Genomic DNA, 57,671 nt, shown 5'->3' on the forward strand with positions numbered 1-57,671 from the left:
TATGGCATGAAAAAGAGTATGGGCCATAGATAACAACCAGCCTAGGCTAATGGTCGTTGCCATATTTGCAAAATTTTTAGCGCGGAAGTTATGAAAAAAAGCAAATAAGTACTCTCGAGCGGTAAATGCGGTTGAAAAAAAAGTAAGAGCCGTTAAGCCAATGGTTAAAATTATTGATGGAGGAAATGTAAGTGTTAAAGCAAGTACAGCTCCCATGCACATTAGGTTAACAAGTATGTTAATCCAATTTTTTTTGTCGCTTGGTTTATTCCCATTCTCTTTTTGATCGTCAATGATCTCAAAAATAATATCTTCTTTAATTTTGGCAAAGATAATGGAATCAAAATTTTTTATGGGAATAAAATCACCTTGCTCACTTTCAATAGAAACAGTGAATTGATGAATACCTAAACTACTGGGTTCTGCATCTACGATAAGTCGGGCATCTGCAGGAAGAATCTCTTTTTCGATACAATCATTGATACAGGTATGAAGAAAGCCTTGTATTGTATTACCACAACCATCAAAGCACATGATGCCGGATACTAGGAACGATTTTTGAAAGATAATAGTTTTTGACATAGAAAAATGAGCAGTTAAATGCGTCAATCTAAATTACTTTGACCCAAATGTCATCAACTATTTAACTGATTATTTAACGAAATTACCCAGCTCACAATGTTACTTAATGCTCTTTATCCGTTATCAATAAGACCTACTAAACTATGACCTTTTTATGCATGAAATCATATACACCATTTTATAAAAGTTGTTAGGAATTTTTTATAAAAGTTTTAGTTTAAGTGCAATCATAACTAACTGAAACTGCTCATGATAGAGTGATGCATTTAAAAACTGAATTCTTGAAACGGGGGTGAAAAGAGCTTTCTTTCACCCCGTACTTTTAAGGTTATTGCTGTGTTTGTGCTCCGGGGCTTAGGGCTTCATTAGAGGGAGCGCCTGTACGAACACTTTGTAATAGTAAGATGCTATTCGTCATGAGAAGACGTTCATGGACTTGACGATCTAAATAAAGTTGGTAATTGATCTCAGCCAGTAATATAGCGATTTCCTTTTCTACTGTAGCAGGCGGTGCATTATTAAGGCTGTTAATCCAGGGGGTATTCCCAGGCTCGCCAGTACCACCTGTGCCGCCTGCAGCAGCGGTGGCAGTAGCACTTGGATCGCCAGAGCTTGTAGTATTATACAATCTCCAGGTTGCCATATTAAACTCTGTTAAGGCTTGACTTGTTGGGCCACTACTACCACTCGTAGCCTGTCCGCTTGCTGTATCAGGATTAGTCTGAGGCATTCTTCTTGACATGATATAATAAAGGTTGCTGAGTCCTACAGAGTTTTGGGCTGCGTAGGTACGTAAGCTCGCAAGATATCTAGCAAGGGTTTGCTGCGCTTGCATTTGTTTCGTTGTAAGGGTGCCGGAGGTAGAAGATGAACTACTAAGGGTCTGTTTATACCAATAGTCATAATCACTCCACTGAGGTAATCTTATTGGAATTACACCACCACTAACATAGCGAATAAAATTCGCAGCAAGTTGCTCTTGATTTTGTGCGGGTAGGCCATTTTTTGCTATATCGCCTTTTTGCTGGCCCGTCCCAAGGTCTTGCGTTGAATACATCAAGGGGGCAGTCAATGCATTACTATTCAGATGATTTAAAAATTGTTGAAGGTACGCCGGGTCAAAAAAAGTAATCGCGTTAGGAATTTCCCCTACAATGTTCAGGGGTACCAAGGTGTTATAAACCAATTTGCAGTCAGAAACAAACTCTGGCGTACTACTAGTAGGATTCATACAGTACGTATAATCAGGGGTCGCCAAAATATTTAATACCGCTTGACTTACTGGATCCTGTTGAAAAGTTGGTTGGTCTATCAACGGATTCACAGTCACTCCGGTAGATCCTGCAGATGGGCCTGAGGCAAAACCTGGAAAAGCAAGATTCGCGAGAGGATTAATAATTGTACCACTGGGATTAAGTTGAGAGGTATTTCCACCATCAGTAGGCAGGAACTGAGCAAAAGGATTACCTGTAGTTGTTCCTCCTCCTCCGCCTTGTTGGCCCTGACCTGCAAAAGTATTCACGGGAATCGAACCTAATAAGGTATAAAACTGATAAGCTTGTGATAATTGAGAGGTTGTTAAACTAAGGAGTTTATAGGTTACTGTAAAATATTTATTATCTTCTGTAGGAGGTTTCTTTACTTGAAAACCCAAGTATTGACCGAAGTTTTCAAAGTACTTTACTATTTTTTTCATTTCTTCGGTTTGTTGGTTTTGATAATATTGACTTGGATCAGTTCCTGTTCCTGTTGATGTTGATGTTGAGGTTGTTGTATCCTGTGCTGTAACAGAAAACGCAGTAAAATAAAGCACATTCAGCAACATAAGTTTAGACGCTAATTTCATTTATTCTTCCCCTTCAAGTGCACGTAAAACAAGTTTTAGACGATACTGGCAAAAAACTCGCGACAACAATCTTAAACGTTCAAATACAATGTTTCTTTTAAGAAAAACTCCAGCAGGATCATGGCTTCCAGTGCTTGTTTCCTCTGCATGGATTAAAACACGCGACGCACTGCCCGGATGAACGGTATCGATTGCTTGCAGCAATCGAAGTCCCCGGCCCGATTTAATATTCCCTACAATGCGAATAAATTTTTCTTCTTCAGCCAAGAGGCTCATATCTATTTTTTCTATGTCATCAAGTTCTTTGCCTAATTGCTCCATGGCTCTCTCAAACTCAGGATTTCCATCCAGGGTCCAATCTTCCACACTCTCCATAAAAGTAATAACTCTATAGATCATAGGATCAATATATTCAAACCAATACTGGGCGGACGCTTCATGACTTAAATCAGGCATATTTTACTCTTTCTTTACTGTATTTCAGCGGATGGACGAAATCATTACTTACTACTATAGTATATTATGAAAGATAAAAGAAAGAAGTAAAAAATATGAAAAAGCAGTCGCGAATAGTTAGATTAGTTTCGAGAATTATTAATGTACGTAGGTGGTTTGATTGGGAACGGATGAAAGCATTTACTCTGTATTTAGGAAATGGTTTTAAACGTTTATTCGTACCACAGAAAAAAGTTGAAGGGGAATCATTCAACGAAGCGGTCCAATTATTAAATCTTAGCGACGAAAGTATACTTATAAAACAGAAATCATTATTTCGATTGAGTATTATTATGGTGTTAGCTGCTCTTTTGATTTTGGGATATGCCGGATATCAGCTCTTTTTTGGTTCAATAAGAGCGTTTCTGGTGAGCCTCATTGTCACTTTGATTGCGCTGGTTTTAGCCTTCCGTTACCACTTTTGGTACTATCAAATTAAAAATCGCAAGCTGGGGTGTACCTTTAATGAATGGTATAGGCAGGGGTTGTTTGGAGAAAAGAAATGAATAAGTTGTTGGTAACTCTACTTCTCCTTGTATGTCCTGGTTTAGTTTTAGCAGATAACGCCAGTTCTTTGAGTTTTGCTCCTCCTGCAAGTGATTATTCGGTAGTGTTTCTTGGCAATTTATTCGGGGTTGTAGATGGTGTTTTAAGTGGTACAGGCAGCCAAATCATGGGCAGTATGTTTGCAGTATTTAATGCTGCAGTTTTGGCGTTGGGGGGTATAATTATTATGTATACCCTTTTGGTATCTACTATGAATACTGCCCACGAAGGGCAAATGCTTGGACAAAAGTGGTCCTCTATTTGGATTCCGATTCGATCTACAGTGGGTTTGGCTTTATTGATTCCCAAGGCTTCTGGTTATTGCTTGATGCAAATTTTTGTCATGTGGGTTGTTGTTCAAGGCGTTGGGGCAGCAGATAAGGTATGGAATGCCGCGTTAAGTTATTTGAACCGCGGTGGAGTTATTATTCAAGCACAATCGATCAATCCAGCCCAGGCACTTATTACTTCTGGTGATGATACGTCGGGTATTGGTGCAATTACAACAGGCGCGATAAATATACTTTCCGGCCAAGTATGTATGTTGGGTTTACAGACACAATTGACAAATTTACGGCAAAGTCTTCTTGATGCTCAGCAAAAACAATCGGGAGATTGTTATAATGCCGCCAAAGCGGGCGATAATAGCTCTCCAATAGCTAAGTTCTGCCAAACTACGGTTCCTGATTTTCTTAGTTCAGTCAATGCGATTACTGTTCAGAGTAAGGCCCCGGGGGCCAGTTCGTGGACTGTTGAAATGCCTCATTTTGAGGATGCAGCTTCTCCTTATTATTTTTTGAACGGGATATGCGGCTCCATTCATTGGAAGAGCATTGCTAGTTCAAAGGGATCAGCTTTTTCTTCAGACGGAAAAAGTTTGCTGCCTACGGATCCTACTGCGGGAAATAATGTGACACTTGGAAATAATACGCTAACTCCTGCAGAGATTGCCGCAACCCAGATGTCGCGAGCGATTGCAGTCCAGCAAATGTATTCGGATTTATCTACAGTCGCTCGAGTTATAGTGGGTAATGATCCGCAAATGTCAACAACGAGTAACCCCAACGCGTCTAAATTTTCTCCAGTTGCGACGCAGCAATTTGGTGTGCCCTATAAACAAGATGGAACGATATGTAGTACTTATTCTTCAAAGATAGCTGGTGATACGGAGAATAAGGATGGGAATTTATGTCTTACTTGGGGGCCCGTGCCGGGATCTGCAGTTGGGGGGACGCTGTTTAATGGTAATGAGTTAACTAATGCGATCAATGATTATAATGGTATTATGATGCCAACAGTCAACCTGGCGCGTCTAATCCAAAACGCTGGAACTATGCAGAAATCCACTGACTTTATCAATAAAGCTGAGACTCAGGGATGGATTATGGCTGGTGCGTACTTCTTTAATTTGGTAGCGATTCAGGGATCATCGGGTACCATCGCAAATGCAGGCCAAGTGGATGCGGACTCTGGATTGAATGAAAGTACCTTTAGTCCCGAGGCAATAACGAGCCCGTTTGTCCCTAGCAGTGATGGTAAAACGATTACCTGTGACAAAGGAAGTATGACCGATAAAAATAAAGACTTTACTCAATTATGTAAATGGTTTGGTCAAGATAATACCCAAGTACTGCAAGTACAGGCTTTAATTACAGCAGATACAAAGAACGCACCAAAGAAGAAGGATCCGCTGAATGTAAAAAGTGGTTCAGAATCATCTACAGTTTGGGGTTTTCTTAACAACTCACTTATGATGTCAACTCCTGGTCAACCAGGGATTAAGCCACTGACTTTTGCTAACACAATTAATTTTAGTGTGAATACATCGTTATACCGATTAGAAAGACAAAACTTCTCTTGCGGTGAAGTCAAACCGTTCTTCTCTATTTGTCTGGGACAAATACTCGGAAATATATTTTATAATATTATTTTAGTGACTATATATAACCTGTTTCTTGATATCTTTGGTCAGATTATCAATAGTGTAGTAATGGCGTTCCTGATGATTCCATTGCAAGGAATGGCGACAATCTTTCAACAGGGCCTACAAATTATCGCGCAGCCTGGAGTAAACCCAGTAGTTGCTTTGGCAAATATGGGCAACGAGTACATCAATTTTGCCGGTAACTTATGGATGCTCTTGTTGAATATGGCTGTATCCAGCGCATTAATCCCTGTATTTGGTATCTTTATTTTCGCTATGATGTCTTTGGCAATGCCGCTTGTGATCGCCTGGGTAGGTGTCATGGTGAGCGTAGGATTTACCACAGCTTATTATATTCCAATCTTGCCCTATATGATTTTCACCTTTGGTGCATTGGGTTGGTTAATTTCGGTAATCGAAGCAATGGTCGCAGCCCCTATTGTTGCCTTGGGTGTAACTCATCCGGAAGGGCATGAGGCTTTTGGTAAGGGTGAAGCTGCGATCATGATCTTGGTGAATGTATTCCTTAGACCTTCCATGATGATTATTGGCTATATTACAGCCATAGCATTATCCTATGTGGGGGTATGGGTTTTAAATGCTGGATACGATCAAGCTATCGCATTTATCCAACAGGAAAATAAAGATGCAGCTAAACTCGCGGGTGGAGTCTGGTCCTATGGAGGTTCGGATGCAGCTTCTGGTACGGGCGGATATACGGATTGGGCTGGGATTTATGCATTCTTCTTCTCTATATTGACCTATACCACTTTGTATTTAGTAATCATACAAAAAGCATTTACCTTGATTTCTTATTTGCCGGACAAAGTCTTACGGTGGATAGGTGGTACTCCTGAAAGCATAGGTCAAGAAACGGCACAATGGGGTGAGGAAGTAAAAGGTAAAACTCAAGAAGCAGGTAAGGAAACTCAGGGAGCGCAAGGCCAAATTGATAAGACTCTTGGCGGATATGGCGCGAAAGGTGTTGGCATGATTAAAGGTGCTCTGGGTAAAGCTGGTGGCGGTGGGAACGTTACTGCTCAAGGTAATGCTTCGAAAAGCGATAATAAGGATACTGAAGGTGGCCAGACCCCTCCAAAAAAAAAGGGTGACTTAGGTGGCGGTTCTAAGCCTCCTCCTGAGGTAGTTAAGTAAAAGGAAGAAGCATCAACATACACGTTGATGCTTCTTCCTTTTCAAAAAGATCTAAATTGTAGTATAATTGTATTTAAAATAAACACTTAGCCGGTTTACATTATGCCTGAATTATCTGCTCCTAAAAGTACTATAATCAGCCAATCAGAAATGGCTGAAGATAAACTTAAAGAAGCTTCGCAAAAAGCCAAAATGAATGAGGAACGATTTATACAAGAGTTGTTTCTTTTCTTGCAAAAGATGCTCGATCCAAAGTTAAAGCAGGAAATTGATCCTAAAGAGTTACCTGATCTTCTTGAAAAGGGTGGCTATCAAGACCTTCCAACTGCTTTAAACAGCGCAAAAAATGCTCGTGGGCAGACACCATTGGTGCAAGCATTGCAAAATCAGGATTTCCCAATGGCAAGGGTCTTACTTGATTTTGGAGCAGAGTATGATTCCCTGGCAAGAGAAGAATATGATATTGCAATACGGAGCGAACGGGGTCGAAAGTCAGGTGATCTGATTACTCCTCCTAAGGACTATATTCAGTCAGAACCAGAGAAATTGCATACAGTTAAAGAGTTTGGTCTCATACTGGGTCTAGAGATAACCAGCGTAGATGGTACTTCTTCACAACGTGCGCATGTAGGACCTACATATCAATTGATGACTGATGCAGTTAAGGATTACGGCCAGGGTCGCACTGAGGATCCAGCGAAAGGTGATTTCAAGCAAATTTCAGAGGCTTTTGCTTTTGCAAATAAAGCCGCTAAATATCAATACAGTACTCCAGAAGGAAGTCCTGAAGCTGGAAAGGAACTGAGTCAACGAATACAAGAAGGAAAAGTAACCAGCGTCCCTATTAATTGTACAGGTCACGCGATGGGTTTATCTTTTGTACCTGTCGAAGGAAACCCTGATAAGACTTATTTAGTATTTACAAATCGTGGGGAAGGTGCTCGTCGAGGAGAGCATGGAACTCGAATCTATGAGGTAGACACGAAGGATATTACGCCAGATTTTATAAATAATGTAATGAGTGGCCATGACAAGGGACACTCACATGCGCAAGTTATGAAACAAATTGATCAGGTTACTCAAAACAAAGCTCCAGTATGTATCATCGAGCAAAAACCACAAAAATATGATAATTGTACGGTAGCGAATACGCGCGCGAATATTCATGGAGTTCTTCTCTGCCAGGAAGCAAATCGCAAAGGCGGCTTTAAGAATGTGGATCAAAAAACAAAAGAAGAAGTAAAAGGTCGCTACAAAGAATTTACCGATGATATGCGAAGTAAAAAAGTCCAACAACTGGATAAAGCATTAGAGAAAAACCCAGAAGATCCAGACCTAAAAGCTCTGAAAAAAGCGTATATGGATAAACCCAAAAGTAAACCTGCAGTTGTTGAAAAATCTGAAGAATCGATTAATATGCGTTCGCCCTAAATAGGGGATACAATCTTTTCCTTTCGTGTAAGTCATGGGAAATCTTTATCCTAAGTTCGATATAAAAGGCATTTCCATTTTTAAGTTGAACTCACGTGAATAAAACAGCTGACATTCTCAAATGGTTCATTTAGATTCGTAGCTTGTAGTTGCGAGATCAGAAATCCCACGGATAAATTCTGACATTTCAATTGGCTCTTGACCTATCTTTAATGAACTACGCACAAAATTTGCTGCCTCTAACACATGATCAAGGCTGTATTTTTTTAGTTGTATTGAATGTAAATAAGCAACAAAAAATTCTGTTTTTAAATTACCAGTACCTTTGCCCATGCCCGCAAGAGATGCATCAATAAAGCGAACTCCCGAACTCATTGCCGCCAAGGCATTAGCTTGTGCAAGCCCAAGGTTGTCATGGGCATGAAATCCAAAGGGGAACGGATAATTATTAATGTATTTCTCATAAATTTCTTTGATGCGCGTGGGGGTTAAACTGCCATTTGAGTCAGCGAAATAAATGATATCTGGTGCAAACTCACTTATCGTTTTGATTGAATCATCAAGTTCATTTTCTCTGTAGCAAGAAATATTCATAAAATTAACTGAAACATCCATGTTTGCATTTTTTAGCATTTTTATTTTAGGCAAGGCAGATGCAAGTTCGTTTTTAGCAATGCAAAGCCTTACTAAATCGACGCCGCATTCTTTTAATTCAATAAGATCGCTCTGAGTGAGGTTATTTGGAAAAACCATAACCACCATTTTTGCTTTTTGAATCAAAGAACGACAAAGAAGTAGATAATCTTTGGCACACCATCCGGCTCTCCCTACCTGGGTGGGTACTAAAGTTCCATTGCGATAGCCAATTTCAATATATTCAATGCCTGAGTTATCTAGAGATACAAGAATTTTTTCTAATTGAGCATCTTCGAAATTAAAATTAGTTCGATGGCCTCCGTCTCTCAACGAAGCATCTAAAAGCATTATAGAGTCGTTCATTATAATTCCCAAGAGGTAACAAAAATCATACCTTCTTTTAAAATTATAGCTAAAAATAACGCATAACCGATAAAGAACAATAGATATGTATAAAAAGTTGGTGTAATTTCTCAAAAGGAGGGCGGATAAAAAAAATTTTGAATTTATTGCTGGTATTCTTTGGCCCCAGCAATAATTAATTTGTACACCCGCTCGCTGATAATACCCTGCTCAAATTTTGCTTTTGCATCCCAAGTCATAAGTTGACCTTTTTGTCGCACTAATTTACGTGTAGCAGAGGTTACATCGTTAGGATCACTTTCAAGTAAAATATCTCGAACCTCTTCATCAAAAACTAAATATTCTCTAAGTGCCACCCTTTTTTCGTCTATGGTAGGTACAAGCTTTTGCCAAATACATAGCCTAATTGTCTCTAAAATATCAATCGTTCTTCCTAAGCGCTCTTCACCAGCGAACGAAGTAACAAGACGCCGCATGGTTTCAGCAACACCTGAAGTATGCAAGGTTGTATACACTGGGTGTCCTGTAAGTGCTGCTTCCAATGCGGCACTAATTGTTTCTGCATCCCTACACTCACCTACCATGATTAAACGAGGTTTACGACGTAAAGCATTTCTCACCCCATCAGCAAAGCTTGGCAAGTGGCGAGGAATTTCTGATTGGCTAACCACTGCGGATATAGTTTCAATTTCATCATAAACAAATTCAATAGGGGATTCATAGGTCAAAACTTTACGGTTCGAATCCTCTGTTTCGATTAAGTCGCGAATAATCGAGGCCAACAAAGTTGATTTCCCTGAACCTGTTGCGCCCGTAATAAAGACGACACCTTCTTGCGGTGCAATTGCTTCAAGCACATTATCAGGTAGATTCATGGTCTCAAGTCTAGGAGGGGTTGTAGGAATAGTTCTGAGCGTAATCTGAATCGCATCATGGCCTTCTACAAGACATGCCGTCCCATTGACCCGGTAGCGATATCTAACCCCACGATTAGGGCGGAATTCATAGTGGGTATCAATGTCTTTACCTGAAAGAAGCTGGGTTGTCGCATTGGGTCCGTATATCGCATTAATTAAATCACCGAGCTCTGTATTAGATAAACGCCGGTTGGTAATGCGTAATAGTTTTCCATAAACCTCTGCATAAATAGGCTCACCCGTTTGGATGGTAATGTCAGAAGCATTTAAACGTTCAGTATGCTCCAACATTTTATCCATGAAAAGCGGAGTAAAACGTGTTGGCTCATCGGGCATTAAATGTATATGTGAATTATTGTTCATACTTCCTATTGGCGAATTCTGTTGTTATCGTTAACTGGAGCAATCGTAGGCTGCCAGGATTTATCTGTTATTATAATTTTAGAACGATTTGCCAATTTTTCCATATGTTTGAACTGTTCAAGAGCATTTTCATCCTTAGATACCGCTGCCCGCCATTGTTCGCTATTCACATTCAGACCAGGTAACGCAGTAATTCTTAATACTCTATCATCAATATGAATTTCGGAAGCATCGCCTGTTACACCCAAGTCTGTATGAGAGACATAGGGAGGAGAAATCATATTCATGGCTAATAATTTTCTATACAGGATCATTCCGCCAAAATCTTCTTTAATGCGGGCTATATTTTCCTCAAGAATGGTATTCGCTTGATCAACGCCATTTTTCCAGCCCTTTGCTACATAAATGCACCATATTTTTTTCTCTGTCTTGGTCTTAGGTAACAAGGTATAGTGAGGATATTCCGGTTTTACATAGTCCAACCATAAGTATTGCCGCCAAGTTGGAGGAGTTGTTACAAAATGAGCCTGTTTTGCAACTTTATAGGTACGATCGGAAATACGAATGGTTTGCGCATCAGCAAGATTAAGTGTATTTCTTCCTTCTAACAGTACTGGAGGTAAGATATTATGTTCCAAAATCAGGGAATTAAAGTCATAAATGGCATCGAGTCTGCGTGATTGCCTTATAAGATGCTCATCAATAATTTTGGCTCGATTCGCAAGGCCTGCTTGAGCGCCAAGACTTAAAGCAGTTTCTTTCAAGGCAATTTGACGAATTTTACCTCTTTGCCTTTTATTTCTGTCCTTTACATTCACATTGGCCATAGCTTGCAGTCCTGCTAATGAGCTCGTATCACCCATATATTTCCGTGAGTGACATGCAAGCAGTGAAGCAGACAATACAATAACTATTAAGCTACGAATAAATTTTGGCATAGCGTAATTCTACAACCTGACTGTTAGGGTAAACGTGAATATAGGCTTTTTTACCAGCTTGGTAATCAATATCACGCAGGATTTCAGCTAAACTTTCATCTTTAATGTTAAGACTAATTAAAACCGGAACGGAAGGTACTTTTCCTAAAACACGAAGTCTGAAGTGAGCTGATTTGGCAATACGAGCGGTTAATTCTTCAATAGGCCCCGACCAATCCACACTTGCCCTGGCTTGTAAGTTATACGAGTTCGGGATCGTGAGTGCGTTATCTACAGGTGGCGGTAGAATTACTTTTTCAATTCGTGCCATTTCATGCATGGAATCGCTTACAGATACAGCTGCTTCTGCTAATTTAATCGTAGCATCATCACTAGGATTGTTTACTGGTGGTTTTTTAAAGAGTACTCCATGTTTACAACCCACAAGCAGGACTGAGGCAATAAATAGCATGAGAAGCTTGTTGTTCATTCAATGTTCTTTAATGTCTGAGAATATTCGTTTGATTGAAACAGGAGCTAGGCTCCTTGTCAAGTCTATGGAAGAGGAATTGTATGAATTTGAATGGAAATGGTTTTAGAGAATTCATGCTTTAATTCAAGCGAAACTGAGAATTCTCTACAATTAATTTAGATTTTGCTGCCCAGACTAAGGGCTGTTTACATTTCTACTATCTTGGCTAAAATCGTTTGATTTTCTGTGCTACGATGCTCACATACTTCATGTATGCTGCGCTTCGGTGCTCGAAAATCAAACGATTTTGACTCAAGCTAGCGAAATGTAAACAGTCCTTATATGATTAAAATTAAATTAATTTTTCAAATAATGAATAGACAACTTGTCCTGCTTGTTTCTGTTTCATTTGTCGCCAATGTTTTTCATCCAACTGAATTACACCTGGTGATTCTAAATAAACAAGCCCTCCAGGTTTGAGTATGTTACTTTGCGTCATATTCGAAATACATTGAGGGAGATAGTTTTGCGCAAAAGGAGGGTCCAGAAAAATAATATCAAACTCTTCCTGTTTGTGCTGCAGATACTGTACTGCGTCTGTCTGTAGGAGTTTAAGTTTTGGGCTGTTAAACGAAGCGATTATTTTTTGTAAATGAGCATAAGCTTTAGGTGATTGTTCAAGAAAAACAACTCGCGCAGCTCCTCTGGAAAATGCTTCCAGACCCAAAGCCCCGCTGCCTGCAAAAGCATCCAGGCAGCGTGCTTCTCTGATGTCATGCATGAGCCAGTTAAATAAAGTCTCACGCACACGATCCGGGGTGGGGCGCAAACCCTCTACATCGGGAAAATGCAATTTTTTTCCACGATATAAACCTCCTATAATGCGAACGATCTGTTTCACGATTTACCTACGGTGACCAGTAACAATTTATCAGGATTAACTTGGTGTTTGAATGCTTGTTTTACTTGTTCACTGTTTACTGCATTGATGCGAGCAAGGTAGGTGTCAAGAAAATCTTCAGGTAGATGATAAAAAGTCATGCGTAATAAGATATTTGCAATACTGCGATTACCTGATAAAGAAAGTGGGAAACTTCCTGTAAGGTATTGTTTTGCCGCATTCATCTCTTCATCAGTTGGGCCTTTATCAATGTAGGCGCGTAACTCATTTTGAATAATATCTAATGCATCCTTAGTTTGTGAATTTTTCGTTGATAAACTGATGAGAAAAGGCCCTTTCCCTGACATAGGAACAAGCTGGCTGTCTATCCCATAAGTCAATCCTTGTTTTTCTCTGACTTCTATAGCGAGTCGAGAAACCAAAGCTCCTCCTCCGAAAATATAATTCCCTACAATCAGTGGGAAGTAATTGGGGTCATGATGATCAATACCGAGTTGGCCGAGCCGTATCATGGTTTGTGAGGATGGAAATGGAATATTTATCGTTTCTGCTTGGGTTAATTGAGTGGCTTGGGGGATCAGGGGGGCAGGATGTCCCTCTGGAAGTTCTTGAGTGAGTTGATCGGCAAGCTGATGTGCTGTCTCACTATTAATTGCACCTACCATAACTAAGATAGCGTTTTTGGCAACATAATAGCGTTTATTAAACTCAATCACCTGGCTCATATTAATTGACTTGACGGTATTGCTTGTTCCATTAACAGGATGTGCATAGGGATGTTGTTTGTATAAGGCTTGAAAAAAATGGAGATTGGCAACGTCTTCAGGCGATTCCTGTCGCTGTTCAATGGCCATCATCTGTTGTTTTTTCTCTCTTGAAAATTCATGATCAAGAAAGTCTGGATGGTTAATGATTTGTGTAAAGGTATCACTTGCTTTGGCCAATGCTTCCGTGGCGACTAGAGTCCTGAGATTAAATATAACCATATCTCGGTTGATCTCAGCTTTATATTGAGCACCAACATCCGCGAGGGATTCGGCTATTGCTGTTGCGTCTCGTCCCGCATTTCCTTGGTCCATCAAACGGCTGGTCAAGGCGCTTAGGCCGTATTGATCCCCATCATATGCTGATCCTGCCGCAAAAGCCAAGCTGACATCAAGCATAGGCACTTCCATGGCGGGATAAAAAATCACCTGAACACCATTTTTAGTGAGCCACTTTTCTGTTTTGAATATACTTGCTGTCGATGTATCTGACAGTGTAATCAGTAATGTTAGAATACATGCGCTAAAAATTCTCATGGTGCAGCCCTTTGTGGTTGAGGTTCTAATATTGCTGTCGTCATATTATTTTCCTGAAAATAACGTTGGGCAGTTTGCTGGATTTGTTGTGGTGTAATTGCATTAATTGCTTTAGTATATTCACCCGCTTTTTGCCAACCAATCCCGATTGTTTCTAACAAACCTAATTCTGAGGCTTGTCCAAAAATTGAATCTTTCTCAAAGGTTTTCTGAGCAATGATTTGATGTTTCACTCGTTGCAAATCTTGAGCAGTAACCTGATTTTTTTTCAAATCATCGATTTCGTTAAGGAGGCCATTCTGTAAATCACTAATTGTATGGTTTTGACTCGGGGATCCATAAACAATAAATTGGGTTTGATATCTTGTGTAAGGGCTATAATAGCTATTTGCATCTGTGGCAATATGTTTGCCACGAATCAGATTTTTAGAAAAACGGGCACTTTCTCCTGCGTCTAAAATTCCAGCAATGATTTCCAGGGCATAAGGCTCATAGTCTTTTTTAGCAGTGTTCACACTAGGGACGGTATAACCCACCATTAATAAAGGTAATTTTGCTGAGGCTTGAATATGAACAATCTTTTGACCTAAAGCAGGCGGTTCTTTTTGTAATCTTCTTGCAGGAACAGGGTGTTTTGGCAAAGCACCGAAATAATATTCTGCCAAAGTGCGAACCTGCTCGGGGTTAACATCTCCTACAACAACCAAGGTCGCATTATTAGGTGCATAATATTTTTTATACCATTCCCTTATGTCTTCAACGGACATGTGTTTCAGGTCGCTCATCCAGCCAATTACAGGATGATGATAAGGCGCGCTTAGATGCGCTGTTGCCAGAAAACGCTCAAAGGCAAGGGCCTGTGGATTATCTTCAGTGCGAAGACGCCGTTCTTCCTGGATTACTCTAATTTCTTTGGCAAATTCATTGGCATCAAGAAGCAAATGATTCATGCGATCCGCTTCCAGTTCAAAACTGGCAGCAAGTTTTGACGCAGCTGTTTTTTCAAAAAAAGCAGTGTAATCATTATTAGTAAATGCATTGGCTTGTCCGCCAATTGCCGCTATGGTTTTAGAAAAGACGCCTAAAGGGTATTTTTCGGTACCTTTAAACATCATATGTTCTATCGCATGGGATACGCCGGTAATCCCCCCTGGCTCATCAGCAGACCCCACGTTATACCAAATCATGGATACAACTATAGGCGCCCGGTGATCTTCTTTAACCAATATTTTTAATCCATTATTCAATATAAACTCTTGCACTTGGCTAAAGGTCTGGCAAGATAGTACCATGAGTAAAGTAAAGAGTATTTTGCGCACAACTTAACCTCAAAGTAAAAAAGATGATAGAATTTCATATTTTTCAGGATTTGTACACTATATGATTAAATGGTTTAAACGAAGTCATGATTCCACCTCGGTAGAGGACGATCATTCACAAAGTACTACTGACTCATTGCCTGAAGCTCCTGTAGAAGATATCAAACAGGAACAAGAGCCTGCAAAAGAAGGCATTTTTGCACGTTTCAGAAAAGGACTAAGCAAAACCCGTCACCAGCTTGGTGATGGAATTGGCCGGTTATTATTAGGGAAAAAAGAAATCAGCCAGGATTTGTTGGATGAGTTAGAAACGCTGTTAGTCAGTGCTGATTTGGGAATGGAGACAACACAAACCGTACTGGGCCAGTTGACTGAAAGCATGGCTCGCAAACAGTTATCCGATGGTAACGCTGTTTATGAGGCGCTGAAATCTCATTTGCAAATGATTTTAAGCCGGAATAATCAGCCTTTAACTTTAGAGACCGCAGATCATTCGCCTTTTGTGATCTTAATGGTTGGGGTGAATGGGGCAGGTAAAACAACTACTATAGGGAAACTGGCGAAACAATTTCAGCAACAGGGCAAGAAAGTCATGTTGGCTGCAGGAGATACTTTTAGAGCAGCAGCAGTGGAGCAATTGCATGTTTGGGGGGAACGAAATGATATCCCAGTAATTGCCCAACATACAGGGGCTGATAGTGCTTCGGTGATTTTTGATGCGCTGCAAGCGGCAAAAGCACGCAAAATGGATGTCTTAATCGCTGATACTGCTGGTCGATTGCATACACAGGGCAATTTGATGGACGAATTGAAGAAAGTAAAGCGTGTATTGCAGAAACTTTGTCCGGATGCTCCTCATGAGACGATGTTGATATTGGATGCAAGCATAGGGCAAAATGCTCTGGTTCAAGCACGACAATTTCATGAAGCGATTGGTTTAACTGGAATTACCATGACCAAATTGGATGGTACGGCTAAAGGCGGAATTTTGTTTGCTATTGCTAATGAATTAGGGATGCCCTTTCGTTACATAGGGATCGGTGAAGGGATAGAGGATTTACGGCCCTTTGATGCTGCGCAATTTGTTGGTGCACTATTCAATGATCACATTTAACCAAGTGACGAAACGTTATCCGGGTGGTTTTGAAGCGTTAAGCCAAGTAAACTTTTCCCTGCAAAAAGGGGAGATGGTTTTTCTTACAGGACATTCAGGCGCAGGAAAAAGTACCTTACTTAAATTGGTCGCTCTTTTAGAATGGCCTACTTCTGGTCAATTGATCGTAAACGGTTTACGTCTGAATCAGTTAAAAAAACGTGATGTAGCTGCTCACCGAAGTCAACTGGGTATCACTTTTCAATCTCCTTATTTACTTAATGATCGAACAGTATTTGATAATGTAGCCCTCCCCTTGCAAATTCAAGGTATGGCATATCCCATGATTGCCAAAAGAGTGCATGCAGCCTTGGATATGGTGGGCCTATTAACCAAGGAAAAAATGCTCCCTGTCCATTTATCAGGGGGTGAACAACAGCGTGTGGGAATTGCGCGTGCTGTAGTACACAAGCCAGCATTATTATTGGCCGATGAACCTACTGGAAATCTTGATCCCAAACTTTCTACAGAAATCATGGCTATTTTTGAGCAGTTTAATCGAGTGGGGGTGAGTATATTAATTGCCACCCATGATTTGGCATTGATCGCAGGAATGAAACATCGTATTGTCATGCTTAAAGGAGGACGAATGTGTTAAAACGAGCACAAGCAATCCTTGCTTATCATGTGCAAGCAGCAATACAAAGTTTAAATTTGTTATGCCGCAGACCTTTAGCAACCATGATGACTTCCATAGTGATTGCCATTGCCTTAGCCTTGCCTGCTCTTTTCTGGGTATTTTCCGATAACATCGCTAAATTAACTTCAAGCTGGCAGAAGGGCGGGCATATTTCTCTTTATTTAAAACCGGGTTTGTCTGAAGTGGAGCAACAGCTTGTATTACAAAAAGTGCGTGAAACGGATGGCGTAGCTCAAGTTTCTTTAAAATCATCCAGTGATGGTTTATCGGAATTAACCCAGCAAGAGGGGATGCAGGATATTATGCGTTATCTTCCTGAAAATCCTTTACCCGCAGTAGTGGATGTTCTACCTGCCTTAATCATTGACTCCCCTGCAAAATTGGATTTATTGGCACGGAAATTACAGACCATAGCTCAAGTGGAAAATGCAAAGGTCGATATGGAATGGATAAGCCGCTTGCATGCGCTTTTAGGTTTTGCTGCCAAGTTTGCAGATGCATTACTCGCTTTATTAGCCATGGCAGTGATTATGATCGTTGGCACTACGTTACGCCTGGCACTTCATAGTCGACAAGAAGAAATTCAAGTGTTAAAGTTAATCGGAGCCAAAGATGCTTTTATCCTCAGACCTTTTTTATATTCTGGGGTTTGGTATGGTGCCTTAGGGGCTGTTTTTGCTGTCTTTATGGTGAATATTTTTATCTTCAGTTTGGAAGCTGCTGTGAATCAGTTGGCAGTTGCTTATCAAATGCACTATCCGTTAAAAAGTTTATCAATGCGACAGATCTTGCTACTTGTTTTATTTGCAGTTATACTAGGATGGATGGGGGCACGTTTATCGGTAAAACGTCAATTGGCTTCCATTGAGCCCCAATTATAAGCCCCTCTTTTTTTTACCTTATTTACAGAGAAGTTTTAGAGGAAAGAAGCATGAGTCAATATTTGCAACTTGCCGAAATGAATTTACCTGTGGGAAGCCTTGATGCTTACATTCACAGGGTTAATCAAATTCCTATGTTGTCTTTAGAGGAAGAAATTGCCTATGCGGAGCGTTTTCATGCTGAAGGAGATCTTGAGGCTGCGCGATGCTTGGTTCTTGCCCATTTGCGTTATGTTGTCCGTGTAGCTCGTGGTTATTTGGGATATGGCTTGCCCCTGAATGATTTGATTCAGGAAGGTAATATTGGTTTGATGAAGGCGGTAAAACGTTTCGACCCTAAGATGGGTGTACGTCTTGTTTCCTTTGCAGTGCATTGGATAAAAGCAGAAATTCATGAATTTGTTTTGCGTAACTGGCGTATTGTTAAAATTGCAACAACCAAAGCACAACGTAAGTTATTTTTTAATCTTCGCCAAATGAAAAATCGTTTGGGTTGGATGAGTCATGAAGAGGTAACTGCTGTAGCAAATGATTTGGGTGTAAGTTGTGAAGATGTGCTGGTCATGGAACAACGCTTGAACGCTATGGATACACCTTATGATGCTCCTGATGCGGATGAACGCGATGAATTTTATACAGCACCTGAGCGTTATTTATTTAATGCTAATGATGATCCTTCTGTTTTGTTGGAAAAGGAAAATACTGGAGATCATGGACGTGAGAGGCTGATGTTTGCTTTAGAGCAGTTAGATGAGCGCAGCCAGGATATTTTACAACAACGTTGGTTAGCTGAAGAAAAGTTAACGCTGCATGATTTGGCTAAAAAATACGGGGTATCCGCGGAGCGGGTTAGGCAGCTTGAAAAAAATGCCATGAAAAAACTGCGACAATATATAGAAAGCGAGTAAATTTCTTAACGGGTAGCCTGGGTGTAGCGAAGCGAAACCCGGGGTTTTCCTCTTGTCATAGATTCTGGGGTTCCGTTTTGCTACACCCAGGCTAAGTTTCTGCGATTCATTCCAAAAAATTACAAACCAGCTGTTCTACTCGTTCATCGAGTAAGACGCTCACATGATTTGCATCAGGAAGGAGGCAAAGTCTGGAATCCGGGTATTTTTTACAGAATTCGATCGATTCTTTAGTACTAATCGTTTTATCTAACTCGCCGTGAATACATAAAAAAGAAATGTTGGGTGATTGAGAAATGAAATGATGCAAACGGACCAGCTTAATGTCAAAGCCTGCTTGTTGCTTCATAACCTGACGTAGTTGCAGATAACCATGGCCGCTTAGTTTAAATTTTTTTGCAATCCGGTTAACCGGACTTCGCATTTGTGTTGGTGATGCAATTAAAATCGCGCGCTCTGGTTTATGATTTAATTGCCATTCAGGAAGTTGTCCCGCAATATTCAGAGTATTGAGCAGCATGGAGCCACCAAATGAATGTCCAATGACTGCATAGAAAGGTCCATGTTGATTGATTGTATCTTTTAAAATGGCGACTGCATCCGTCCAGGGTAATTGCAAGCCTTTTGCTTCGCCATGTGCTGGGAAATCAAGGGCATATACTTCATATCCTTCTTGATGCAGAGCCTGGATAATACGAGCCATATATGCTGCGCGTGATATCCATCCATGGGTAATCAATATCTTTTTTCCTTTCGCTTTTTTCTGTGGAGCAAAACGATGTAGTACATGATGTCGGGGAAATTCCTGATGAATTACCTCGGTACGTCTTCCTTCAATAAACTCACAAGCCAATTTGGCAAAAGTCCTATATTCTTTTTCCAAAGGAAAAAAGATAGGAGTAATAAAGGCCTGATAACACAATTGTGCAAGTAAAACATCTCTTACATGGATTAATGATGAAGTCATCATGATTATATCCCCATTAGAGTTTACTCTAAGTGTAGACTAAAAAAGAACATTCTATCATTTTTTATGTTTTCCAAATAATTGCTCAATAGTTATGCCCAATTGTCTACTATAACACCATGATGACAAAGAAAAAATCGACTTTATAGATGAGAAGAAAAAGAAGGGAAACAACCTCATGTAATTCATAACTTTATCTCTTTAACTCAATTTAATAAACTAAGCTGCTAAAAAGTTAATTTCAGGGAGCTTTAGATGCATACTTCAAATTGTATTTATCATGATAATGAGCAAGAACTCCATGGCTTTGTTGCATATGACAATGCTCGTACTGCTCCACGTCCTGCAGTATTGGTAGTTCATGATTGGTCCGGCCGCAATGAATTTGCGTGTAATAAAGCGAAATTACTTGCCGAAATGGGTTATGTAGGTTTTGCAGTAGATCTATATGGCGATGGCCAGCTTGGCTCTACTATTGAGGAAAAACAAGCGTTAATGAACCCTTTGATTTCTGATCAAGCTTTACTACGCCGCCGCATTCAAGCGGGGTATACTGCTGTATGCTCCATGCCTGAAGTTGACAATAAACGGGTTGCAATTATTGGATTTTGTTTTGGGGGGTTGTGTGCTCTTGAGTTGGCACGTTCTGGAGCGGAACTTAAGGGGGTAGTGAGTTTTCATGGTTTGCTGCACAAGCCAGGCAATTTAAAATCTGAACCAATAAAAGCCAAAATTTTAGCTTTGCATGGCTATGATGACCCCATGGTTCAACCTGATAAGGTGCATGCATTTTGCAAAGAGATGACCGAAGCAAACGTAGATTGGCAGATGCATATGTATGGACACGTACAGCATGCGTTTACTAATCCGCTGGCGTATGATACACAATTGGGAACCATATATAACGCAGTAGCTGCCCAACGTTCATGGGAAGCCATGATTGTTTTTTTGCAAGAAATTTTGATTAAGTAGTTTTTAAACGTGATAATGAATATGGAAAATGTAGGCTTCATTTAGCCTACATTGTAATATGTACCTAAACTAATATTTGTGGCAGAAATAAAAATGTTCCTGCTGCTGCGTTTTTTTCATAAGCCTTTTACTATTTCTGCTAAATATAATATCATTGGCTTCACAAAATTCTTACTCGCCTCTTTATTATTAAAAATAAACAATAAAAAAATCAATTTAAAATTGTGAAAAAATGGCGCAATTAGTAGGAGTCAATTCAAACTTGAGTTTTTCACCCGAATATAACACTATGAAATTGCATCACTTTTTTGAACGATCGGCTGATAATTATTCAAGCAATATTGCTTTGATTTGTGATAATGCATTTATTTCCTACCAGGAATTAGAAAATCGGGCGAATCAATTAGCTCATTATCTCCATGAGAATAAAATATCCACAGGCAGCATTGTAGGCATTCTACTAGAGCGTTCTATAGAGTGCTATATTGCTATACTCGCTACTTTAAAAACAGGTGCAGCTTATGTGCCTCTTGAAGTAGAGTATCCAGACGAACGTATTAATTATATTTTTTCTGATCTGTCCTTTGATGCAGTTTTAACTTCTTCAATGCAATTAGACCAAAAAAATCTGACATGGCCAACTTTTTACGCTCTTGATAAGCTTGCCAAAAGAATTTCCAACTACCCTACCCAGAGACTAACTTCCCAAGGTGATTTAAGCACTGATGATTTGTGTTATATCATTTACACTTCGGGTTCAACAGGAAAGCCCAAAGGCGTGGAAATTACGCAACGCAGTATTTGTCATTACGTTGAAGTTGCGAGCACACTTTATGATATAAAAAGTAATGATAAGGTATACCAAGGTTTTTCATTGGCATTCGATGCTTCTTTAGAAGAGTTTTGGATGGCCTTTGCCAATGGTGCTGCCCTTGTCGCGTGTACTGCAAAAGAGGTCCGATCCGGTTTAGGTCTGGTTTCCTTTTTACAACAGCATCGGGTTAGTGTTTTTTCTACAGTTCCCACTCTATTGTCTTCTTTAGAAGGACAATTACCTGATTTGCGTCTTTTAATCTTGGGGGGAGAGACTTGTCCACCCAGTTTGGTTAAGCGCTGGAGCAGATCGGGTCTGCGCATTATCAATACTTATGGTCCTACTGAAGCAACGATTATCGCGACTTATGCAGAATGTCATCCTGAGCAAGAAATTACTATTGGTAAAACCCTGCCTGGTTATGAAGTACTCATTGTGGATGAACAATTGCAGGAAGTAGCTGATGGTGAGGAAGGTGAACTTTGTATTGCTGGAGTTGCCTTGGCACGTGGTTATGTTAATCGACCTGAGATTACAGCCGAAAAATTCGTTTTAAATCCTGTAAATAAACATCAACGTTTATATCGAACAGGTGATTTAGTTTCAAGAGATTCTAACGGGAATCTGCGTTTTGTGGGACGCGTGGATGATCAGGTCAAATTGCGTGGATTTCGCATTGAACTCAATGAAATTGAAGCCGTTATTATGCAATTTGCTGGAGTTAAACAAGCAGTGGTTTCTTTGCAAACACTGGAACAACCTATTTTAGTTGCTTATTTGATTCTTGATACATATAACGCGTTCGATGCAAATGAATTTAAAGCTTTTTTAAGGTCACATTTACCTGATTATATGCTCCCCTCTTTAATCGAAGTTTTGGAAACTCTTCCAGTTTTAGCTAGTGGTAAGGTGAATCGCAAAGAGCTTCCTAAACCCGTACAACAAAAAGCAGAGAGCCCTTATAATGCGCCTGAATCTGAGTTAGCCAAGGAAATTGCATGGGTTTGGGAAAAAGTATTTGATTGTAAGAATATTTCCGTAAATGCAGACTTTTTCTATGATTTAGGTGGACACTCATTACATGCGGCAAAAGTAATTTCTAGTTTGCGAAAAATATCTGCTTTAAAAAACATCTCAATTTTGGATTTATATAAAAATCCAACGATTGCTCAACTGGAGCAGAAGTTTCGTGAACCTAATTTCTATGCACACGTTGAGGAAAATCAGTCGGCCCCCAAAAAGTATAGTGTGCCCCAATGGAAATATTATTTATGTGGTATTGGTCAGTTTTTTGGCTGCTTATTGCAATATGCGGTAGGTACCTTACAACTGCTTGCTGTTATTTTGTGCTACAGCTGGGTTAGTTCTGAGTATTCAATTATTTCCAGAGAATCACAGCTAGCACTTTTAGTATTATTTCTATCGATGCCAATCATTTCCTTATTGATAACGATTGGCTTGAAATGGCTCTTACTGGGACGAGTGAAACCAGGAAAATACCCTCTTTGGGGATGGTTCTATTATCGCTGGTGGTTGGTGCAAAGATTGCAAAAGAATTTGTTTTTAGCCAAATTTTTAGTTGGCTCGCCATTGGCCGGTATTTATTATCGCTTATTAGGGGCCAAAATAGGTAAAAATTGTTATTTGGGTTCCATGCAGATTTCTGCCCATGATTCATTAACCATAGGAGATAATACTTCTATTGGTGCTGATTGTAGGCTTAATGGCTATATTGTTGAGGATGGATGGTTAAAAATTGGAACCATCAATATCGGCAATAATTGTTATGTAGGTTCGCGGGCAGTAGTTGGGTTAAATACCCGGATTGAAGATAATGCACTCCTGGATGAAATGTCCATGTTGCCTGATCAGGGTTTAATTCCTCAAGGAACTTACTTTTCGGGTTCTCCTGCAGTCCCTGGTGCTGTCCCTGTCGACCACGTTACACGGAAAAAAGTTACCGTTGAAGAATCGAGCATGATGAAAAATACTCTTTTTGGTATTTTGCATTACTTAGGCATCATTTTTGTCATGGGGATATATTACTTATGCTTAATTCCCTCAATCTCTTTGATTAGCTATTACTATGATCAAAGCCATTATTTTACGACTATGTTTTTTGCAATACCTTTAGGGGCAATTCTGTTTTTAGGCTTATATTATTCATGCATTGTACTCTGTAAAAAAGTTATTATGAATAAGATCAAACCTGGCAATTATCCTTTGAAGAGTGTGTACTATTTTCGTCATTGGCTCATGGTGAAGTTGCTGGATGGGGATGAAATCTCAGTTATGGCGGATACTTTGTATATGCCAGCCTTTTTACGATTATTGGGAGCAAAACTAGGTAAAGGAGTGGAAATGGGAGAAACACCTCATATTATTCCTGACCTGGTGACTATTGAAGAAGGTGGTTTTACTGCCAGTTCAGTCGCTTTAGCCTGGCCTCATGTTTGCAATGGGGTCATTTCTTTTGCTCCGGTGGCTATTGGACGCAGAGCTTTCGTAGGGAATGTAAGTTTATTATCTGCAGGCAAATCCATTGGTGAAGGTACTTTATTAGGATGTTTATCAGTGACTCCGCCAAGAGACAAAGCAATGGAACCTTATTCTGCTTGGTTAGGTTCTCCGGCTGTATTTCTCCCAAAACGAGAGTTATTTGTTGGTTTTTCTGATAAAGATACATTTTATCCATCCAAAAAACTCTACTGCATGCGTTTATTCATTGAGTTTATACGAATTATTTTACCATCAACATTTTCATTGATTGGATTATTCAATATGCTTTATGTATTGGATTATATGTTGAACGAATATTCATGGTTTATGACAGCACTGGTGCTTCCACCAACAGAGATGTTCATTACTGTCTGCCTTGTTGGAATATTGGTAGCTCTAAAATGGGGAATTTTAGGTAAATTAAAACCATTAACTAAACCTATTTGGGACTCCTTTATTTGGAAAAATGATGTGATCGAATACTCGTATAACTACTATACGAACCCACATTGGACTAACAAAGTTTTAGGAACTCCCTTTGCGCTTTGGGTACATCGTTGCCTGGGAACTAAAGCAGGGAAAAGGGTTTTCACAGATAGCGCGGAATTTTCTGAGTTTGACTTAATTACGATTGGTGATGATGTTTGCATTAATGCGGAGACAATAATCCAAACCCATCTCTATGAAGATAGAATATTTAAAGTATCTCATGTGACTATTGGCTCTGGTTGTAATGTTGGTGTAGGTTCAATTGTTCTTTACAACACGTTAATGGAAAAAAATTCTTCTTTAGGTAGCCTTTCTTTACTCATGAAAGGGGAATGTTTACCCGAAAATACCCATTGGGCTGGTATTCCTGCACAATCTACAGCTCTTGGCACGCCATATCGATACGTTTTACAGCCTTCTACAACAGTAAAGGTTCCAGACGAGGCAATTCCAGAGTTATTATAACTATTGTCCACGTACTACTACGTCCCGCGGCTTGTCCAGGGATCCAGGTAATCTGCAATACATGGACCTCGCGGACAAGCCGTGTGGCGTAGGCAGAGATATGATCACGCTCTTTTGTTTACAAGTTAAAGATACAATCCTGTTGCTGCTAACGGGATTTTTTCCATCACAATAGACCTGGCTGCAAAACAGCCAGTTACAACAAAATTTAGAAATTACCCTAATAAATAATTATCAATTAAGCGGATGTCATTAACACGTACCGCAGCAAAACGGCGGCCTTGGTGTTCTTCAACGTATTCCACCCCAATCCCTTTTTCTGTTAATTTTTTTATGATTTGATCACATGTGAGTACCTTTTGCTGAAATATTGCGGCAAATTCTTCAGCTAAAGCTTTTTGCTCTTTATTGAGTCGATTATTGCGAGAACTGTAAGCCAAACCACTGGCTTCACGAATTGTAGGACACGCTTTGATTTCAACATCCATAAAAAATGCTTTAGCCATTCCTTGAATTAATAAGTATTGTTGATAATCTTTTTCACCAAAATAAGCTCGATGAGGCTTAACTAAATTCAACAATTTCATGACGATGGTTAATACACCATTAAAGTGTCCAGGTCGATGGCTTCCTTCCATGAGTTGACAAAGCTGGCGTTCATGCACCTGATAAGTGTATTCATCAGCATAGATTGATTTTTCATCCGGAAGAATACAAAAATCAACACCACAATCTTCCATAATTTTGAGATCTGCTTCTAATGTTCTAGGGTAATGTTTAAAGTCTTCAGCCTGATTAAATTGCGTAGGATTTACAAATAAACTGGATACAGTATGATCCGTTTCTTTTTGGCTGGCTAAAAACAAAGACGCATGCCCAGCATGTAAATTACCCATTGTTGGTGCAAAGCCCAGAGTTAATTCGGTAGATAAAGATTTACGAAAGCGTAACCATTCGTCGAGATTGTGAAAAATGTGCATGAGTTACTCCTTAGGAATTTGTGAGTGAATAATTCTCGTAAGCGCTTACAACCTATGACCGGAAAGCCATATTTGGCTCATCTTGAACGAAAAATACTCTGATAAATGCTCACAGACTGATGCATGCTGCGCTTTCTCATCGTAATTTTCGTTCAACCATAAACACATCAAGCAAATAAGAGAATTATTCTGCTCTCCAATTAAAATGAATGTTCGGTTGCTGGAAAACTAGCTTGTTGAACCTGTTGAACATAGGTATTTAATGCATTCAACAGAATTTCTTTGCCTTGGAGGTATCTTTTAACAAATTTGGGATTAAAATCAGTCTGTAAACCCAACATGTCATGCCAAACAAGTACTTGTCCATCGGTATGAGGACCCGCTCCAATACCAATAGTAGGGATACTCAATGACTTGGTTATTGTTAATGCAAGCTGTTGAGGTATGCATTCGAGTACTAGAGCAAAACAGCCTGCCGCTTCTAACTGATGAGCTTGCTGGATAAGCTTTTCTGCTTGTTCCTGATTTTTTCCCTGTACTTTATAGCCGCCTAATTGATGAATGGATTGTGGGGTCAAACCGATATGACCTATAACTGGGACACCTGCGTTGACCAGATAAGAAATAGTGTGACATGTATCTGCATCGGCTCCTTCAATTTTCACAGCATGGGCTCCTGCTTGAAGTAAGCATTTTACATTTTCTACAGATTGAGTCAGTGAGTTTTTATGACTTAAAAAGGGAAGATCGCTGATTAAAAATTGTTGTTTTAAGCCACGTGCTACAGCTTGGGTATGAAGTATCATCATCTCCATCGTAGCCATAATGGTTGTATCATGGCCATGTACTGCCATAGCCACAGAATCTCCGACCAAAACACAATCAATATTTGATTCAGCTACAATGCAAGCAGATGGATAATCATAGCAGGTAATCATGGAAATTTTTTGTTGTTCTTCTTTTTTGCGTTTGAAATCATGAATTTTCATGCTGCGTTACTCCTTACTAAAGGGAAGTAAGCGTGAAAATGAAAAGCGAGACACAATATAGGTACCTGTCGCATGGATCAAGTCCTCCAAAAAAATTAAAATAGAAGTCGCTGCCAACTCGGGTCAGCGCATTATGCACAGCTATCAGCACGCACACAATGGCTATCATATTGCAAATTCAGGTAGTTGAGAAGAGTCGATAAGTTATGCATTTACGGGGTAAGGATCCGACCTATCATATAAATATAGTTTGTAGTATGCTCTAGCGCTGGCAAAGGTACAATTAGGGAAGGGCATCCATTGAGCCATTTTTTGTTTTTGAAAATCTTTTTCAGGAACTTTACATGGAAGTCTAAGAATTAAGCCAGACCTTTCAAAATCTATACTCTGCCTGTTTTATTTTTCAAATAAAGCCAATCTACAATGATTATCGATGACAATTCGATGTTCAAGAGACTGGATGAGCACTAAAAATCTTCATAGTTAAAATGAGAAATTTATAATGGAACTATTAAATAGGAAGTTATTTACTCACTCTGATCCCACAGAAATAAAAGGGTTAACTGGTCTTCGTGGATATGCCGCACTTTGGGTTTTCTTTTTACATGCATCAGGGGAATGGCAAGGCGATACTTTTGCAATGAAACTTGCCAGTTATGGGGCCTCGGGTGTTACGGTATTTTTTGTGCTTTCCGGTTTTATCCTTTCCTATGTGTACTCTAGTAAATTTGCAAAAAAAACAATTGGATACCGTAGTTTTATGTTTGCCCGATTCGCTCGCGTATATCCACTACATTTAGTGACCCTTATACTTTATGGTGCTTTTGTATGGGTTGGAATTGATCTTCAGCCGAGCAATACATGGAAAACATTTATATTAAACCTTGCACTGCTCCAGGCCTGGGGATTCACAGAGCATCTTTCGTGGAATCAACCTTCATGGTCAGTAAGTACCGAGTTTTTCAGCTATCTGCTTTTTCCGCTATTCATCAGCAGACTTGCCAAAGCTCCTCTGTGGGCATTGTTTATCATCATGGCAATTATCTACTCTCAGATAAGGTATTCTTTTTATGATGCTCTTATAAATTGGGGAATAGCACATCAATTTCTAAATACAGGCCGTCAACTTACATTTTCTCATGGAATTTCTCTGGTGCTATTTTTCTGGGCATTCTTCTGGGGATGTGTCGTGTATTTTCTGGTAGAAAAGATCAAAAAATGGACGAATAATAGTGTCGTTTATGATATTTTGACTCTAGTTGGCGTATGTCTTATTCTGAATTTTTACTGTGCTACCTTATGGGAAACCATAGTTCCTGCCACATTGATTATCATGGGCCTTTCCAATAACTCAGGACTGTCCAAAATGCTTTTTGGGAATAAGTTAGCATTTTTCATGGGCAAAATTTCTTATGCTTTTTATTTATCTGCACTTATGGTTCAAGTAGTTTTACATCCATTCCACTTACCCATTGTACTTGATTTAGCAGCGGCTATTATCGTTGCTACGTTGCTTCATTATTTCGTTGAGCAACCTGCTCGCGAGCTATTAAGGAAGAAAATGAATTATTCGTTGAACAATGAGAAGAGTGCTGCCAGTGCCCTTGCGCTTCAAAATTAAGGTGTAACCGATGGGGATAATCCATCACTTATATCAGTCATGCTAGAGGCGCCAAGCCTCTTTAGTTCATTTTATTTTTCTTAAGAACAATAGAGTAACTGAAATGTAAAAAAGTCTCTAAAAGTAAAATGCTTAGAAAAAGATGGTCGTTTATTATTGGTATTGACTCTTTTATGCATTTTGTTCCTCTATAATTCTGAGTTATCATTCATGCTTTTCATAGCCTACTGCTGTGGAAAGCTACTGAGTAGTCGCGTGAAAATGTACTTTATGACAATAGGTTTTTTATGCAAGTCACTGAAAAATTAGCGCTCCCAGGGGAACATGTTTTGTTTTTGCAAGGAGCAATTGGGAAACTGGAAGCAGTTTTAACTGTTCCAGAACACAATCATTCTGCTTTTATAGCCTTTTTGGGCCACCCACACTCCTTGCAAGGAGGCACAATGAGCAATAAAGTAGTTACTACATTAGCACGTGCTTTTAGAGAATTAGGTGTTCCTTCATTACGTTTTAATTTTCGTGGGGTAGGCCAATCGGAAGGAGCTTATGACTCAGGGATTGGCGAAAGCGAAGACATGCTGATTTTGGTTCGTGAATGGCAAAAAGAGCAGCCCGAAAAGAAACTCATCTTTGCTGGTTTTTCTTTTGGCTCTTACGTGGCTTATCGTGCAGCAGTTCAAACGGATTCACAACTCTTAATTACGATAGCTCCTCCGGTGCATCATTATGATTATCGTGAATTTAATCCCGCTCCTTATCCCTGGCTTATTATACAAGGTGATGAAGATGAGGTTGTTCCTCCTGCTTTGGTTTTTGATTTTGCTTCCCAGAGCAATCCTGAAATACCGGTAATTCGTTTTGCCAATACCGGCCACTTTTTTCATGGAAAATTAATAGATCTGAAAACAAAACTCATGGAATATATTCGTTCTCAGGTTGTTTTATAATGAATTTGATTACTCAATATGAAGCTGCGATTCATCGTGGTGAAATTGATGATGATCCGTTACAACGTGACATATTGATACGTATGCAACACCTTATCGATAGCGTGAACAAATCGAATTCATCCTGGCTTTATCCATTAATTAAATCTAAGGTCAAAGGCATATATCTTTACGGTCCTGTTGGTGTGGGAAAAACCTATTTAATTGATTTATTTTACGATTGTCTTGAAGAAAAAAAGAAGGCTCGTTTTCATTTCCATCATTTCATGCAACAAGTCGATGCTCGCTTAAGACAATTGCAAGGACAAAAAAATCCGCTTCGTAAAATTGCTAAAGAATTGGCAAAAACAATACGAGTACTTTGTTTTGATGAATTTATGGTGCATGACGTGGCTTATGCCATGATTTTGGCCGAATTATTGCAAGCTTTGACGGCACATGGCGTTATTTTGGTAATTTCTTCGAATATACCCCCTGATGATTTGTATCGAAATGGAGTTCATCGCAAACGATTTTTACCTGCAATTGCCGCAATTAAAGCTCATTGCGAGGTGCTGTATTTAAATGAACAAAGAGATTATCGGGTTGGGCGAACCCCTTTATTAGATGCTTATTTATTTCCTTTAAATGAACAAACTGAACAAACCATGGAAAAACAATTCGCACTTTTAGTGGCTGAGTTTAAAGAAAATGGGGTAATTACGATACAAAATCGTGAAATTCCTTATCTTAAGCGTGCTGAAAAGGCGATTTGGTTTTCCTTTGATATTCTGTGTAATTTACCTCGCAGCCAATTGGATTACTTAGAGCTCGCGGATAAGTTTGATACTATTTTTCTAAGTAACATACCTGTGCTTACAGTAAATCATACGTTACAGGCGATTATGTTCATTCATTTTATTGACGTAATGTACGATCGTGGAATTAATATTATTATTTCCGCAGAAGTGACGGTTGATGAATTGTATCTCGAGGGTGAAATGAAAGAAACCTTTAAACGTACCTTAAGTCGGTTATTGGAAATGCAGTCAGTGGATTATTTAGCACGTCATCCTAAAAGAGAGCTTCAGGAATTCATTACAAATAATTCTTAGTTGGAGGGAAACGAAGCATTTAGCAGAAATATTTCTGAATTTTCACACCTAGACTACGAATGGTCAGATTAAAATAAATGTATATTTTTTTTCTTATTTGAGAATGATTCTCGATTTCATTTATGCTAAAATTAGGTTATTTCACGGGTTGCTGTTAGGACATGATAAAAATTACAGAGTTGGTACAAGGCGATAAAGCACGGTTAACCAGTTTTGGTACAACTGATATGCAGTACAGGCGTAGACTTTTATCTTTAGGTGTGACTTGTGGTACAGAGCTCTTAGTTGTCCGAATTGCCCCTTTAGGATGCCCTATACAAATTGAAGTCAGAGGAACTGCTTTAACGTTGCGTAAGGAAGAGGCGAGTCAATTGATTTTGGAGCGAATATGACTCATGTGTTGTTAGTAGGTAACCCTAATTGTGGTAAAACCACATTATTTAATGCATTAACTGGCGACAATCAGCGTATAGGAAATTGGCCGGGTGTTACGGTTGAAAAGAAAACGGGGAAATTCTTTGTCGATCAGCAGCGATTTGAAGTGACTGATTTGCCAGGAGTTTATTCTCTAGCAGCTAATGCGGATGGAATCAGTCAGGATGAGCAAATCGCTGCACAGGCTGTTGCCACTATGGAGGCAGATTGTATCATTAATGTGATCGATGCCTGTCATCTCGAACGGCATTTATATTTGACCACCCAAATCCTGGAGTTAGGCAAACCGGTACTACTCGCACTAAATATGATGGATATTGCCGAGCAGCGGGGTATATCCATAGATCCAAATGCCTTGTCACAACAATTAGGTTGCCCTGTTATTCCTATCCAGGCACATAAAAAGGTAGGTATATCTCAGCTGATGCAAGAACTGACTCGAATGCCTCAGACCATGATTCCGTGGGTATTACCTGTCTCTGAGTCCATACAACAGACTTTAGAGACCCTGGAAAATACATTAATTCATGAAGGTTATAGCCAATCGCTTGCTTATTATTATGCACGTAGACTTCCTGAGGGAGATGGATTGTTATTCGGCAAGGAGATTGCTAAGGATTTGACTTTATTGAACGAAGCGGATCCCAGTCTTGATATATTATTGGCCGATGCTCGATACCAGAAAATACACGCCATGGTTGAATCTGTACAGAAAAAACACAGTGATGCCAGTGAACATTTTACTGCAAAACTCGATAAGATTATGTTACATCGTTTTTTTGCCCTCCCTATTTTTTTTGCCATGATGTATTTGATGTTTTTATTTGCAATTAATGTGGGTGGTGCCTTTCAAGATTTTTTTGATATCAGTACTGATACACTATTTGTACAAGGCACTGCCTGGTTATTACAACAGATTCATGCTCCCAATTGGTTGATTGCTTTATTGGCGAATGGTGTAGGTAAAGGTATAAATACCACGTTAACGTTTATCCCCGTTATTGCTGCAATGTTCTTTTTCTTATCTTTGTTGGAAACGTCTGGATATATGGCAAGGGCAGCTTTTGTTGTTGACAAAGCAATGAGAATGATGGGTTTGCCTGGCAAGTCTTTTGTGCCGATGATTGTTGGTTTTGGTTGCAACGTTCCTGCGATTATGGCAGCACGTACCTTGGATTCAGAGCGCGATCGGTTATTAACCGTCATGATGAGTCCTTTTATGTCATGTAGCGCACGTCTTGCCATTTACGCTGTATTTGTCGCTGCATTTTTCCCTTCTGGTGGACAAAACATCGTGTTTTCTTTGTATCTTATCGGGATTTTGATGGCTGTATTAACGGGATTTATCTTGCGTAAATCTATGTTAAAGGGAAATGCCTCCCCCTTAATTTTGGAGCTTCCTGCTTATCATAAACCTGCACTCAAGCGCTTATTTAAAGAAACTTTTATGCGACTGCGTTTTTTTATAGTACGGGCAGGCAAATTAATTGTGCCAATTTGTGTTATTTTAGGTGGCTTAAATGCCATTACTTTGAGCGGCGGAGTGAATTCGGGTGAAGCCAGTACTCAATCATTATTGTCTTTAATGGGGCAATGGATTACTCCTCTATTTGCACCCATGGGGATTCATCAAGATAATTGGCCTGCCACAGTCGGGTTGTTAACGGGCATGTTAGCCAAAGAGGTAGTGGTTGGGACGTTAAATTCACTGTATGCACAAATAGGTCACGTAGGGGAAATTGCCACTGCACACTTTGATTTTTTAGCAGGCATCAAGGCAGCCTTATGGTCTATACCGCAGAATTTAGCTCAACTAGGCTCTGCTTTGCTCAATCCTGTATTAGCTAGTGCAGCAGATAACCCCGTATCTCAGTCCGTATATGGAATAATGGCCCAGCGCTTTGATGGAAAAATAGGGGCATATGCTTATCTGTTATTTGTTCTACTTTACATTCCCTGTGTCTCTACTATGGCGGTAATTCGACAAGAGGCAAATAGAAAATATATGTGGATTTCTGTAGTTTGGTCTTTTGTTGTTGCCTATATCGCAGCAGTTTTATTTTATCAAGTGGCTAAATGGATTCAGAGTTCGGAGCACAATATTTTGGGGATTATCGTATTCTTATTCGTTTTATTTTTTGCTATAGGCTTGCGCCAATACATCAAACGCAGCGTAAGGAGGAATCATGTTGTTGCAAATACGTAATTACATTTGCCGTGAAGGTGTAGTGAGCACGCAACAATTGACTCGAGAGTTTCGCTTGGAACTCACAGCATTACAACCTATGCTTGATTTATGGATAGGTAAGGGTGTAATACGTAAGTGTCAGGAAAAGGGGAATTGTCAAAGCACATGCTTTAAGTGTCGTTCTAACTCCCCTGAATTTTATCAATATCTTTTGTAATTTGCCGCGCACTTGAGTTACATTTTTTTACGGGTTTTTTACTTAAGTTACTTTAACTTTCGTGCTCATTCACCAAATTTGGGCTAATATAATAATCATATGGTTTTGAAAAATGCGGTATACAAATGGCTGATGAATCAGATATTCCTATTGAAGAAAACCCAGACTTTCCTGATGTTGAAGAAAACTTCGAACTTCTTGATGAGAACAAGAACAGCATCGATTTTCGCAAGCTGCAAATGGAAGAGGATTTAAATGATCCAGTAACTTTAGTAGAACGTGTTTATCAAATCTGGTGGCATTGGGCTGATTTTGAACTTTATATTGTATCTCCGACTATAGATATTATTTCTCCTGCAATAATTCTCAAACCAGAACTTATAACAGGAACAAACGAGTATGAATTTGTATATCCTATTCTTGATTCAGGATCCAAATTGTCTACTTCTAAAAGCGAAGAGATGCTTTCTGCTGGTATGTCAATGTATAAGCTCTATATGACCATAGAAAAAATGATTTATATATTGGTTGAGCGTTTAAAAGAAGGGGGCATTGATAAAGAAACGGAAGTTCAAGTGGCTTTCGGCGGACATTTGCTCCCCCAAAGAAAGGCTTTTGAATCAATTATCAATTTACCTTATAACGTCGTAGTAACTAACTTTGATCCAGGTGCATGGGGTGAGCGTTATTTACAAATTGTCAAACAAAATGCGGATAAGTATGGGTATCCTTCTGAATCTCCACGTGACACCTATAGACAGCCACATAAAGGCCCTAGCTCAGGTCCTAAAAGATAAGAATTTATTATCTTAAATTCCCTGAGCTGAAGTTTTTCAATTTTCAAATGAGATTGAATTAAGGCTTTGCTTTAATGCAAGGTGTTCGTTTTTACGGCAATGCTCATCAATGTAATCAATGCAAATCTTTAATTCCTTATCTATTCCGCTCATTGCTTTTAATTGATCCACCGCATCGCTTGCTGCTTTATTCCTGACATCTTCTTCTGTTTCTTTGTCTGCTCGTTTTACTCTAGCAAGAATTGTTTTTACCTGCTTTAACTGGGTATTAAATAATTGACTCATAGTGGTATGATGATCACAGTAGTCTGTAAGTATTGTTTTTGTCAGGGCTAAAGGATCGTGTTCTAAGTGATGCTGATGCATTAGTTCATAGGAGAGATAACTGGTAATTTCCTGATTCCCAGCGTGCTGTGCAATTTGTAACGCATTTTTAATGAAATAAAGAGAAGGTTTATTCTGTTCCTCTAAATTGCACAGCAGCTGGACAACCTCAATGCGTCCTATTCTGGCTGCAACGAGCAGCAAAGTACCAGCAGTTCTTTTGTCGGGTTGCATAAAACTGCAAAGTGCCTTAAAAACTCCCCTTGGAGGATTTTCCCCCACTGTTGCTAATGCATAAGTTAATGCACAATTCATTGCCTTCTGAGAAGGCTTACCCCATTGGTCTTGAATGAAATAATTCAAAAGCTTTTCCCATTCTCCATATTGAGCTGATAGGATGAAGTGTTTATCGGTTCGTCTCTGTAGAGTATATAATGCTTTATCCACTAGCTCTTTATCGGGTACATTTGCCGGCGGTTTTAGGCTTATAATAGCTTTAATTGCCTCACATACCTTAGAAGAGGATTCTATATCACCATGACGTTCATATCGTATCAACCTTAATAGCGCGAGTTCTAAGCTTGCATTGATTGCTCTTTTAGTGGGCTGGAGTGCTGGAGCAGCTAAGCGTGCAAGAGCGATAACAGCTTCCCAATTGTTAGTTTGAAGTGCTGTTACTGTTGCAAGCTCGAACACTCTGTCCACAGCGATTTGACTTGGTTGACGTGTTAGGATAGTCAAGTTTAAAAGTGCGAACACAAAATCCCAATTATTTATTTTAGTTGCTGCTAATCCTGCATTCACTAATATCTTGTCTATAGCTTTCTGACTTGGTTTACGTGCTGGATCAGTTAAGTTTGTGAGGGCGATAAAAAACTCCCAATTATTGATTTTAGCCGCGACCATTGCCGCTTGCTCTAAAGCGTAGTCTGCAATTTTTTGACTTGGTTGATGAGTTTTTGATTTTAAGCTGCATAACATGATGACAATGTTCCATCGTTTCTCAGCCTCTTCTGTTGAAACTTGAGATGCTGCAGCTATTGCGGTTTTTACTGCTTTGTCAATCACTTCGGGCCGAATTTTGGCCATGGCTAAAGTTGATTTTATATATTGACGACTGTTTACTGTTCGAAAAAGTCCTCTGGAGGCGAGGTCGACTAGTCTTATTTCTTGTGAATTAAATTCAGTTTCTAGCATGGAATATTTACCTATAAAAAAACAAAGCGCATTAATTATACACTAAGTTCTTGTTAATTAACCGGGTAAGTCAGTAATTCATATTTTCATGTGCTGCAAGTTATTTTTCCATTGAGTCACCGCCCCCCGAAATAATTTAAACCAAAACGAGAATGGCTATGTACTTTGGCTCGATCAGTACAGTGGAACCCCTGAGTCATCTGATAAAGCTTATTATGAGGCAATAAAGTCATTAAAGCCGGGGGATAAAGTAGATATTAAAATGTTTAGAGGCAGTATTTCTTTTGATGACTCAAATGAAATAGAGCGATTAAAAGATAAATTAACTCAAATGAAAGTTCAGCATGATATAAATATTATTCAAGTTCCTTCGAGTACAACAAGTTATAACCTTGCGTATAGTCCGGCTGAAGATAAAGTTCTAATTTGGCGGGGTCATCAGAGAATAAAGGATAAGTTTTTGGAAATTAGTCATATTTTCTCTAAAAAATCGTCACTTCAAGAAAAAGGAATAACTTCTTTTAAAAATCGTTTCATTGATTATTATCAATCGCTGCATGCAGCAGGTTTTACTCAGGAAGAAGCAGCTAAAAAAGCAATTGAAAAATATATTTCTGTTAGAGAGTCTTGGCTAGAGAATAAATTACCTTACCGAGGAGGATTGAAACTCTTTTTTAACAAAGATCAGACACAAATAAATTTAGGTATTGCCCGAAAGTTGATACAAGATGTTTCAAACATAGAAAGTTTAGATACTGATAAATTGAGCAATGGACATCTTAAAGAGTTAATTACGGTCATTAGCAATGATAATAAGGATTATTTAGAATTAAAAGAGACGATTTCTTCAGAGTACCATGATAAGGAGCGCTCACTTAGAACAGAAATTGTATAAATTAGTACTCGATGCATCTTAATACATATCACTTGATTTTTGTATGCATGCTATTCACAGTGCTGACGCTCAAGTCATGGTGAAAATAACAACAAAAAAATAATTGACTCTTCACTCTATTACAATGAATCAAAGTTTGCTTTTGCTCGAATTCCATAGCGTCTTAATCTTGCGCGATAAAAACAGAGTGCTATACTTCGCATTTGTGCTTTATTTAATTAACTTTTCTAATTAAGGAAGAAACTCACAGTGAACAAAAAAAGACCCGTTAATCTGGATTTGGGTAGTTTAAAATTTCCCCCTATGGCTATAGCATCAATTTTACATAGGATTTCAGGGGTGGTTTTATTTTTACTGTTACCCATAATGTTGTATATTTTTGGTCAATCAGTGCAATCGGAAGAAGCCTTTATACAGGTAAAAGATTTATTGTCTCATCCCGTTTATAAAGTGGTGGTATGGGCATTTGGGGCTGCGATGATATATCATTTGCTTGCAGGGATTAGGCATCTTGTGATGGATATGGGATTTGGTGAGCATCTTGATGCCGGTCGGCGTTCTGCTGTTTTAGTCATTATTCTTGCCATTATTTTGTCAATTTTTCTAGGATTTTGGATATGGTAAATAATGTCACCAGCTTAACAGGTAATGGGTTAAAGGATTGGTTGATTCAACGAGTTACAGCAGTTTATTTTGCTGTTTATTCTTTTTTTATCATTGGTTTTTTGTTATTGCATCCTGAATTGGGCTTCGCACAATGGCATGCTCTTTTTTCTAATACCCTGGTTCGGATTGCATCACTTATTGCATTGTTTGCGCTTTCATTGCATGCATGGATAGGTATTTGGACTGTGACTACAGATTATATGAAATGTACTGCCTTGCGTTTATCAGTACAAATGTTAGTTGTTTTATGGCTCCTTAGTCAATTTATCTGGGGCTTAATGATCCTTTGGGGGCAGTAGCATGGCAATTGCACGTAACACATTTGATGCAGTAATTATTGGAGCAGGCGGAGCCGGAATGCGTGCTGCACTGCAGATGGCAAATTCTGGATTAAAAGTCGCACTCTTATCCAAAGTATTCCCAACCCGTTCACATACCGTATCTGCCCAAGGGGGTATTACCTGTGCATTGGGAAATGCCCATGAAGATGATTGGCGCTGGCATATGTATGATACAGTGAAGGGTGCTGATTATATTGGTGATCAGGATTCAATCGAGTACCTCTGTAAAACAGGGCCAGAAGCTGTATATGAACTAGAACACATGGGGTTGCCTTTTTCACGTACGGATGATGGTAAAATCTATCAACGTCAGTTTGGTGGCCAATCCAAAAATTTTGGTGGAGACCAGGCTGCGCGCACTTGTGCTGCAGCAGATAGAACAGGGCATGCTTTACTGCATACGCTGTATCAACAAAATTTAAAAGCCAAAACACATGTATTTAGTGAATGGTATGCTCTTGATCTTGTCAAAAATTCTCAGGGCCACATATCTGGTGTTACTGCCATGTGTATTGAGACAGGTGAGGTAGTATTTTTCCAGTCAAAAGTTTGCATCCTGGCTACTGGTGGTGCTGGTCGTATTTACCAATCCACAACCAATGCATTTATCAATACCGGTGATGGTTTCGGTATGGCACTAAGAGCTGGCATTCCTTTGCAAGATATGGAAATGTGGCAATTTCATCCTACTGGCATTGCTGGGGCTGGTGTATTAGTCACCGAAGGGTGCCGGGGTGAAGGCGGTTATTTGATTAATAAAGACGGTGAACGTTTTATGGAGCGTTATGCACCGCGGGTTAAAGATTTAGCTTCTCGAGATGTAGTCGCTCGTTCTATGGCTCTCGAAATACGTGCAGGTAAGGGTTTTGATCCTAAAGGGATTGATCATGTTAAGTTAAAACTGGATCATTTAGGAGCCGATCTTATCATGTCACGTTTGCCAGGCATTCGTGAGTTATCTATGAAATTCGCAGGAGTTGACCCAATTGTTGAACCGATTCCTGTAGTTCCAACCTGCCACTACAGCATGGGAGGAATACCAACGAATATGTATGGCCAAGTACTTACCAAAACCAATGGTAAGGAACATATCGTAGAGGGATTGTATGCGGTAGGCGAGTGTGCATGTGTTTCTGTGCATGGCGCAAACCGGTTAGGCGGCAATTCCTTACTAGACTTAGTGGTTTTCGGTCGGGCTGCAGGGCTGCACGTTGAAGAGTTATGGCAATCACATCAATTACCAGAGATGGCTTACATCAGCGATGATGATATTGCTTCATCGTTACAGCGATATAACCGATGGAATGATTCAACAGAGGGCGAAAGTCCTGCTGTAATTCATGATGAAATGCAACGTGTAATGCAAGAAGACTTCGGTGTATTTCGCACTGGAGAAGTAATGGCTTCAGGTTTGAAGCGTCTTCAGGCTTTGCGTGAGCGTTTGGAGCATGCCAAACTGGAAGACAAAAGTAAGATATTTAATACAGAGCGGGTTAGTGCCTTAGAACTGGATAATTTAATGGCAACTGCATATGCAACAGCGCAGTCTGCGATTGTTCGCACGGAAAGTCGTGGTGCTCATAGTCGTGAAGATTATCCAAAACGTGATGACGAGAACTGGATTAAACATACGCTATATTTTGAGGAAGGTGAGAAGATTGATTTTCGACCGGTTAATGCATCACCTAAACATGTCGAACCTTTTGCGCCGAAAGAACGCGTTTACTAAAGAGGATAGATTACATGGCAGATAGTAGAAATTTGACCCTATCAATATATCGCTATAATCCTGAGGTGGATGCTAAGCCTTATATGAAAGATTATGAATTGGAGATCCCGGCTAAAAGTGATCCCATGGTGCTCACATTACTTGAGCGTTTAAAAGCAGAGCAGGATCCTTCTATAACCTATAGACGCTCCTGCCGCGAAGGGGTGTGCGGGTCGGATGGTATGAACATTAACGGGACTAATGCTTTAGCCTGTATTACTCATATATCTCAATTAAAGACCGATAAAATAGTTGTTCGTCCTTTACCTGGATTTCCAGTAATCCGTGACTTGGCAGTTGATTTGTCCCAGTTTTACCAACAGTACGAGCGCATAGAGCCTTATTTGCAAAATGATGCGGTACCTCCTGCTCAAGAACGCCTGCAATCCCCAGAAGAGCGCGCATTACTTGATGGGTTATATGAATGTATTTTATGTGCCTGTTGTACCAGTTCATGCCCCTCATACTGGTGGAACCCAGAAAAGTATGTTGGTCCAGCGGGATTATTACAGGCAAGACGATTTTTAGCAGACAGTCGAGATACTGCAACGGCACATCGTTTGGATAAATTACAAGATCCTTTCAGTGTGTTTCGTTGTCGGAGCATTATGAATTGTACCAGTGTCTGCCCGAAAGGACTCAATCCAATGAAGGCGATTGCAGATATTCGCTTACAAATGTTGACGCAAGAAACCTAATAGTACTTTTCTTGTTATTAAAAGGTATCTGGTAAAGCCATTAAATAGGAGCATGTAATTCTCAATAAAAACGGGAATTATCTTCTGTGAGGGGCTCGAAACCAGTATAAGGATGATCCCCGCCCTAGCGGGGATAGCTGTTTTATCCACGTGGATGAGTGGAATAGCCAATTGTAAATGGCGTAGAGATTAATATCCCTTTGGAGTGAGAGAAAATGAGCAGTTCCGATCTGCAAAAAGAATGGGCTTCTTCCTATTTGTCTGGTGGAAGTATGGCGTATGTTGATAGTCTTTATGAAGATTATCTTGCTGATCCTAGTTCGGTTTCATCCGATTGGCGCGCAGTATTCAGCGCTTTACCTAAGGTTAATAGTGCCGAGAAGGAATTCTCGCATCGAGATATCCGTGATTATTTTTTGCAGAATGCAGATAAAAAAGCAGTACCTGTTGTTCAAGCTTCAGATAGCCAACAATTCAGAATTGCAGATTTAATTAATGCGTATCGTGCATTGGGGCATCATGCTGCTAAACTCGATCCTCTGGAGATGACAGAACGTACCCCCGTACCAGCATTGGAATTGGAGCATCATCATTTATCTGATGTAGATAGAAACCGAAAGTTTTTTGCAGGCACCACGTTCAATGGTCCAGAAATGACTCTGGATGAGATATATCAAGCACTACGTGAAACATATTGCGGTAGTATTGGTATTGAATACATGCATATTTCTAATACCGAAGAAATAGAATGGCTGCAGGAGCGAATGGAGTCTGTGCATGGTCGTCTTAACTTGGATAAAGAAAAAAAACTGCAAATTTTAAAAGATTTAATTGCTGCAGATGGTTTAGAGCGTTATTTAGGGACCCGCTACGTGGGACAAAAACGATTCTCTCTTGAGGGGGGCGACTCACTCATCCCTATGATGAAAGAAATTATTGAGTGTGCTGGAAGGGATAACGTTAAAGAAGTAGTTATTGGTATGGCACATCGAGGCCGTCTCAATGTATTGGTAAATGTTTTAGGTAAAGAACCTAACCAGCTTTTCCAGGAATTTGAAGGAAAAATAAAATATGAACGTACTGGTGATGTGAAGTATCATTTAGGTTTTTCTTCGGATATAAAAACAAATTCAGGCTCAGTAGTGCATCTGGCTTTAGCTTTTAATCCGTCACACTTGGAAATTATTGGCCCAGTAGTAGAAGGATCTGTTCGTTCTCGGTTAGGCCGCCGCGATGATCTGAAGAAAAAGGAGAAAGTTGTCCCTGTTGTCATTCATGGAGATGCTGCATTTGCCGGCCAAGGCGTCGTGATGGAAACGTTCAATTTTTCTCAGGCCCGTGGTTATTGCACAGGTGGTACGGTTCACATTGTTATTAACAACCAAATAGGTTTTACTACCAGTAATCCTTTGGATGCACGTTCTACTCTATATTGTACTGATGTTGCCAAAATGGTTCAGGCACCTGTTATTCATGTGAATGGTGATGACGCTGAGGCAGTCGTATTTGCGACTAAGCTCGCATTTGATTTCAGAATGAAATTTAAACGGGATGTTGTAGTTGATCTCGTGTGTTACCGCCGACATGGGCATAATGAAGCAGATGAGCCGGCAGTAACTCAACCTTCTATGTATCGAAAAATTAAATCCATGCGTCCCTTACGTGAAATTTATGCCGATCGTCTTATTCAGGAAGGTGTGTTGACGAGGAAAGACTCTGAAAAATTAGTGGATGCCTATCGTGATACCTTAGATAAGGGTAAGGCAGTAGTGGACTTGGTACACGGTGATTATGAAGGGAAATATGCGGTTGATTGGACTCCTTATTCGAAGGCAAAATGGACAGATAAAGTAGATACAACGATCACCAAGGAAAACTTACAAAAACTAACCAAGCAATTGAATGCTTTACCTAAAGGTTTTACTTTACACTCCGTAGTTCAACGATTATTGAATGAACGAGATAAAATGACCGCAGGTGAGATACCGATGAACTGGGGATATGCTGAAACTATGGCATACGCCAGTCTGGTTCAGGAAGGTTATGGCGTGCGTTTATCCGGTCAGGATTCTGGAAGAGGAACTTTTGCGCACAGGCATGCTGTATTACATGATGCTGAAACTGGGGAAACGTTTGTTCCACTTGAGCAAATAAAGAATGAGTTGAACCGACCTTTTTCTGTAATCGATTCGGTACTGTCTGAAGAAGCAGTACTGGCTTTTGAATATGGATTTGCTGCTTCTGCTCCAAATTTCTTAGTGTTATGGGAAGCTCAGTTTGGTGATTTTGCTAATGGTGCTCAAGTAGTTATTGATCAATTCATCAGTTCTGGTGAGCAAAAATGGGGCCGTTTATGTGGCTTAGTCATGTTGTTACCCCATGGATATGAAGGACAGGGACCGGAGCATTCATCAGCTCGTTTGGAGCGTTACATGCAGCTTTGTGCTCAGCATAATATGCAAGTCTGTACCCCAACTACTCCGGCACAGATATTCCATTTGTTAAGAAGACAAGTTATTCGTAATTTCCGGAAACCCTTAATCGTCATGACACCTAAGAGCCTTTTACGTCACAAATTAGCGGTTTCTCCTTTAGAGGACTTATTTAAAGGTAAATTCCATAACGTTATTCCGGAAATTGACACGCTTGATCCGAAAAAAATTACAAAAGTAGTATTGTGCTGTGGAAAAGTTTATTATGATTTACTGCAAATGCGTCGTGATAAAGAGTTAAACCATATTGCTTTAGTGCGAATCGAGCAATTATACCCGTTTCCTAAAAAAGCACTTACAACAGAGCTAAATAAATATACCCAAGCTAAGCAAATTATTTGGTGCCAGGAAGAGCCACAAAATCAGGGAGTCTGGTTCTCTTCCCAACATAATATAAAAGATTGTTTACGTCCCGAGCAATCCTTGCATTATGCCGGAAGAGAATTTGCTGCCGCACCTGCTGTTGGGAGTCCAGCACTGCATGCACAGCAACAGCAAGCTTTAGTAGAGCAAGCTTTATTGGACTGAGTTTGAGTTTATCGTAGTCTGGCGCAATTTCATTTTTCCCCAGACTACAATGTGTTAACAAATTTAATAAAATAAGAAGGTATAATCATGTCTATCGAAGTCAAAGTACCTGTTTTGCCTGAATCAGTTGCTGATGCAACTGTAGCTGCATGGCACAAAAAAGTAGGTGATAAAGTTACCCGTGATGAAAATTTACTGGACCTAGAAACTGACAAAGTCGTATTAGAAGTGCCTGCTCCTGCTGATGGAATATTGGCTGAAATCAAGTTTCAAGAAGGTGATACAGTACAGTCTGGCCAGTTACTAGCAAAAATAAAAGAAGGCTCTGACTCTGACGCTAAAGAAGAAAAAAAAGAAGAAAAGAAAACTGAAACGGCGAAGGAAAGTGAAGAAGCGGAACGTGATAAAGTAAGTGCGAAGGAAGATAAATCAACCAGTCCTGTAGTACGTCGCATGCTGGCAGAACATGATCTACAGCCAGGGCAAATTCAGGGCAGTGGCAAGGAGGGGCGTATTACTAAAGAGGATGTTCTCTCTTACATAGAATCCAATAGAGAAAAAACTTCTAAATCTGGAGAGAGTAAAAAAGAAGAGACACCTAAGACACCCATGGGCTTGCGTGAAGAGCGACGTGTTCCGATGACCCGTTTAAGGGCAAAAATTGCAGAGCGTTTATTGGCAGCCCAGCATAACGCGGCAATGTTGACCACATTTAACGAAGTCAATTTGAAAGCAGTGATGGACATGCGTGCTCAATATAAAGACAGTTTTGAGAAAAAACATGGGGTCAAGCTTGGATTTATGTCCTTTTTTACCAAGGCAGTTGTTGAGTCATTAAAGCGTTTTCCAGCAGTAAATGCTTCCATAGATGGCCAAGATGTGGTTTATCATGGCTTTTATGATATTGGTATTGCTGTCTCCACAGAGAGAGGCCTGGTAGTCCCCGTAATTCGAGATGCCGATCAGATGAGTATGGCAGACATTGAACTGGCAATTAACGATTCGGCTACAAAGGCCAGACAAGGCAAATTGGCTATGGAAGACATGCAAGGAGGTACCTTTACTATTACTAATGGTGGGGTATTTGGTTCGTTATTGGCTACCCCAATTATTAACCCGCCGCAAACAGGTATACTAGGAATGCATAAAATTGAAGACAGACCTGTGGTGGAAAAAGGACAAATTGTAATTCGTCCTATGATGTATGTCGCTTTATCTTATGATCATCGGTTGATTGATGGTAAAGATTCAGTACAATTTTTGGTGAGCGTTAAAGAATTATTGGAAGATCCAGCTCGCCTTTTACTTAATGTTTAATGAAATGTAACAGCGAAATCCGCATTTGACTCATAAATGTACTCATAGTAAATCCTGAGTTTCGTTTTGCCTCTCGCTCAGGATGCGATACACAAATTGATACTTATGAGTAGTGCCAGATTTTGCTTCTTTTAGAAAGGTAATTGCAATGAATTTACATGAATACCAGGCCAAACAATTATTTGCGAGCTACAATTTACCCGTTCCAAACGGCGAAGTAGCTTATAATGTTGAAGATGCAATCCAAGTGGCTTCACAGTTATCTACTGCTCGTTGGGTTGTTAAAGCCCAAGTCCACGCAGGTGGTCGAGGGAAAGCCGGTGGTGTGAAATTAGTCTCGAATAAAGATGAGTTGGCTGCAGCGGTTAAATCATTATTAGGGACTCGTTTGGTAACATACCAAACAGATGCTCATGGCCAGCCAGTTAATTGCGTGCTAATTGAAGAGACATGCGAAATCGGCCGAGAGTTATATCTTGGAGCTGTTGTTGATCGTGCTACTCGTCGTGTTGTATTCATGGCCTCTACTGAGGGTGGTGTTGAAATAGAAAAAGTGGCTGAAGAGACGCCTGAAAAAATTTTCAAGGTCATCGTCGATCCGCTTGTCGGCGTTATGCCGTTCCAATGCCGTGACGTAGGATTCAAATTGGGATTAAAGGAAGAACAAATTAAACACTTTACCCATTTGATGATGGGCTTGGGCAAGATGTTTGTTGATTGTGATTTAAGTTTATTAGAAATCAACCCATTAGTTGTAACAAAGCAAGGGCAATTAATTTGTTTGGATGGAAAAATTAACATTGACGGCAATGCCTTGTATCGTCAACCTAAATTAAAAAATATGCGTGATACGACTCAAGAAGATGAGCGCGAAAATCGTGCCAGTGACTGGGAGTTAAATTATATTCCACTCGATGGAACCATTGGTTGTATGGTGAATGGTGCGGGTCTGGCTATGGCGACTATGGATGTGATCAAGCTTCATGGTGGTGAACCGGCTAATTTCCTTGATGTGGGCGGTGGTGCTACTAAAGAACGCGTGAGTGAAGCACTGAAAATTATTGTCTCTGATGAAAAAGTCAAAGGCATTTTGGTAAATATTTTTGGTGGTATTGTTCGTTGTGATCTCATTGCTGATGGTATTCTCGCTGCAGTGAAAGAGGTCGATGTGAAAATTCCTGTAGTAGTGCGTCTTGAAGGTAATAATGCACAACTAGGTGCTGATATTTTAAATAAAAGTGATTTGAATGTGATTGCTGCAACCAGTTTAACTGATGCTGCGAAGAAGATTGTGGCAGCTGTTGCCTAATTACTAAATTTCGAGGTTAACAATGAGTGTATTAGTTAATAAACATACTAAAGTACTGTGTCAGGGTTTTACTGGAAAGCAAGGAACTTATCATTCAGAACAAGCGATTGCTTATGGCACACATATGGTAGGGGGTGTGACCCCAGGCAAAGGCGGACAAAAGCATTTAGGCTTGCCAGTATTTAATACGATGCGTGAAGCTGTTCAAGAAACCAAAGCGGAAGCCAGCGTGATTTATGTTCCGGCACCATTTTGTAAGGATTCTATTTTAGAAGCAGCAGATGCCGGCATTCAATTAATTGTTTGCATTACGGAAGGCGTTCCTGTATTAGACATGTTGCAAGTAAAAGTCTATTTGGAAAACAATACCCAAGCCCGTTTGATTGGACCTAATTGCCCTGGAATAATTACCCCAGGCGAATGCAAAATTGGGATTATGCCAGGATCAATTCATTTACCTGGTAAAGTAGGTATCGTTTCCCGGTCCGGCACTCTAACCTATGAAGCGGTGAAACAAACCACAGATAAAGGCTTTGGTCAAAGTACCTGTATTGGTATTGGAGGGGATCCGATTCCTGGAACCAGTTTTATTGATGCCTTGGCTTTATTTGAACAAGATTCTCAAACAAAAGCTATTATCATGGTAGGTGAAATTGGAGGATCTGCAGAAGAAGAGGCAGCTGAATACATTAAATCTCATGTAAGCAAGCCTGTAGTTTCCTATATCGCAGGCGTTACTGCACCTGCAGGAAAACGTATGGGACATGCTGGTGCGATTATCTCCGGTGGTAAAGGAACAGCAGCTGAAAAATACGCAGCTTTAGAAGCTGCTGGAGTAAGAACAGTACGCTCCCCAGCTGATTTGGGCGATGCAATTGCTGAAGTAACCGGCTGGTAACTCTGCTTACGTAAGTAATTGAGTTATGATGTAATCCTGGGTTAAGACAAAAGCCATACCCAGGATTATCGAGTCGCGATCTATATAACCTGGGTTATGCTGCGCTGATGCCCAATTTCTTTTTTATGGCATTTCATGACAAATTTTCGAAGCATTGCTGATATAAGACGAGAATACGGAGATCTGAATTTAAGTGAACAATCACTTCCTGAAGATCCAATTGTCCAATTTAAGCTTTGGTTTGAGGATGTTTTAAAAAATGAAAAAAATGATCCCACGGCTATGGTTCTTGCAACTGTAGACGAAAGAGGCCGTCCAGATTCTAGAGTGGTTCTGTTAAAAGGTTTGGACAGAGGGCAATTTATTTTCTATACCAATTATCAAAGTACGAAAGCAAAGCAAATTCAAAATAACCCCTATGCAGCACTTAATTTTTATTGGCCACAAATGGCAAGGCAGATACGCATTCGTGGTCAAATCGAACAGATTAACAAGGAACAATCAGATCTTTATTTTTCAACAAGACCGATCAAAAGCCAGTTCAGTGCTATTGTATCTCCGCAAAGTCAGGAAATTGGGGGCAGAGAAGCATTAGAGCATGCTTTAAATGATTTAATTCAAAAACACGGCCAAGAGCCTGTATTACGCCCTAGCTATTGGGGCGGCTATATGGTTATTCCTGAGGAAATCGAGTTTTGGCAAGGGCGTGATAACCGTTTGCACGATAGAATTCGCTATTATATAAAAGATGGGCAATGGAAGTATCATCGTTTGGCCCCTTAGCAATAGTGATATAGCCTCCCCCACTGAACTTTATAGTGCGTTGCACGCTCACTCGGCTTTAGTCCATGTATTAATATATACTCCGTTGCCTTATTCACTTGCGGCTTGTCTAGTGGGTAAGACTATATACGACCGGCAAAATTTGCCGGCAAAAAGTTAAATTCTGCCACAATTATATGTTTTATCCCTCTTTTTGTACTTACTCTATTTTTTCTGTTTTTTTTAAAGACAGAAAAACTTGGCCTGAAAATTGCTTTAATAAATAATACGATATTAATCGAACTGTTTTTGAGGTTATTTTTTTCAGAGTAAAGAAAAATTTGTCAAGAATTAGTAAATGTTTTTATTTGGTAAATAAGCGTTAACAGAAAGTCGTAAAATTATTTTAAATGTATAAATGATTAACAGTATTGATAAAAATACTGTATAAACAAATAGAGGGTATAATCATGAACGACATAACAGCCTTACTACCACATATTAAATTACGTTTCAACATTGAACATCCAAGCTACGAAGACAGCTATGCATTTGGTTATGAATGCGCACTTGCAGACGTAGCTGAGGCAGATAATCCATTTCGTAAAGGAACCCAACAAGCAGAGCACTGGCTAGAAGGCTGGTGGGATGCAATTGGTGGTGAAGAGCCTTTATTTGAATTGAATGCTCAAGAAGCAGCGGAGCTATCTAGCGAAGAAAGTGCCGCGAATGATCAAGAGTATTGCCATAAGCACGGCTTTTTATCTCTGGTAATTGAAATTAGCGGTGCAATAGCAGCTTCGGCATTAGTGGGATATCAATTATTTGAATTGGTAGCATAAATTTTGTATGCAAAACCCTTCAAGATTTTTTATTTCACGACGTGATATATGGTACTGCTTAACCCTTCATTTTTCCTCCTCCCATTTGGGAGAGGGGATTTAATGATAATTACTAATTTTTAAAAAGTTTTAATACCATGGAGCGCATTCGTGCCGTTTCTGAAGGATTAAATTCCTTATAAATTTCGCTGCCTATGTTAAGACATACGGTCACATTTTCACCAAGCCCCTTGAGCAAATCTACACCAGATAATTTAAGGATTTGAATTTTTTGGGCTATATCGCCAGCCCATGCATCAAGATAGTGCATGTCTGTGAACACCGGAAGGAAGATATGCTCTTGCTCTTGTAAAAACAATACTTTCGGTTGGTCATCTGCAGAATTTTGCTCTACTGGAATGATAAAGTTGGCTTTAATAAACTCAAGATATGCTTTATTGGCTTCTTTGGTATTTCCATTCGCATCAAGAGCTTCTTTTATTGCAAGGTTAAGCGTATTCATTTTAAGCCTTAGTTTTGATTTTAATCAAATTGAAATTGTTTTAGCAAAATTTATTGTAAGATAATACAAATTCAATGATAACACATCGAAAAAGCGATACAGCACTGTAAATTATAACCATTTTCTGTACCTATGAAAATGAAATCAAACTATGTGTTGAAATAAATGACAACCCTAGTATAATGTTGCTTTGGTTTTGCAGATTTATTGCTCACTTTTTAGATAAATATTTTAGGGTTTGTTTCTATTTCAGCTATTACTAGTGAAATGTTAACGATCTCTATCCTGGGTTGTTTTTTTGATGTGTAATTGCCAGGTAACCATTCAATTGAACAGAGCCGATTAGGGTTTTATTAACGCAGAGAGTTTATGAATAAAGTACATGAGTCTAGAGTAGAAATTTATAATCGTAAAAATTATTTAGGATTTGCTTGGTTAGTATGGGGGTTGGCTGCGGCGTTCTATTTTTCTGATTATATGGCTCGTGTTGCACCCGGAGTGATGCACCGATACTTACAAATTGACTTCGGAATTAATGAAGCGGGTTTTGGTATTTTAACTGCCTCATTTTATGTTCCATACATCCTGATGCAAATTCCTGTAGGACTGACTGTAGACCGCTTAAGTATACGTTGGCTACTTACGGTTATGTCGCTCGTGACTGCTTTTGGTTGTTGTGTTTTTGGCCTTGCAGATAGTTTACTTATGGCCTCAATAGGAAGGATGCTCATAGGCTTTAGTGCAGCCTTTGCATTTATTTGCTCTCTTAGGTTAGCTACGTCCTGGTTCCCCCCCACAATGTTAGGTTTACTTGCTGGTTTAACCCAAGCTTTAGGAATGTTAGGGGCAGCTGCAGGAGAAGCTCCTGTTTCATTTTTAGTCACTAATGTGGGATGGCGCCACAGTATGCTGATTATTGCTTTTCTCTTTATTGCACTCGCAGCTTTGTTGTATCAATTTGTACAAGATAAACCGGGAGAACATCGCAGTGAGGTACGATCTATTAATCAGATCAGTATTCTTCAGAGTTTAAAAATAATCTTATCGTGCAGACAAACGTGGCTTAATGCGCTTTATGCTGGATTTTTATTTGGACCAACGGCTGTTATTGGTGAGGCAATTGGACCTGCATACCTGCAATATGGTAGAGGATTAGGTGCGCATGCAGCTGCTTTTGCCACCGGATTAATTTTTATCGGCTGGGGTATTAGTGGTCCCTTATCAGGATGGATTTCAGATAAAATGGGACGACGTAAACCTTTAATGATCCTTTCAGCCTGTTTTGGTGTACTTTTTACAACTCTATTTGTGTACAGTTCTAATTTAAGTCAAAATTCGGCTTATTTACTGTTCTTTCTTTTCGGTTTAACGAACACGGGTGTTGCTATTGCTTATGCTGTTTCAACAGAGATACATGATAGAAATGTAGTGGGAACCTCAATTGCATTTACCAATATGATATCGATTTTCGTAGGAGCTTCATTACAACCTTTAGTTGGACGATTGGTTGATATGGTATCTGGTGCACGTGCTTATAACGTTGAATCATTATTGCTCTCTGATTTCCAAGCGGGTTTAAAATTATTGCCTCTTTGTTCCATAATCGCACTGGTATTGGCTTTTACTGTTAAAGAAACCTATTGTAAGCCAGTGAACCATTCCTAAGCGCTTGGTATTTTTTTATTGATATAAAAAATAGCTACACCTGTTTTTTTACAAGCGCGTATCGCACTCAGATGTTATTTACTGCTATACTTTCAGCTGCAGTTTTGCTGCATGCGAATTAATAACATGGAGAAGAGAATGAAAAAATTAACAGGATTAATAATTATCCTGGCCGTTCTAATTCTAGGCGGGTATTATGGCATGGGCTTTCTTACTGAAAGAACGATTAGAAAAAATATAGAAGTAATTGACCAATCTAATGGGCTTTATGCTGAAATCGAGCAATACAAAAGAGGATTATTTGATTCCGAAGCCCAAATTAAATGGCAGTTACATATTCCAGAGCGCATAGTAAAAGATGAGAATGGACAACCTCAAACTCTTCCTGCCCAAGACTATAATATGGCAATGCCACTAACAATCCATCATGGTCCTATTATTTATGCTAATAATAAATTGCGTTTTGGATTGGGTTATGCTGAGGCAGTTTTCCCATTCCCAGAACAGTATAACCAGCAATTTGATACTCAATTTGCCAAAGAATCAACTAAGCCAAAGTTGGATCTAAGTATTTTCGTTAATTATCTGAACGAAAGTACTGTAGATTTCAAAGTTCCCGATTTTAAATTAATTGCCAAAGATGGTTCCGGTCACCTTGAATGGTTAGGTATGGATTCAAGCACAAAAATGTCTTCAGGAATGGGTAAAGTTGCAGGTAAAGTTGTCTTGGATGGTCTGAATGCTACCAAAGACGATACTAAAATCACTTTAAGCAAAGTATCGAGTGATTACGATTTACATGAAACACCTGCTGGATTGTATCTGGGTGATGCAAACTTCTCTCTACCTTCTTTTAATGTCTATGTTAAAGATCAAAAGATGTTTGCAATCAATGATCTCACAATCAGATCAGATAGTGATATTGAACAGCATCTTTTTAACACCAACTTCAATTTGACTTTAAAATCAGTATTAGCGAATGGCCAGAATTACGGCCCAGGAGAATTGCAAGTTGCTTTAAGAAACATTGATGCAGATGTACTTGCTAAAATCAATGAACAAACAACAGCAATGCAAAATGGCAACGATATGCAACGCCAACAAGCAATGCTGGCTCTTCTTCCTGAAGTACCCAAATTATTTAACAAGGGTGCAGAATTTGAAATCCCCAAACTTAGCTTCACGATTCCACAAGGACAGATTGAAGGAAATATGTTTGTAACTTTGCCTAAAGGTGAAAATGCCAATCCATTTGAAATGATGCAAAAGATTCAAGGCAAAGCAAGGCTGCAAGTACCCGCAGAGGCAGTAAAAGCAGTTATGAAACAATCAGTGCTTCAGCAAATTGCTAAAAAGCCTGATTTACAACAAACCCTAACGCAGCAATTGCAAGCGAGTCAGACAGCAGGCCAGCCAAATCAGCCAGCTGCTCCAGCTCCAACTCCTGAGCAATTAGCAGAAATGCAAACAAATAAACAAATAAATGCATTACAACAAAATGGCTTAATTACAGCTCAGGGTACAGACTTTGTAATTGAGGTAAGTTTGGATCAAGGTAAATTTACAATTAATGGTAAACCTTATGATCCTTCAATGATGAAATTTTAAGATACAACTGGAGCATTTTTGTAAGGAGTAGATAGTAAAAAGCAACCTACTCCTTATAAGAACTTTTTGAACTGATATTGAACATTATATATTGATTATTAATACAGTTTTTTCTGTTCTACCCTTGTTTCAACGGGTTTGTTTCGGTAATATACTGTTTTTAAAAGGAGGAGCTAATAATAATGACAACAATCAGTAATGAAGTAGTGGACAACACCGCTTCTCTCGCCGAAAGCGTAACTCTTTCAGTGCAAAAATATTTTTCTGAGCTTAAGGGAACTGATCCTGTTGACTTATACCAGTTTGTACTTGAAGAAATTGAAACACCATTGTTTCGTGCAGTGATGGAGCATTGCAAGTACAATCAGTCACGAGCAGCAATTATGCTGGGGATTAGTCGTGGAACTTTGAGGACTAAATTACGTCGATATTTCGATGATAAATATGTTGGTACTCGAGACTAAACAGAAATTTAAATTAGAGGAGCTGATAAGCTCCTTTTTTTTAACTGAAATTTTATAATAGTTCATGGGCGTTTTATGACCAGAGCCAAATCTGACTTTCCACGAGGATTAAAGCACGACCTTTGAACAGAAAGTATAGTCTGGCTGCTTGCAACCAGGATCAAACATAATTTTAATTGGGTCGAGGTGAAAACATCCAAATTGCTGGAGGAGCGGATTCATCTTTGAATGGAGAAGAAAAGCCCGTTTGCAAGCAAACAGGCTACGCTTGTCGCTGGGGAATCCTAGCAGATTTTCATCAAAGAGCCAGGCTACACGTTTTTAGTTATTCGGCGAACATCGAGCTTACAGATTCTTCTATATTAACTCGTTTGATGGCTTGCGCGAGCATATCAGACAGGCTTACAACACGAATTTTTTCACATTTACGTGCTTCATCAGATAGAGGAATCGTGTCCGTGACTACAATTTCATCAAGACCTGAATTTTTAATATTATTAACTGCAGGACCAGATAAAACCGGATGAGTTATATACGCCCTAACACTATGCGCTCCGTTTTTCTTAAGCTCATGGGCTGCAGAACAAAGCGTTCCAGCGGTATCAACAATATCATCAACAATAATGCAATTTTTATTCTTGGGTTCACCAATAATATGCATTACTTCAGATTTATTAGGGCCACTCCGGCGTTTATCTATAATGCATAATTCTGCATGGTCAAGACGTTTCGCAACGGCTCGAGCTCTAACAACACCGCCAACATCAGGAGAGACTACCATTATATTTTTTAAGTTTTGCTTTGTTATATCTTCGAGGAGTATCGGAGTTGCATAAACGTTATCCACTGGCATGTAGAAAAAACCCTGGATCTGATCAGCATGCAGGTCTACTGTAAGCACTCTACAGATACCTACAGATGCCATCATGTCAGCAACAACTTTTGCTGTAATAGGAACACGTGCTGAGCGAACTCGACGATCCTGGCGGGCATAACCAAAATAAGGAACTACGGCAGTGATACGAGAAGCAGAGGATCTTCTTAGCGCATCAGCCATTGTCAAGAGTTCCATTAGGTTATCATTTGATGGAGCACAAGTTGATTGGATTATAAAAACGTCTCTACCACGGACATTCTCTAGGATCTCAATCATTGTCTCCCCATCGCTAAAAGTACCAACGGTTGCTTGGCCAATAGGTATTTTCAAATGAGAAGAAATTTGTTGAGCTAATTCCGGATTTGCGTTTCCGGCAAAAATCATCATAGTGGACATGTGTAAAAAGCCTTTAGATCTAGGTTAATCATTTAAACTTAAACACATAGCAGAAGACAGCCAAAAAGATATTATTATTATTTGAGCATTACAAGAACGCATCCTTCTAGGTTATCTTCTGCTGTCTGTTTACTTGAATCAACAAGAATGTGGCAGGGGTGCTAGGATTCGAACCTAGGTATGCAGGGATCAAAACCCTGTGCCTTACCGCTTGGCGACACCCCTAAATTTGCAGATTCTTACAATCATCCATTATTAAAAATTGCGCTCATCCCTGCAAATGTGTTGCGTATTTTGCAGTGGTTTTAGGAACATGTCAACTTTGAAAGCAATAATTTTTTATATTTTTTAAGCAAGAAGAGTGGTTGACTTTATTGTTAGAATGTCATATTAGCATTGAAACAGGTCAGTAGAAACGAAATTCAGAAAAATCTCCGAATTTCGTTTTATCAGAATCCAAGAGCAAATCGGTCTTAAACAGTCCAATTTTGAATAGCTACTTTAACCATTACTCCATTTCCTTCGAGGCGAATCAAACTTGGCAGGTCAACTCCTCTGACTGAAGTGTATTTAGTGAAATTAATTGTATAGCCACTTTGTCTCAATTGTACTAAGTGATTGTATTCATCACGCTGCTCCGATTGAACAGGACCTGGTGCGGGTAACCCTCTTACCCAATAGTAAAGATTATTTACAGGAAGTCTGATTCCAGTTTGCTCTGCTAAGAGTTGATCAGGGTTATGAGACGTGATTCTTTTAGGCCCATCTTGGAAGGTAATGGTGTTGCCTTTTTTGTTAATAAGAACGGTACCAGCCCCTAAAGGACCCATTAGGCGGATTTGATAGGCGCCAGGACCGCTTTGTTTCCAGTTCATGGCCGCCGACCATCCTTTATTTTTATTTTTTGCAGCCATGGACCCACGAATTTCCCAGGAGGAAACCGTTGCTGTTTTTGCTTTGCGTTGTTCTACGGACATCACTTTATTTTCTGCTCCGGACATCGCTTTGTTTTGTTCTGATGGGAGGTTTTTGTTTTCAGGCACTTCCCCTGCAGGTCGAGGAGGGGCACAGGCTGCTGTTAAGAAGCAAAAGGAAATTAGTACTAATCGTTTCATATTATTCATTTATCACCTCAAGTCCTTTTTTGTAGTTTTTCAATTAACAATACGCTAGACTGTACGCATATGCAATCAGTCTTAATCAATATGAAATTAAAGGCAATTTATCCTGGTACTTTTGACCCTGTTACTAATGGACATGTTGATATTATTACTCGTGCGGCTAAGATTTTTCCAGACATTCTCGTAGCTGTGGCGAGCAATAAAGCAAAACATCCTTTTTTACCGCTCGAGACGAGAATCAAACTTGTAGAAGAGGCGGTTGCAGAGTTACCCGGAGTTCGCGTACTTGGATTTGATATTCTTTTAATAGATTTTGTATTGGAACAAAATGCTGGAATTATCTTACGAGGTTTGCGCGCGGTTTCTGATTTTGAGTATGAATTTCAACTGGCTGGGATGAATAGGAAATTATCGAAGCAAATAGAAACGATATTCTTAACCCCATCAGAAAATTTTATGTACATTTCGTCTACTCTGGTGCGTGAAATTGCACTTTTAAATGGAGATATCTCTCAATTTGTGCCTTCTTGTGTCGTAAGGGAACTCCAAAAGAGACAGGGTGAACATGGAACGTCAAAAATTATTTAAGGCTTTTTGCCTGATTACACTATGCATCAATTTTTTGTTTTATCTCCCTACCCATACTTTTGCCGACCAAAATCACATCCTTCCTCCTGGTTATGCTGTAGCTAGTGCAAATCCATTGGCAACTAATGCCGGACTTGAAATTTTAGCCAATGGTGGAAATGCTTTTGATGCAGCAGTAGCTGTGTCTGCGGTATTAGCTGTAGTTGAACCCTATCATTCAGGACTGGGGGGCGGTGGGTTTTGGCTGCTGCATCAAGAAAATCCTCATAAAAACGTCTTTATTGATGGGAGGGAAACAGCTCCTTTGGCGGCAAAAAAAAACATGTATTTGACGCCTGACGGGAGTGTGATACCCGGGTTATCCTTAAATGGAGGTCTAGCCGCAGCGATTCCTGGAGAACCTGCAGCGTTGGTATATATTGCCAAAAATTATGGGCGACTACCTTTGGCAAAAACATTAGCTCCTGCAATCAAGTTAGCACAAGAAGGTTTTTTGGTTGATAAGCAATTAAATTTTTTTTTAAAGAGCGCAGACCGATTAGAGCAAATCAAGAAGTATCCTTCCACAGCCAAAATTTTCCTAAATAATGGAGCTCCTTATCTCATTGGGGAGCGTTTAATTCAAACTGATTTAGCAAATACTTTGAAGCAAATTGCCGCGAAAGGAGAGCAAGGGTTTTATGCTGGAGAAGTGGCGGAGCGTTTAGTTAAGGGAGTTAATGATGCAGGAGGTATATGGACACTTGAGGATTTAGCTAAATATCGTATCAAGATCAGGGAGCCATTGATAGGTGCGTATCATAATATGTTAATTATTACCGCACCTCCGCCTTCAGCAGGGGGTATTGCCTTATTGACCATGTTGAATATATTGTCTCACTATACTTTATCTTCATTATCAAAAGTGCAATCGATACATTACCTTGTAGAATCCATGCGCCTTGCATATTGGCAACGCGAACAGTTTTTGGGTGACCCTGATTTTATCACTATCCCCGTTGAAAAGTTAATTTCCGCAGAAAACGGAAAACAGCTCAGTACACTAATTCCTCCCCAGAAAGCGATTGCTAGTACTGTTTTGCAGAAGCAGGTGAAGAATCCTCAAGGGAAACAAAACAATTCTACGAATACGACTCATATTTCTATTATTGATACTGAGGGTAATCGTGTTTCTGCGACCCTGACTATAAATTACATCTTTGGCTCCAGCGTTGTAGCCGAAGGAACCGGTGTTTTGTTAAATGATGAGATGGATGATTTTTCCAGCAAAGTGGGTGAAGAAAATGTTTTTGGTATTGTAGGGGCAGATAAAAATGAAATTGCACCCGGGAAAAGACCATTATCCAGCATGACACCTACTTTTCTTGAATTACCAGGACGTGTCGCCATTTTGGGAACTCCCGGAGGCAGTCGTATCCCTACTATGGTTTTAATTGCATCATTAGTGTTTCATGATGCCTACGGTGCAATTAGTATGGTTTCGGCGATGCGCTTTCATCATCAGTATTTACCGGATACATTGCAGTTTGAGCCGGATACTTTTCCTGCGCCAATTCAAGAAGAATTAAAAGCTATGGGGTATCATCTAATGCAATTAGGGCAATATTATGGGGACATGCAAGCAATTACCTGGGATAAGCAAACCAATATCTTAACTGCAGCCTCTGATCCGAGATTTATAGGATTGGCAGCGTCTATAGTGAACACGCCAAGCGGATACGGAGTAAAATTCTAGGGTCGTTTACATTGTACTATCTTGGCCAAACTGTTCTGATTTTCTGCGTTCCGACGCTCACATACTGATGTATTCTGCGCTTTTTTCAACCTGAGCCTAAACCTGACGTTCTACCAATAGCGTTCTGGCATGCTGGGCTGAAAAAGCCCAGCAACGATTGTGCATCTTGGCATTATTACCGGGCTTTTCAGCCCAGGCTGCGATGCAATTATGACGGGTTTTCTCCAATCAGCTTTTTTATTTCTGCAAAAGTGTGCTGAATGAGCTTTTCTTTATTCTCAAGGGTAAATTGTGCGGCATCAATAGGCTTACCTATATGTATTTCAGCTTTTTGTTTTAGATGAAAATTAAAAGTTCGTGCTGGTAAAATATTATTGGCACCACGTATTCCTATAGGAATAATTGTTGCCTTGGATTGGATTGCAGTAATAAATCCTCCTTTTTTAAACGAACC

At 39.6% G+C, this 57,671-nt stretch carries 50 protein-coding genes and 1 tRNA gene (2 of these 51 only partly in view); 32 read left to right on the forward strand and 19 right to left on the reverse strand.

All coding sequences use genetic code 11. The features are described 5' to 3' along the window. The 3 genes from FOLKNPGA_RS01530 to icmW all read right to left on the reverse strand — a co-directional run. On the reverse strand, positions 1 to 609 hold the 5' end (the start) of the coding sequence (locus FOLKNPGA_RS01530; protein WP_255466033.1) for an HAD-IC family P-type ATPase. It extends 2,316 nt beyond the left edge of the window; the window shows 609 of its 2,925 coding nt (coding positions 1-609); its start codon is at positions 607 to 609; the stop codon falls past the left edge of the window. Between the two features lie 301 nt (positions 610 to 910). Further along, complete coding sequence (gene icmX, locus FOLKNPGA_RS01535) at positions 911 to 2,428, reverse strand: type IVB secretion system protein IcmX (protein WP_182351428.1); 1,518 nt, start codon at positions 2,426 to 2,428, stop codon at positions 911 to 913. Further along, positions 2,429 to 2,884, reverse strand: coding sequence for a type IVB secretion system protein IcmW (gene icmW / locus FOLKNPGA_RS01540; protein WP_182351429.1), 456 nt, complete (start codon positions 2,882 to 2,884; stop codon positions 2,429 to 2,431). 95 nt (positions 2,885 to 2,979) lie between these two features. On the opposite strand from icmW, the gene icmV reads away from it, so the two are divergent. From icmV to ankD, 3 genes are all read left to right on the forward strand, one after another. Next, a complete protein-coding gene (gene icmV, locus FOLKNPGA_RS01545; protein ID WP_182351430.1) occupies positions 2,980 to 3,429 on the forward strand; it encodes a type IVB secretion system protein IcmV in 450 nt (149 codons plus the stop codon). Continuing rightward, on the forward strand, positions 3,426 to 6,548 hold the full coding sequence (dotA, locus tag FOLKNPGA_RS01550) for a type IVB secretion system protein DotA (RefSeq protein ID WP_182351431.1): 3,123 nt from the start codon (positions 3,426 to 3,428) through the stop codon (positions 6,546 to 6,548). The genes icmV and dotA overlap by 4 nt, the downstream gene beginning before the upstream one ends. A gap of 102 nt (positions 6,549 to 6,650) precedes the next feature. After that, positions 6,651 to 7,979 (forward strand): Dot/Icm T4SS effector AnkD/LegA15, encoded by a 1,329-nt coding sequence (ankD, locus tag FOLKNPGA_RS01555; RefSeq protein WP_182351432.1) that lies wholly within the window; start codon positions 6,651 to 6,653, stop codon positions 7,977 to 7,979. A 126-nt stretch (positions 7,980 to 8,105) separates the two neighbouring features. Here ankD and FOLKNPGA_RS01560 read toward each other — a convergent pair whose 3' ends face one another. From FOLKNPGA_RS01560 to FOLKNPGA_RS01590, 7 genes are all read right to left on the reverse strand, one after another. Next, a complete protein-coding gene (locus FOLKNPGA_RS01560; protein WP_182351433.1) occupies positions 8,106 to 8,978 on the reverse strand; it encodes a 4-hydroxy-2-oxovalerate aldolase in 873 nt (290 codons plus the stop codon). A 143-nt stretch (positions 8,979 to 9,121) separates the two neighbouring features. Then, complete coding sequence (gene dotB / locus FOLKNPGA_RS01565; RefSeq protein WP_182352722.1) at positions 9,122 to 10,231, reverse strand: Dot/Icm type IV secretion system ATPase DotB; 1,110 nt, start codon at positions 10,229 to 10,231, stop codon at positions 9,122 to 9,124. A gap of 32 nt (positions 10,232 to 10,263) precedes the next feature. Continuing rightward, complete coding sequence (locus FOLKNPGA_RS01570; protein WP_182351434.1) at positions 10,264 to 11,196, reverse strand: type IV secretion system DotC family protein; 933 nt, start codon at positions 11,194 to 11,196, stop codon at positions 10,264 to 10,266. After that, positions 11,177 to 11,665 carry a type IVB secretion system lipoprotein DotD gene (dotD, locus tag FOLKNPGA_RS01575; protein ID WP_182351435.1) on the reverse strand — a complete coding sequence of 163 codons (489 nt, stop codon included), beginning with the start codon at positions 11,663 to 11,665 and terminating at the stop codon, positions 11,177 to 11,179. The genes FOLKNPGA_RS01570 and dotD overlap by 20 nt, the downstream gene beginning before the upstream one ends. A 334-nt stretch (positions 11,666 to 11,999) precedes the next feature. Next, positions 12,000 to 12,548, reverse strand: a complete 549-nt coding sequence (rsmD, locus tag FOLKNPGA_RS01580; protein WP_182351436.1) for a 16S rRNA (guanine(966)-N(2))-methyltransferase RsmD — start codon at positions 12,546 to 12,548, stop codon at positions 12,000 to 12,002. After that, on the reverse strand, positions 12,545 to 13,849 hold the full coding sequence (locus FOLKNPGA_RS01585; protein ID WP_182351437.1) for a pitrilysin family protein: 1,305 nt from the start codon (positions 13,847 to 13,849) through the stop codon (positions 12,545 to 12,547). The genes rsmD and FOLKNPGA_RS01585 overlap by 4 nt, the downstream gene beginning before the upstream one ends. Beyond that, the gene (locus FOLKNPGA_RS01590; RefSeq protein ID WP_255666587.1) at positions 13,846 to 15,141 is read right to left on the reverse strand and encodes a pitrilysin family protein; all 1,296 of its coding nucleotides are present in this window, start codon (positions 15,139 to 15,141) and stop codon (positions 13,846 to 13,848) included. The genes FOLKNPGA_RS01585 and FOLKNPGA_RS01590 overlap by 4 nt, the downstream gene beginning before the upstream one ends. Positions 15,142 to 15,229: 88 nt before the next feature. Between FOLKNPGA_RS01590 and ftsY the strand changes: the two genes are divergently transcribed. The 4 genes from ftsY to rpoH are packed head-to-tail and all read left to right on the forward strand — an operon-like array spanning position 15,230 to position 18,750. Further along, positions 15,230 to 16,282: a signal recognition particle-docking protein FtsY gene (ftsY, locus tag FOLKNPGA_RS01595; protein ID WP_182351439.1), complete on the forward strand. Its 1,053-nt coding sequence runs from the start codon at positions 15,230 to 15,232 to the stop codon at positions 16,280 to 16,282. Continuing rightward, positions 16,269 to 16,919, forward strand: coding sequence for a cell division ATP-binding protein FtsE (gene ftsE, locus FOLKNPGA_RS01600; RefSeq protein ID WP_182351440.1), 651 nt, complete (start codon positions 16,269 to 16,271; stop codon positions 16,917 to 16,919). Before ftsY ends, ftsE begins: the two co-directional genes overlap by 14 nt. Next, positions 16,913 to 17,842 carry a permease-like cell division protein FtsX gene (gene ftsX / locus FOLKNPGA_RS01605; RefSeq protein WP_182351441.1) on the forward strand — a complete coding sequence of 310 codons (930 nt, stop codon included), beginning with the start codon at positions 16,913 to 16,915 and terminating at the stop codon, positions 17,840 to 17,842. Before ftsE ends, ftsX begins: the two co-directional genes overlap by 7 nt. 50 nt (positions 17,843 to 17,892) lie before the next feature. Then, positions 17,893 to 18,750, forward strand: coding sequence for an RNA polymerase sigma factor RpoH (gene rpoH, locus FOLKNPGA_RS01610; RefSeq protein ID WP_182351442.1), 858 nt, complete (start codon positions 17,893 to 17,895; stop codon positions 18,748 to 18,750). Positions 18,751 to 18,856: 106 nt separating this feature from the next. Here the strand turns inward: rpoH and FOLKNPGA_RS01615 are convergent, their stop codons facing one another. After that, positions 18,857 to 19,720: an alpha/beta hydrolase gene (locus FOLKNPGA_RS01615; RefSeq protein ID WP_182351443.1), complete on the reverse strand. Its 864-nt coding sequence runs from the start codon at positions 19,718 to 19,720 to the stop codon at positions 18,857 to 18,859. 252 nt (positions 19,721 to 19,972) lie between these two features. Here FOLKNPGA_RS01615 and FOLKNPGA_RS01620 point away from each other — a divergent pair, with 252 nt between their 5' ends. Then, positions 19,973 to 20,689, forward strand: a complete 717-nt coding sequence (locus FOLKNPGA_RS01620) for a dienelactone hydrolase family protein (protein ID WP_182351444.1) — start codon at positions 19,973 to 19,975, stop codon at positions 20,687 to 20,689. 232 nt (positions 20,690 to 20,921) lie between these two features. After that, positions 20,922 to 24,956, forward strand: coding sequence for a Pls/PosA family non-ribosomal peptide synthetase (locus FOLKNPGA_RS01625; RefSeq protein WP_255466035.1), 4,035 nt, complete (start codon positions 20,922 to 20,924; stop codon positions 24,954 to 24,956). A gap of 215 nt (positions 24,957 to 25,171) precedes the next feature. On the opposite strand, the gene panC is transcribed toward FOLKNPGA_RS01625, so the two are convergent. Continuing rightward, positions 25,172 to 25,936 carry a pantoate--beta-alanine ligase gene (gene panC / locus FOLKNPGA_RS01630; RefSeq protein ID WP_182351445.1) on the reverse strand — a complete coding sequence of 255 codons (765 nt, stop codon included), beginning with the start codon at positions 25,934 to 25,936 and terminating at the stop codon, positions 25,172 to 25,174. Positions 25,937 to 26,136: 200 nt separating this feature from the next. Continuing rightward, positions 26,137 to 26,925, reverse strand: coding sequence for a 3-methyl-2-oxobutanoate hydroxymethyltransferase (gene panB, locus FOLKNPGA_RS01635; protein WP_182351446.1), 789 nt, complete (start codon positions 26,923 to 26,925; stop codon positions 26,137 to 26,139). 502 nt (positions 26,926 to 27,427) lie between these two features. Here panB and FOLKNPGA_RS01640 point away from each other — a divergent pair. From FOLKNPGA_RS01640 to FOLKNPGA_RS01670, 7 genes are all read left to right on the forward strand, one after another. Beyond that, positions 27,428 to 28,546, forward strand: coding sequence for an acyltransferase (locus tag FOLKNPGA_RS01640; protein ID WP_182351447.1), 1,119 nt, complete (start codon positions 27,428 to 27,430; stop codon positions 28,544 to 28,546). 287 nt (positions 28,547 to 28,833) lie between these two features. Then, positions 28,834 to 29,493, forward strand: a complete 660-nt coding sequence (locus tag FOLKNPGA_RS01645) for an alpha/beta hydrolase (protein ID WP_182351448.1) — start codon at positions 28,834 to 28,836, stop codon at positions 29,491 to 29,493. Further along, entirely contained in the window at positions 29,493 to 30,587 is a 1,095-nt protein-coding gene (gene zapE, locus FOLKNPGA_RS01650) for a cell division protein ZapE (protein WP_182351449.1), read from the forward strand. Before FOLKNPGA_RS01645 ends, zapE begins: the two co-directional genes overlap by 1 nt. 161 nt (positions 30,588 to 30,748) lie before the next feature. Then, on the forward strand, positions 30,749 to 30,979 hold the full coding sequence (locus FOLKNPGA_RS01655) for a FeoA family protein (RefSeq protein ID WP_182351450.1): 231 nt from the start codon (positions 30,749 to 30,751) through the stop codon (positions 30,977 to 30,979). Beyond that, positions 30,976 to 33,228 (forward strand): Fe(2+) transporter permease subunit FeoB, encoded by a 2,253-nt coding sequence (gene feoB, locus FOLKNPGA_RS01660; RefSeq protein ID WP_182351451.1) that lies wholly within the window; start codon positions 30,976 to 30,978, stop codon positions 33,226 to 33,228. The genes FOLKNPGA_RS01655 and feoB overlap by 4 nt, the downstream gene beginning before the upstream one ends. Beyond that, complete coding sequence (locus tag FOLKNPGA_RS01665) at positions 33,209 to 33,427, forward strand: FeoC-like transcriptional regulator (protein ID WP_182351452.1); 219 nt, start codon at positions 33,209 to 33,211, stop codon at positions 33,425 to 33,427. Before feoB ends, FOLKNPGA_RS01665 begins: the two co-directional genes overlap by 20 nt. Positions 33,428 to 33,552: 125 nt before the next feature. Further along, positions 33,553 to 34,224, forward strand: coding sequence for a virulence factor (locus FOLKNPGA_RS01670; RefSeq protein WP_232890429.1), 672 nt, complete (start codon positions 33,553 to 33,555; stop codon positions 34,222 to 34,224). Between the two features lie 36 nt (positions 34,225 to 34,260). Here the strand turns inward: FOLKNPGA_RS01670 and FOLKNPGA_RS01675 are convergent, their stop codons facing one another. After that, positions 34,261 to 35,745, reverse strand: a complete 1,485-nt coding sequence (locus FOLKNPGA_RS01675; RefSeq protein WP_182351453.1) for a hypothetical protein — start codon at positions 35,743 to 35,745, stop codon at positions 34,261 to 34,263. Positions 35,746 to 36,007: 262 nt separating this feature from the next. Between FOLKNPGA_RS01675 and FOLKNPGA_RS01680 the strand changes: the two genes are divergently transcribed. The 11 genes from FOLKNPGA_RS01680 (at position 36,008) to FOLKNPGA_RS01730 (ending at position 48,261) form a co-directional block, all read left to right on the forward strand. After that, complete coding sequence (locus tag FOLKNPGA_RS01680) at positions 36,008 to 36,640, forward strand: hypothetical protein (RefSeq protein WP_182351454.1); 633 nt, start codon at positions 36,008 to 36,010, stop codon at positions 36,638 to 36,640. Between the two features lie 249 nt (positions 36,641 to 36,889). After that, the gene (gene sdhC, locus FOLKNPGA_RS01685; protein ID WP_182351455.1) at positions 36,890 to 37,264 is read left to right on the forward strand and encodes a succinate dehydrogenase, cytochrome b556 subunit; all 375 of its coding nucleotides are present in this window, start codon (positions 36,890 to 36,892) and stop codon (positions 37,262 to 37,264) included. Then, positions 37,258 to 37,605: a succinate dehydrogenase, hydrophobic membrane anchor protein gene (gene sdhD, locus FOLKNPGA_RS01690; RefSeq protein ID WP_182351456.1), complete on the forward strand. Its 348-nt coding sequence runs from the start codon at positions 37,258 to 37,260 to the stop codon at positions 37,603 to 37,605. The genes sdhC and sdhD overlap by 7 nt, the downstream gene beginning before the upstream one ends. A 1-nt stretch (position 37,606) precedes the next feature. After that, positions 37,607 to 39,376 carry a succinate dehydrogenase flavoprotein subunit gene (sdhA, locus tag FOLKNPGA_RS01695; RefSeq protein WP_182351457.1) on the forward strand — a complete coding sequence of 590 codons (1,770 nt, stop codon included), beginning with the start codon at positions 37,607 to 37,609 and terminating at the stop codon, positions 39,374 to 39,376. A gap of 14 nt (positions 39,377 to 39,390) precedes the next feature. Continuing rightward, positions 39,391 to 40,113 (forward strand): succinate dehydrogenase iron-sulfur subunit, encoded by a 723-nt coding sequence (locus FOLKNPGA_RS01700; protein WP_182351458.1) that lies wholly within the window; start codon positions 39,391 to 39,393, stop codon positions 40,111 to 40,113. Positions 40,114 to 40,328: 215 nt separating this feature from the next. After that, positions 40,329 to 43,133 (forward strand): 2-oxoglutarate dehydrogenase E1 component, encoded by a 2,805-nt coding sequence (locus FOLKNPGA_RS01705; protein WP_182351459.1) that lies wholly within the window; start codon positions 40,329 to 40,331, stop codon positions 43,131 to 43,133. Positions 43,134 to 43,220: 87 nt separating this feature from the next. Next, a complete protein-coding gene (odhB, locus tag FOLKNPGA_RS01710) occupies positions 43,221 to 44,450 on the forward strand; it encodes a 2-oxoglutarate dehydrogenase complex dihydrolipoyllysine-residue succinyltransferase (RefSeq protein WP_182351460.1) in 1,230 nt (409 codons plus the stop codon). A 148-nt stretch (positions 44,451 to 44,598) separates the two neighbouring features. Beyond that, positions 44,599 to 45,759: an ADP-forming succinate--CoA ligase subunit beta gene (gene sucC, locus FOLKNPGA_RS01715; RefSeq protein ID WP_182351461.1), complete on the forward strand. Its 1,161-nt coding sequence runs from the start codon at positions 44,599 to 44,601 to the stop codon at positions 45,757 to 45,759. Between the two features lie 22 nt (positions 45,760 to 45,781). Continuing rightward, positions 45,782 to 46,657, forward strand: coding sequence for a succinate--CoA ligase subunit alpha (sucD, locus tag FOLKNPGA_RS01720; protein ID WP_182351462.1), 876 nt, complete (start codon positions 45,782 to 45,784; stop codon positions 46,655 to 46,657). Between the two features lie 135 nt (positions 46,658 to 46,792). After that, complete coding sequence (gene pdxH, locus FOLKNPGA_RS01725; protein ID WP_182351463.1) at positions 46,793 to 47,440, forward strand: pyridoxamine 5'-phosphate oxidase; 648 nt, start codon at positions 46,793 to 46,795, stop codon at positions 47,438 to 47,440. Between the two features lie 449 nt (positions 47,441 to 47,889). Next, complete coding sequence (locus FOLKNPGA_RS01730) at positions 47,890 to 48,261, forward strand: transmission trait enhancer LetE (RefSeq protein WP_182351464.1); 372 nt, start codon at positions 47,890 to 47,892, stop codon at positions 48,259 to 48,261. A 112-nt stretch (positions 48,262 to 48,373) separates the two neighbouring features. Here the strand turns inward: FOLKNPGA_RS01730 and FOLKNPGA_RS01735 are convergent, their stop codons facing one another. Further along, positions 48,374 to 48,763: an SseB family protein gene (locus FOLKNPGA_RS01735; RefSeq protein ID WP_182351465.1), complete on the reverse strand. Its 390-nt coding sequence runs from the start codon at positions 48,761 to 48,763 to the stop codon at positions 48,374 to 48,376. A 369-nt stretch (positions 48,764 to 49,132) separates the two neighbouring features. Here FOLKNPGA_RS01735 and FOLKNPGA_RS01740 point away from each other — a divergent pair, with 369 nt between their 5' ends. The 3 genes from FOLKNPGA_RS01740 (at position 49,133) to FOLKNPGA_RS01750 (ending at position 52,500) form a co-directional block, all read left to right on the forward strand. Next, positions 49,133 to 50,428, forward strand: a complete 1,296-nt coding sequence (locus FOLKNPGA_RS01740; RefSeq protein ID WP_182351466.1) for an MFS transporter — start codon at positions 49,133 to 49,135, stop codon at positions 50,426 to 50,428. Between the two features lie 138 nt (positions 50,429 to 50,566). After that, on the forward strand, positions 50,567 to 52,036 hold the full coding sequence (locus tag FOLKNPGA_RS01745; protein ID WP_182351467.1) for a YdgA family protein: 1,470 nt from the start codon (positions 50,567 to 50,569) through the stop codon (positions 52,034 to 52,036). 182 nt (positions 52,037 to 52,218) lie between these two features. Beyond that, on the forward strand, positions 52,219 to 52,500 hold the full coding sequence (locus FOLKNPGA_RS01750; RefSeq protein WP_003633193.1) for a helix-turn-helix domain-containing protein: 282 nt from the start codon (positions 52,219 to 52,221) through the stop codon (positions 52,498 to 52,500). Between the two features lie 325 nt (positions 52,501 to 52,825). On the opposite strand, the gene FOLKNPGA_RS01755 is transcribed toward FOLKNPGA_RS01750, so the two are convergent. The 3 genes from FOLKNPGA_RS01755 to lolB form a co-directional block, all read right to left on the reverse strand. Further along, the gene (locus FOLKNPGA_RS01755; RefSeq protein WP_182351468.1) at positions 52,826 to 53,773 is read right to left on the reverse strand and encodes a ribose-phosphate pyrophosphokinase; all 948 of its coding nucleotides are present in this window, start codon (positions 53,771 to 53,773) and stop codon (positions 52,826 to 52,828) included. Between the two features lie 150 nt (positions 53,774 to 53,923). Beyond that, positions 53,924 to 53,998 (reverse strand) — tRNA-Gln (locus FOLKNPGA_RS01760). Between the two features lie 248 nt (positions 53,999 to 54,246). Next, the gene (gene lolB, locus FOLKNPGA_RS01765) at positions 54,247 to 54,897 is read right to left on the reverse strand and encodes a lipoprotein insertase outer membrane protein LolB (protein WP_182351469.1); all 651 of its coding nucleotides are present in this window, start codon (positions 54,895 to 54,897) and stop codon (positions 54,247 to 54,249) included. Between the two features lie 60 nt (positions 54,898 to 54,957). Between lolB and coaD the strand changes: the two genes are divergently transcribed. Next, a complete protein-coding gene (gene coaD, locus FOLKNPGA_RS01770; RefSeq protein ID WP_182351470.1) occupies positions 54,958 to 55,482 on the forward strand; it encodes a pantetheine-phosphate adenylyltransferase in 525 nt (174 codons plus the stop codon). Beyond that, positions 55,460 to 57,217 carry a gamma-glutamyltransferase gene (gene ggt, locus FOLKNPGA_RS01775; RefSeq protein WP_182351471.1) on the forward strand — a complete coding sequence of 586 codons (1,758 nt, stop codon included), beginning with the start codon at positions 55,460 to 55,462 and terminating at the stop codon, positions 57,215 to 57,217. Before coaD ends, ggt begins: the two co-directional genes overlap by 23 nt. Positions 57,218 to 57,425: 208 nt before the next feature. Here ggt and FOLKNPGA_RS01780 read toward each other — a convergent pair whose 3' ends face one another. Next, positions 57,426 to 57,671, reverse strand: partial view of a 1-acyl-sn-glycerol-3-phosphate acyltransferase gene (locus FOLKNPGA_RS01780; protein WP_182351472.1) — the end only. 492 nt of this gene lie beyond the right edge of the window; 246 of the gene's 738 nt are visible here — the last part of the coding sequence; its start codon lies beyond the right edge, outside the window — the gene reads right to left on this strand; its stop codon occupies positions 57,426 to 57,428.

The organism is Legionella sp. PC1000 (assembly GCF_014109805.1).
Classification (GTDB): domain Bacteria; phylum Pseudomonadota; class Gammaproteobacteria; order Legionellales; family Legionellaceae; genus Legionella; species Legionella resiliens.

Excerpts from the sequence above, each read along its gene's own strand:
- icmX (WP_182351428.1), bottom strand. The coding sequence starts at position 2,428 with ATGAAATTAGCGTCTAAACTTATGTTGCTGAATGTGCTTTATTTTACT.
- icmW (WP_182351429.1), bottom strand. The coding sequence starts at position 2,884 with ATGCCTGATTTAAGTCATGAAGCGTCCGCCCAGTATTGGTTTGAATAT.
- icmV (WP_182351430.1), top strand. The coding sequence starts at position 2,980 with ATGAAAAAGCAGTCGCGAATAGTTAGATTAGTTTCGAGAATTATTAAT.
- dotA (WP_182351431.1), top strand. The coding sequence starts at position 3,426 with ATGAATAAGTTGTTGGTAACTCTACTTCTCCTTGTATGTCCTGGTTTA.
- ankD (WP_182351432.1), top strand. The coding sequence starts at position 6,651 with ATGCCTGAATTATCTGCTCCTAAAAGTACTATAATCAGCCAATCAGAA.
- FOLKNPGA_RS01560 (WP_182351433.1), bottom strand. The coding sequence starts at position 8,978 with ATGAACGACTCTATAATGCTTTTAGATGCTTCGTTGAGAGACGGAGGC.
- dotB (WP_182352722.1), bottom strand. The coding sequence starts at position 10,231 with ATGCCCGATGAGCCAACACGTTTTACTCCGCTTTTCATGGATAAAATG.
- FOLKNPGA_RS01570 (WP_182351434.1), bottom strand. The coding sequence starts at position 11,196 with ATGCCAAAATTTATTCGTAGCTTAATAGTTATTGTATTGTCTGCTTCA.
- dotD (WP_182351435.1), bottom strand. The coding sequence starts at position 11,665 with ATGAACAACAAGCTTCTCATGCTATTTATTGCCTCAGTCCTGCTTGTG.
- FOLKNPGA_RS01585 (WP_182351437.1), bottom strand. The coding sequence starts at position 13,849 with ATGAGAATTTTTAGCGCATGTATTCTAACATTACTGATTACACTGTCA.
- FOLKNPGA_RS01590 (WP_255666587.1), bottom strand. The coding sequence starts at position 15,141 with ATGGTACTATCTTGCCAGACCTTTAGCCAAGTGCAAGAGTTTATATTG.
- ftsY (WP_182351439.1), top strand. The coding sequence starts at position 15,230 with ATGATTAAATGGTTTAAACGAAGTCATGATTCCACCTCGGTAGAGGAC.
- ftsE (WP_182351440.1), top strand. The coding sequence starts at position 16,269 with ATGATCACATTTAACCAAGTGACGAAACGTTATCCGGGTGGTTTTGAA.
- rpoH (WP_182351442.1), top strand. The coding sequence starts at position 17,893 with ATGAGTCAATATTTGCAACTTGCCGAAATGAATTTACCTGTGGGAAGC.
- FOLKNPGA_RS01615 (WP_182351443.1), bottom strand. The coding sequence starts at position 19,720 with ATGATGACTTCATCATTAATCCATGTAAGAGATGTTTTACTTGCACAA.
- FOLKNPGA_RS01620 (WP_182351444.1), top strand. The coding sequence starts at position 19,973 with ATGCATACTTCAAATTGTATTTATCATGATAATGAGCAAGAACTCCAT.
- FOLKNPGA_RS01625 (WP_255466035.1), top strand. The coding sequence starts at position 20,922 with ATGGCGCAATTAGTAGGAGTCAATTCAAACTTGAGTTTTTCACCCGAA.
- panC (WP_182351445.1), bottom strand. The coding sequence starts at position 25,936 with ATGCACATTTTTCACAATCTCGACGAATGGTTACGCTTTCGTAAATCT.
- panB (WP_182351446.1), bottom strand. The coding sequence starts at position 26,925 with ATGAAAATTCATGATTTCAAACGCAAAAAAGAAGAACAACAAAAAATT.
- FOLKNPGA_RS01640 (WP_182351447.1), top strand. The coding sequence starts at position 27,428 with ATGGAACTATTAAATAGGAAGTTATTTACTCACTCTGATCCCACAGAA.
- FOLKNPGA_RS01645 (WP_182351448.1), top strand. The coding sequence starts at position 28,834 with ATGCAAGTCACTGAAAAATTAGCGCTCCCAGGGGAACATGTTTTGTTT.
- zapE (WP_182351449.1), top strand. The coding sequence starts at position 29,493 with ATGAATTTGATTACTCAATATGAAGCTGCGATTCATCGTGGTGAAATT.
- FOLKNPGA_RS01655 (WP_182351450.1), top strand. The coding sequence starts at position 30,749 with ATGATAAAAATTACAGAGTTGGTACAAGGCGATAAAGCACGGTTAACC.
- feoB (WP_182351451.1), top strand. The coding sequence starts at position 30,976 with ATGACTCATGTGTTGTTAGTAGGTAACCCTAATTGTGGTAAAACCACA.
- FOLKNPGA_RS01665 (WP_182351452.1), top strand. The coding sequence starts at position 33,209 with ATGTTGTTGCAAATACGTAATTACATTTGCCGTGAAGGTGTAGTGAGC.
- FOLKNPGA_RS01670 (WP_232890429.1), top strand. The coding sequence starts at position 33,553 with ATGGCTGATGAATCAGATATTCCTATTGAAGAAAACCCAGACTTTCCT.
- FOLKNPGA_RS01675 (WP_182351453.1), bottom strand. The coding sequence starts at position 35,745 with ATGCTAGAAACTGAATTTAATTCACAAGAAATAAGACTAGTCGACCTC.
- FOLKNPGA_RS01680 (WP_182351454.1), top strand. The coding sequence starts at position 36,008 with ATGTTTAGAGGCAGTATTTCTTTTGATGACTCAAATGAAATAGAGCGA.
- sdhD (WP_182351456.1), top strand. The coding sequence starts at position 37,258 with ATGGTAAATAATGTCACCAGCTTAACAGGTAATGGGTTAAAGGATTGG.
- sdhA (WP_182351457.1), top strand. The coding sequence starts at position 37,607 with ATGGCAATTGCACGTAACACATTTGATGCAGTAATTATTGGAGCAGGC.
- FOLKNPGA_RS01700 (WP_182351458.1), top strand. The coding sequence starts at position 39,391 with ATGGCAGATAGTAGAAATTTGACCCTATCAATATATCGCTATAATCCT.
- FOLKNPGA_RS01705 (WP_182351459.1), top strand. The coding sequence starts at position 40,329 with ATGAGCAGTTCCGATCTGCAAAAAGAATGGGCTTCTTCCTATTTGTCT.
- odhB (WP_182351460.1), top strand. The coding sequence starts at position 43,221 with ATGTCTATCGAAGTCAAAGTACCTGTTTTGCCTGAATCAGTTGCTGAT.
- sucC (WP_182351461.1), top strand. The coding sequence starts at position 44,599 with ATGAATTTACATGAATACCAGGCCAAACAATTATTTGCGAGCTACAAT.
- sucD (WP_182351462.1), top strand. The coding sequence starts at position 45,782 with ATGAGTGTATTAGTTAATAAACATACTAAAGTACTGTGTCAGGGTTTT.
- pdxH (WP_182351463.1), top strand. The coding sequence starts at position 46,793 with ATGACAAATTTTCGAAGCATTGCTGATATAAGACGAGAATACGGAGAT.
- FOLKNPGA_RS01730 (WP_182351464.1), top strand. The coding sequence starts at position 47,890 with ATGAACGACATAACAGCCTTACTACCACATATTAAATTACGTTTCAAC.
- FOLKNPGA_RS01735 (WP_182351465.1), bottom strand. The coding sequence starts at position 48,763 with ATGAATACGCTTAACCTTGCAATAAAAGAAGCTCTTGATGCGAATGGA.
- FOLKNPGA_RS01740 (WP_182351466.1), top strand. The coding sequence starts at position 49,133 with ATGAATAAAGTACATGAGTCTAGAGTAGAAATTTATAATCGTAAAAAT.
- FOLKNPGA_RS01745 (WP_182351467.1), top strand. The coding sequence starts at position 50,567 with ATGAAAAAATTAACAGGATTAATAATTATCCTGGCCGTTCTAATTCTA.
- FOLKNPGA_RS01750 (WP_003633193.1), top strand. The coding sequence starts at position 52,219 with ATGACAACAATCAGTAATGAAGTAGTGGACAACACCGCTTCTCTCGCC.
- FOLKNPGA_RS01755 (WP_182351468.1), bottom strand. The coding sequence starts at position 53,773 with ATGTCCACTATGATGATTTTTGCCGGAAACGCAAATCCGGAATTAGCT.
- lolB (WP_182351469.1), bottom strand. The coding sequence starts at position 54,897 with ATGAATAATATGAAACGATTAGTACTAATTTCCTTTTGCTTCTTAACA.
- coaD (WP_182351470.1), top strand. The coding sequence starts at position 54,958 with ATGCAATCAGTCTTAATCAATATGAAATTAAAGGCAATTTATCCTGGT.
- ggt (WP_182351471.1), top strand. The coding sequence starts at position 55,460 with ATGGAACGTCAAAAATTATTTAAGGCTTTTTGCCTGATTACACTATGC.